Below are 54,429 nucleotides of genomic sequence, written 5' to 3'. Positions count from 1 at the left end.
CGTCTGGACCTGATAGAGCGCGACGGCGACCGCAACGGGCGACTGCAGGTGTTCGTACCCGTCGGCATGTACTTACAGCATCCCGTCAAGCTGACGGTCGACCAAGGACGTTCCTACCGGTTGCCCTACAACTGGTGCCTCAGCAACACCTGCATCGCGGCCGATGTCGCGGATCCCAACATCGTCAAAGACATGGAAGCGGGAAAGGCACTCGTGCTGGAAGTGATCGACTCCAATCTGCTGTCGCTGACGACCTCGCTGCCGCTGACGCAGTTCGCATCAGCCCACACAGGCCCCCCGGCGCAGATGCTCGAGCAGGACATCGACGAGTGAAACGACGGCCTACTGCGCATCGCTCGCTGCACCGTCAGGCATCGAGCTGTGCTAGTCCTTTGCGATCCAGAAGCACGAGCTGGCGCTGCGTCTGGCCGTCAAACCGCAGCATGTTGTCATCACGCAAGGTCGAGAGAGCCCGCGAGACCGTCTCGAGCGTCAATCCAAGATAGTCAGCGATGTCGCGGCGGCTCATCGGCAAGCTCATCACGTTTGGATGATCCTGCCGCCGGTCCATTTCCAGAAGGAATGCGGCCACCTTCTCGACGGACGTCTTCCGGCCCAGGAGAAGCATGTGGTTCTCCGCGTGCTGAAGATTGCGCGTGACAAGGGTGAGAAGGCTTGCCTGGCCCTCTTCCTCGTGCTCGATGCTGTCGAGCAAGTGTCGCCGGCTCGTGATGCGAACCATGGTCTGAACGACTGCTTCCGCGGTGAAACGATGAACCGCGCCGTTCTCTAGCCCGAACAGATCACCCGGAAGATGGAAGGAGTTGATCTGCCGGCGGCCATCGCAGAGCAGTTTGTAGGTCCGGATCGCACCAGACACGATCTGGTAGACATACTCGGCCTCCTCGCCCTCTCCGAAGACTTCCGTTCCCCTCCGATAAGTGAACTCGCTGCAAAAGACCCGTTCGCCGGCGAGGGCTGCCAATTGCCCGTCATTGGCAGGACGGCTCACTGTCCTGGTCCTGATCAACATTGCAGAACTCCCTACAAATTGAATTGGCAGTGAACCCGGGAACTTTAGGCAATAGCACGCGAGCGCATTTTGATCTAGCTCAACTCCAAACGGTGGCTATGTGATTGCCCCGGGGCGAGTGGGGACGAGCGCCAGGAAGTCCGAAAGGCCATGTGCTCCCCTGCGCCAACATGGTGGGAAGTTTGCGCAATTTGGCCCTACGCCCTTCTTGTACAAGTCGGCGGTCGAGCCATGTCGGTCAGCATCAAACCGCCACAAGGTCTCGTCGACGAATTTGGCTCATTTCGCCCTGCGACGTGACGGTGCAGGCGGCGGCACATAGCGCTGCCAGATGGTCCCGTTGTCGAACTGGATTGTCATGCCGTCAGGCGTATAAACAGCGCTTATGTCGTAAGCATCGATCCAGATGCGACTCGCCGGCGAGAACCAGTCCGGCCATGCGCGCGACGGCACGCCCGCCTCGGTGGTGAGATTGAGCTCGGGTCCGTTCTGCGTAACGTGGGCCGGCAAGTCACCGCGGCACATCTGGACGCATGTGTAAGTGCCGGTAAGGTCGACCGATTGGGCGAACGCCGCGCCGGACGTCAGCGCAGCAGCCATGCCAGTGACCATCAAGAGCCGTTTCATACCTCATCTCCCTGCATAGGCGATTGCTCCCAATGAGAAGCAGACTTTAATATCCAGCGCCATGGATGATGGGATTGATCCGCGTCAACGGACACCCCCAATACGGGATGAAGAGGCGATCGCTGGCCGCTAAAGCATGATCCGGAAAAGTGCGCAGCGGTTTTCCGAAAGATCATGCTTAAACAACAACCTAAAGCGCGATGACGATTCATCCTGATCGCATCGCGCTTTAGTTTGCCGTCGACCAGGCGCGATGGATGGGGTCGATTAGCGCTTTTGCCGCGAACGGCTTGGTCAGATAGGCAATACATCCGGACTCGATTGCGGCGGTGCGACTCGAATGGTTGTCGTTGCCGGTGATATAGATCACCGGTGCCGCGACGCCATGCTCGGCAAGCCTGCGGCGCAACTCGATTCCGGAGGCATCGTCCAGATTGATGTCGATGATGATGCATGCGGCCTCGCCGCAGCCGCCATGGCCGAGCAGCGCATGTGCCGAGTCGAACAGCAGCGCAGTGAAGCCGTGCGCGCGCAGAAGGCGCTTGATGCTCATGCGCATCGACGCGTCGTCGTCGACGACAAGAACAGGCTTGCACGAGGACAAGTTCGGCGGTCCTTCCAGGTATTGGCTGGCGTCAGTTTGCCGGACGATATTAGATCCGGTCGGACAACAAGGCCGACTGCAGCCCGCGCACCCAGACTACAGCATACCCTTGCCGAGCTTTGAAATAGTCCTTGTGTGCAGGTTGCTTGGCGGAGACCCGCCGGGACCACAGGCGTCGTTAGCCGGGCCGTTTGGCTTCGGGATCCAATACGCCCAGCCGCTCTGCCATCGACACAAGCTCCGCCAGAGACTGCACCTGCATTTTCTCCATCACCTGATGGCGATGGGCCTTTACGGTGCGCTCGGCGGTGCCGAGTTCGTGGGCAATTTGCTTGTTGATCTTGCCGCGCACGATCAATTCGAACACTTGGCGTTCGCGCGGTGTCAGTGACTTCAGCCGCATCTGGAGCAAACTGAGCTTTGTGCGCTGGATGTGGTCGGCCTGCTGGCGGATCAGGGCACGAGCGAGCGCATCGAGCAACTGTTCCGACGAGACGGGCTTGGTGAGAAAATCTTCGGCTCCGGCCTTAATGGCGCGCACGGTCGTCGCCGTATCGGCGTAGCCTGTCACGAACACGATCGGGAGCGTGGACCCGAGTCCGGTGAGGTGGCTCTGCAGCTGGGGACCGGAGAGCCCGGGTATTTGCACATCGAGCAAGATGCATCCGGGGCCATCGCCGCCCGGCAGCCGCTCGAGCAGGTCTTGGGCCGATGAATAGGTGGCGACCTCATAACCAGCAAGCTTCAGCCGGCGCTCGACGGCCGTGCGGAAGGAGGCGTCGTCGTCTACCACGTGAACCAAGCCGGGCATTTGACCTCCTGGAGGGTTCCGCAACCTTCAAATGCGCAACAAAAGCAACCAACGAAAAATGCGCCTGAGGCGCTTCATGTCGTGCAAGGTATTCCGCCCTGCCCCTTGGTACAATGACCTGAGAGACAATGGCTTATAACACGGCCTTCATCGTAGACCAATCGCCCGGGAAAAAGAGGCACTCCCGGCAGCGAAATAATCCCAGCGACGAACCCGTCAAGCGACCAGAGGAGGCGGTCCATGTTTGTGCGTATCGCAACCGACCGGTCCCCGCGCCCCAATTCTCTCCGTGACTTCGGAATGACCAGCGATTCGAACACGATCGTCAGTCTGAGCGAATTCACCTACAAGAAGGGCACTGAAGTCTACGGGGAGAAAGAGCCGGCCGAGTACGTCTATCAGGTCAAGGTTGGTGCAGTGCGAAGTTACAAGCTGCTGACAGACGGCCGGCGCCAGATCGGCGCGTTTCACCTCCCGGGCGACATTTTCGGCCTCGAGAATGGCGGAGCTCATCGCTTCACGGCGGAAGCCATCATCGACACCACCGTTCACCTCATCAAGCGGCAAAGTCTCGAAATGGTGGCCAAGAGCGATGCGATGGTCGCCAGGAACCTGTTTGGCATGACGACTGCCAATCTCCACCACGCCGAAGAACACATGCTGCTGCTTGGACGTAAGACCTCGCTCGAGCGGGTTGCCGCGTTCCTGCTCGAAATGGATAAGCGCTTGACTGCGGCGGACGTTATCGCGCTGCCGATGTCGCGGCGCGACATCGCCGACTATCTCGGCCTGACGCTCGAAACCGTTTCGCGTGCGTTGTCGCGGCTGCACGAGTTCGGAGTCCTCGGCTTCATCGGCAACACCCAGCGTCAGATCGTGCTGCTGGACCGGTTGAAGCTTGCCAGCTTCGATCTCCAGAACTGACGCTTCGCGCGAAGCGCGACAATTCGTCCTACGCCTGAACTACAGGTCGCCGTTGAATGCACCGCAATCCGAGGCGGAGCCGGGCAGCTCGCTCAATCCGCAGAATTGCATGCGCTAGCGTTCGCGGCAAGGCGCTCCACGGTCTTGCGCAGCACTTCGAACAGCATTGCGGTCGACCAGCCGAACAGCAGGATGCCGTTCATCGCAGTCATCGGGCCTAGCAGCCGGCGCGCCTGGATCGGCGTGATGTCGCCATAGCCGAGCGTTGTGTAGTTGACGAAGGCGAAATAGACCAAATCGGTGCCGGCGGGCGCCACGCCCACCATCAAATAAGCCGCCGACCAGACGACGCTTTCCAACGTATGCGCCACCATCAGAACGGCGGCGGTAGCGGCCATCACGGCCATCAGGTGCAGTCTTGGCCACTCCATATGTCGCAGTCCGGCCGAACGAGCAATGCCAATTGCACCGACTGTCACCAGCGCGTGAATCATGATGTTTACAAGGCTGACAATGGTGCCGACCACGAACTGAAGCGCCATTGTGCCCTCATCGCGAGCCAGAACATGAGGCGCGGTGGTCCTGCCAGCGCCCATCTCTTCGAGTTCCCATCCGCTCAGATCTTTGGCGTGAAGGCCCCCGTCACGGCCTTCATTGCAGTCTCGCCCATGTTCTTGGCCTGATCGGTCAGGGCCCTCATCTGGTCCTGAAAGAATTCGGATTGCATCTTGAGGGCGTCCTGCACGTCCCTGGCCTGGGTCAGCTTGTCACCGAGATCGAATGTCGCGGTTACGTTGCGCTGCATGAAATTGCAGAACTGTTTGGCCTGGTCGGCGATCGGCAGCGGCGACGAACTCAGAGCTTTTTCAAGCAGACTGAAATACTCTTCACTGCCCTTGCGAAGGCGGCCGAGACTCTCGGTCAACATCGCACGTGCATTTTCAGCCGAAGGATTGATGTCTGCCATTGTCTTTCTCCTCCTCTAACCAACGGATTCAACTCACCTGCTCCGAGACAGGAATCGCGGAGAACCGGATCGCGCATAAGGTCGTCATTGCGGCGGGGAAATCCGCCGGGTGAAGGCGATCGTCGCCTTCACCGCCGACCGCGGCAGCATATCGGCGTGAGCCGACCAGGATTGCACCTCGAACAAACCGGTCGAGAGCTGCCGAACTTGTACTCACGTCGCGTATGCCGATTTTCAGCGTCGCCCGACGCGATCGACGGGGCCGCCGCGATTCATTGGCGTTCCAGGCCGCACCGCTTCACGCGTTACCGCGCGCGCAACAGGACGCGGCCTGAGCACGACGCCGGGCCGTGCAATGCAGCTCGGCGGATAATCGACGTATTGGCAGTAGACGACTGCAGCTGCCGGTCCGCTACTGACGGCAGTTCCTACGAGCGCCACCGAAGCGGTTAAGGCCAACCCGGAAAGAGTCAATGTGGCTGATCGACGAAGCTTCATTAGAACCTCCTTACATTGTCATGCGTGAATGTGAGCCTCGGTAGCAGAGCGGGCACGGGTAGCACCCGCAGACGGTCCGGTAACGATCCCAGATAGGCGGCATCCCCGCCGCTGCCGTGCCGTGACATGCGACGCCAAGTCCGCCACTCTGACAAGCGGATGTGCTTCAACGGCGCTTACCTGGCCTCTGGTCGAGGCGCAGCCTCTGAGCTCTCATGCGCCTGATCTCTTCGTTAAGTGCTTCTATCTTCTCGTCCTGCTGCTCAGTCCTCGATTTCAGCTGCTCTTCGGCGCGCAGCTTCTCGAGTGCCTTTTCGACGGAAAGCTTTGTGGTTTCGGCCATGCTCATCCTCCATTGAGAATTGCTATTTCGCTAGTCCTCCGAACCAGGCTCCGAAATAGCCGGCATACAGCGCCGGCAGTTCCAGATTCATGGAATGACCCATCCGGGGTACAGTCACGAGCCGGCAGTCCGGCATCGCCGCCGCCATGCTCTCGAGATCCGCCGGCGGGATCCACCCGTCCTGCTCGCCCCAGAGCACGAGATGCGGATGCTGGATTTCCGGCATGCGGCGCTCCAGCTCCCGGCTTTCCTTTTCCCGGTTGAGGTTGACCGGCGTGCCGATCCAGATGCCCTCGGAGACGCCAAAAGTCTGCTCAATGATGCGATCGAACAGCGCCGGGATCTCGCCGAGCCCCTCGCGGAATCGCGGGATTGCGTTCGGCGCAAGGCTCTCCGGCACGAACAGCGAGGATGCTGCGGTGGCCATCACCGTCCGCGTCAGCTCCTTGCTCGCCATCATCGCCCGGAAAAGGCCGATCTGATCGGCATTGAAGGACATTCCGAGCGGCGTGACCGGGTCGAGCGCAAACACCCGCCCGAACCGCTGCGGCTGCATCAGCAGCATCCGTGCGACGATGATGCCGCCGGTCGAATGGGTCGCGAGATGGCAAAACCCGATGCCCAGCGCATCCAGTGCCGCCAGCATGTCGTGCGCATGCTGCTGCATCGAGTAGTTGGCATAGTCGGCCGCGGGTTTCGGCCGATCGCTGTCGCCGCAGCCGCGCCAGTCGATTCCGATCACGCGCAGTCCGCTCGGAAACATCGGCGCAGCGAGCTCGATCCAGTCCTTGCTGGCGAGATTGCCGTGGATGAAGACGACGGTGACGTCGCCTTGGCCCCACTCTCGCCAGCCCAACCGGACCTCACCCGCCTCAACCGTTGACATGGTCCAGCCTATTTGTTCAGGCCGGCCGTCGGTGCGGCGCCGGGTGGAGTCGGCGCCACCGGCAAGGCCGAGACGGCCGAACCTTTGATCATCCGATCCGTGCCGAGCGGCGACGACGTATCGACCGTTCCCTTGATCACGAAGTCCACCACGTCGACCGGGAACTCCACCGGATTGTCGGTGTGGATGAAGTGACCTGTCTCCGGATAGATCTTGAGAATTGGCCGGTTGCCCGCACTGGTCATGCGTGACATGAACGGCGTGATGACGTCGCGTCCGAGGTCCGTCAAGCCGTTGAACGCCGGCGTCGGGATGAACGGCTCCTTGTCGCCGAAGGAGAGGAAGATCGGCGCCTTGATCTGGGCCACCCGCTGGTAGAGGTTCTTCGGGTCATCCTGCTGCAGCTCGGACCCGATCGAATAGATGTCGTAGATGAAGACGTTGGCCCATTGCTCGAACTCCTTCGGGTTGCCCTTGATGAGCCCGACGCGCTGCTCGGTGTGGAAGCGGGCATATTCGCTGTCGCTGTAGAAATAGCCGCTTTTCGCCGCCGACACGGCGTTGGTCTCAGGATCACGTTTCTTGAAATAGAAGAAGTCGCGGACGCTCTGCTCCGAGCGTCCGAGCTCCGCGGCAAGGATGCCGGTCGGACCCCAGGTTTCCTTCCACTTGTCGAAATCATGATCGAAGACCTGATCGAACAGGCGCGCCTTCTTGTCCTTGGCGATCGTGATGTCGCGCGGATACTCTTCAAGGCCCGAAGGAGCTTCGAGCGCAAGGCCGTGGACGGCGTCCGGCCACGTGAGGGCATAGCCCATGACGACCTGGCCGCCGAGCGAATGACCGAGGTAGTGGGCCTTCTTGACGCCGAGCTGATTGACCACGAGATCGTACACGGCTTCGCGCATGTCCTGCATCGTCCGCGCCGGGCTCTTGTCGAGATTGCCGGGACCGGACATGCCGTAGTGCGGCAGGTCCGGCACGATCACGCGCAGGCCGCTACGCAGAGCATATTGCATGACGTTACCGTAGTGCCCGCCGAACGCGCCTTTGCCATGAATGATGACGAGCACCTTTGGATCCTTCTCGGTGCCGGCGTACTCGTCCATGTAGCCGATCTGCCAGGACGTGCCTCGCTTGTCTTTCGCGGTCGCGTATTTGACCGGATAGGGGTAGGTCACGGCTTCCTTCCAGAACGACTTGGTGGGGTCGATCTTTTCGGTCACGCCCGGCGCGCGATAGTTCTTGTCGACGTATTTCTGCGCGCGATCGAGGCTCGCCACGTCATCCATGAAGGCGACGAACTTCGGATCGTTCTTCCGGTGATTGACGATCGAGAACACGCCGTAGTGGGCGACAGGGCTTTCCTCCGCGATCAGCTGGGCGCCCGGTACTCGGTCGACGGCGCGCTCGGCCAGCTTGAAGTTCAGCCACAGGTCGTTGGTGATGTGCATCACCATGGTGCGGGCCTGAATGCGGCCGAGATAGGGATTGACGTTGTGGGTTTCGCCGACCCGGTTGCGCCAGACGAGATCGACCGCGTCATACAGCTTGGCGCGATTGGTCACGCTACTGCCGGCCTTTTCGTTCGGCGGATCCCAGTAGAACACTTCGGGCTGCACGGCGGCGAAGCTCTGCGTCGTGCGGTAGGCGAAGTCGTATCCGGTCAAGCCAAGCACCGACCAGCCGAAGGCAACGCCCGGCACGGGATGCTTTTCCTTGGGCAGCTTGTAGTAGTCGCCCTTCGTTGCTTGCCACACGGGATCGGACTGGATGGCTGCGGTCATCATCTGGAAGGTCCAGTTGCCGACCGGGTCCTCTGCGTCCGACTGCGTGGTGCCGCCGATCGGCATCAGCCCGCCCATGAATTCCGGGTGCATCACGCCCCAGACATAGGTCTGCGTGCCGCCCATCGAGACGCCGGTAATCAGCGCCGCATGTGCGATCTTCAGGCCGTCGTGCAGCATGCGGTAGTTCGCCTGCACCATGTCGTAGTAGCTATACTGCGGAAACTTGGTGCCGAGCCCGTCGGACGGTTTGCTCGCGCCCCAGGTGCCAAGCGGATCGACCATCACGACATAGTAGCGATCGGTGTCGATCGGCCGGCCCGGCCCAATGACAGGAACTCCGCCCGACAGGGCAGTGCCCTTGACCCACTGCTCGTACATGTCAGTGGAATCGCCGGAGTAATAGGAATTGACGATCACGGCATTGGTGATCTCGCCCGCCGCATTGCGGCGGGCGTTGCCGATCGCAATGTAGGCCGTACGCAGTTTGCCGGCGCCGAGCGATTCGAGCGTGACGCCGCCCTCGCCGCCGTTCTCCCACTTCGAAGGGTCGGAGAGATCGTACTTGCCGCCGATGCGGAAGTTCGCAATCTCGTAGGTCTTCTTGAGCTCGTCATGCTGCATCTGCGATGAGCGGCGGGTGAAGGGCTCCGCGACCGCCAGCGCGGTCCCCACCAACAGCAACAGCAGACTCACACAGCAATACCGAATGAAGTTCTTTCCGGCCATGGCCGCTTCCTCCCGGCAATTTTGTCAAAAGGCTAGGTACGCGCTCGCGGCCGACCCTTGATCTAACTCAATGGATCGCTGTCTTCGTGGACGAGCATTGTGGTTGCCATCCATCCGGCCCGGACCCCGCAATGCCCTTTCTCAGTCACGGCTCATATCGCATCCGTTATGAGCTTGACGGGCCAGCGAACGCTCCCGCCTATGTGCTGGTCAATGGGCTTACACAATATGCCGAGCTGTGGGCCGCGTATCGCGACGCCCTGGTTGCGCGGCAATTCCGCGTCGCGACGTTCGACCTGCTCGGCCAGGGGGTGTCCGACAAGCCCGCTCTCTTCATCAGCCAGGACGATCAGGTGGCGGCGCTTCATCTCCTGGTCGACGAACTCGGCGACGGACCCATTTTTCTCGCCGGTATCAGCTTCGGCGGCCTGATCGCGCTGCGCTACGCGATCGAGCACGGCGAGCGGCTGGCCGGGCTGGCGCCGATGAGCTGCTTCGCGGAGCTTCCGCCGCAACTGTTCCTGCTTGGCAACGCACTCCGCACCGCGCTGATCCTGGGCGGCACCAGCTACCTCCAGGATCTGTTGCTGCCGATGAACGTCTCCGATCAATGGCTAGGACCGGTATTGGACAAGCTCGACAGCGTGAAACGGCAGGGATGGCTGGTCAACGACGTCTACGCGCTGCAAAACCTGATGGAGTCCTTCCTCGACTTCCGGCCGCTGACGTCACAACTGTCGTCGATCACCCTGCCGACCATGATCCTGAACGGCGAGTTCGACTTCCTGACGCCTCGCGCACTCCATGAGACCCTGCGCGTCCGGATTCCGAACAGCGCGCTCGTAATCATCCAGCGCGCCTATCACGCCTTCACGCTGGAGAAGCCGGCTCTGACCGCGGACCTGCTCGCCCGCTTCGCAGAGGACGTGCTGGCCGGCCGCTGGCAGGGCAACAAGGCTGTCTGGATCGCGCCGGAAGAGGCCGGCGGCGAGCTCATTGCGTTTCCTGCCGGCTACGATCATCTGCGCGCCATTCCCGTGCAGGGACCGGCCACATGAGCGAATTCCTTGGACCGCTCGACCCGCAAGGCCGTGTGCCGCCGTACCAGCAGACTCGCGTCGCCGCGTTCCTGACCTCCGCCCATGGCGCGTTGGCGCGGCAGTTCGCGTTCGCGCTGCCCGCAAAGCTCGTGTCCGCCTGGCAGACCGAATTGAACGCGCAGGTCTACCACGAGGCGGAGATCGTCTCCCTGCTGCTTCGGGCGACGTCCTGGGTCCCGGACCTTGCGCTGGGGTACCTGTCGATGTCCTGGGAGACGGCATGGTTTCCGCAACCAGCCGAAAGCATTCCGGATCAGCCGCTGGCGCAGGCAGTCGGCCTGGCAACACTTGCGCATGCCGTTCATGCCGGCATAAGGCCGGCCGCTTTGCTCCCGAGGGAAGCCAATGCCGACGATCCCTTCGTCATGGCCTTGCGGCGCATCGAATTGGAGAGCGGCCGGTTGCTGCAGGCGCAAATCCTGTTCCTGAAAGGGCCGGAGCTTTTGGCCCATCGCGATGCTGTCAGCGCTGCGCTCGAACATCGCCACGTCGAGATTCGCAAGCTATGGACCAGCGCGCTGGAAGGCGTCGGCATCGCGTTCCATGAATCATGAGAAGCCTTGACGCAGATCAAGGGACCGGGATGAACGCAAAGCGAGCATTCCACCGTCGCTTCCTTGATCTCTGCCGACTGGAGTTGGAACCATGAAGGCCGTTTCCATCGAAGAAGCCGTCGCGATGATCCCGGCAGGCGCAAGCATCATGGTCGGCGGCTTCATGGGGGTCGGCACGCCGGGGCGTCTGCTCGACGAGCTCGTCCGGCAACGAAAGGCAGGGCTCTCCATCATCAGTAACGACGCTGCGTTGCCGGGCAAAGGTGTCGGGAAGCTGTTCGATGCGGATCTGGTCTCGCGTCTCACCGCGACCCACATCGGCCTCAATCCGAAGGCGCAGCAACAGATGCTGGCCAAGCAAATCGCGGTCGATTTGATTCCGCAAGGCACCTTCGTCGAGCGCATTCGCGCAGGCGGATGCGGTCTCGGCGGCGTCCTCACGCCGACCGGCGTTGGCACGCTGGTCGCGGAAGGCAAGCGCCAGATCGAGGTCGACGGAAAATCGTTCCTGCTCGAGACCGCTCTGCGCGCGCAGTTCGCGCTGGTTCACGCTTTTCTCGCCGATTACCTCGGCAACCTCTCCTATGCGCTGACCGCGCGCAACTTCAATCCGGTCATGGCGATGGCGGCGGACACCGTGATCGTGACCGCGGAACACATCGTGCCCGTTGGCGTCATCGCACCCGACCACGTCGTAACGCCGGCGCCGCTGGTCGACTATCTCATTACGAACCCGAACGGGTGACACATGGACGCACAGGAGATCATCGCCCGACGCGTCGCCAAGGAGCTCAGAAGCGGCGATCTCGTCAATCTCGGCATCGGCATTCCGACGCTTGTTGCCAACTACGTTCCGCCTGACTTGAAAGTATTCTTCCAGTCGGAGAACGGATTGATCGGTACCGGGCCGATCCCCGAGCAAGGACTTTCTCATCCGCTGCTGACCGACGCCGGCGGCCGCCCGATCAGCGCGCTGCCGGGGGCCAGCACCTTCGACAGCGCGATGTCGTTCGGACTGATCCGCGGCGGCCACGTCGACGTGACCGTGCTCGGCGGACTCCAGGTCGATGCCCACGGCCATCTCGCCAACTGGATGATCCCCGGCAAGATGGTTCCGGGCATGGGCGGCGCGATGGACCTCGTCAGCGGCGCCAAGCGGGTCATCGTCGCCATGCAGCACGCCGCGAAAGGCAAGTCCAAGATCGTCGCCAAATGCACGCTGCCGTTGACGTCGGTCCGGCCGGTGCAGCTGGTCGTGACCGACATGGCGGTGATCGGCTTTCCTGACGGCAAGGCCACGTTGCTGGAGATTGCTCCCGGCACCAGCGTGGGCGAGGTCATGGCGGTGACGGACGCCGAGCTCGTCGTGCCCGACGACATCCCGGAAATGAAGATCTGAGCAGGCCACCATCATGCGCATATTCAGCAACTTCGACGAGATCAAATCCGCGGTCGGTACCGAGATCGGCGTCAGCGACTGGATCGAGGTGACGCAGGATCGCATCAACCAGTTCGCCCAAGCGACTTGCGACGAGCAGTGGATCCACGTCGATCAGGAACGCGCCAGGAGGGAAGCGCCAGGCGGCACCACCATCGCGCATGGCCTGCTGTCCCTGTCGCTTGCGCCTCTTTTCATTCGTTCGGTGATGGGCCTGAAGGGCCTGCGCAACACCCTGAACTACGGCGCGGATCGAATCCGATATCTTGCCCCCGTCCCCGCCGGATCGAGGCTGCGCGGGCGGATCACGGTCGCCGAAGCCGAGGACGTGCCGCCGGACGGCCTGCGCGTCAACTACCATCTCGTCATTGAGATCGAGGGCGGCAAGAAGCCGGCCTGCGTCGCCGAGCTGATCGCGCTGCATTACCGCTAGGTGTGCAGCCAACGGCGGGCCGCGGCGATCCGGAGGACGCCGTCAGTAGGCTCGCGGATATCGCGGGTATCCCCCACGGGGGAACGCCTGAGCGAAGTACGGGTTTATCACGCACATGGCGGCTCGTCCGAAAGCTGACGCCTGACACTGCGGCAGCGATGTGTAGCTGCAATCGATCCATTCGCCTCCGCCAAGAGACCCTTCGTAGACCTTCATGCATACAGCATAGCGCGGATCGTAGGTTTGCGCCTGCGCGGGCACGAAATGGATCGCAAGCAACAACAAGCTCAACCCGACCGTACGCACCTGAACCTCCGCCGTTGTTCAGTCGATGATGTGATAACCGCCGTCGACATAGAGAACGCCGCCGGTGATCAGCTTGGCCCCGTCGAGCGCCAGGAACGCCGTGGCGTTGCCGACGTCTTCAATGCTGACGAGGCTGCGGGTCGGCGCGGTGGACTGCGCCTTGTCCATGAGATCATCGAATTCGGGAATGCCCGATGCCGCGCGCGTGGCGAGCGGTCCTGGTGAGATCGCGTGAACACGGATGCCCTTCGGACCGAGTTCGGCCGCAATGTAGCGGACCGCCGCTTCAAGCGCTGCCTTGGCCACCCCCATAACGTTGTAGTTCTTCACGACCATCTGGCTGCCGTAGTAGGTCATGGTGAACATCGTGCCCCCGTTCTTCATCAGCGGTTCGGCGAGATGCGCCATCCGCATGAACGACCAGCAGGAGACATCCATCGTCTTCAGGAAACCGTCGCGCCCGACATCCACAACGCGGCCGTGCAGCGCCTCCTTCGGCGAAAATGCGATCGAATGCAGCAGGAAATCGAGTTGCCCCCACTCGCTTGCAATACGCTCGAAGACCTGTTCAGTCTGGCCTTCCACCATGACGTCCAGCGGCATGAAGATCGGCGCTTCCAGCGCACGCGCGAGCGGTTCGACATGCTTCTTGGCACGGTCATTGAGGTAGGTGACGGCGAGTTCCGCCCCGAGGGCGCGAAACGCCCTTGCGCAGCCCCAGGCGATGGATTGGTCGTTGGCGATGCCGACGATGAGGCCTTTCTTGCTCTTCAGGGCGACCTTGGTGTCCGGGAACACGGGAATCATGACGCCCTCTCTTGTCTGGAGTTGCTCGATGGCTGGTTCATCAGCAGCGACAGCGTGTGCTGCGCGATCATCAGTTCCTCGTCGGTCGGTACGACATAGACGGGGATACGACTCTCGGAACGCGATATCAGCCGCGAATTGCGAGAATTGCTGGCGTGGTCGAGGCTGACACCGAGCCATCCGAGCTGCTCGACCACACGGGCGCGAATCGTCGCGGAATTCTCGCCAATGCCGGCAGTGAAGACGAAGGCGTCCAAGCCTTGCAATGCGGCCGCGAGCATGCCGGCATTGAGGCCGATCCGATACACGAAATAGTCGATCGCCAGCTTGGCCTTGGCGTCGTCGCTGGCCTCGAGTTCCCGCATGTCGTTGCTGACGCCCGAGAGTCCCTTCAGTCCGCAATCGCGATAGAGAAAGCCCTGAACGTTCGACACCGACATGCCCTTCTCTGAGATGAGATAGAGCACGACACCGGGGTCAAGCTGGCCGGGCCGCGTTCCCATCGGCAGCCCGTCCAACGCCGTGAAGCCCATGGTGCTTTCGACGCTTCGTCCCTCGTTGAGCGCGCACATCGAGGCGCCGCTACCCAGATGAGCCACGATGACCCGCCGGTTCGCGATGTCGGGCGCAATCTGCGGCAGGGCCTTCGCGACATATTCGTAAGACAGCCCGTGGAAACCGTAACGGCGCACGCCCTCGGCATGGAGCTGATGCGGGATCGCGTAGTGATCGGCGACCGCGCTGTGCGTTCGATGAAAGGCGGTATCGAAGCAGGCCACCTGCGGCAAGGCCGGAAAACCGGCAAGGATCGACCGGATCGGCGCTAGGTTGTGCGGCTGGTGCAGTGGTGCGAGATTGACGAGGCGTTCCAGGCGGGCGACAACGCCGTGGTCGATCGACACCGGCCGGTCAAAATGCGGACCGCCATGCACGACGCGGTGTCCGACCGCGATCGGGTGGATGCGAAGCTCGTCCCGCAACCAGCTCCCGGCGATCTCCATCGCCGCCGGAACGTCTGCGACGGCCTCGATCGGATACGCTCGCTCGGCCAGCGTCTCACCGTTCGCGCCACTCGCCCGCAATCGTGGTCGGCTGGCAATGCCGTCGATCTGGCCCTTGATCTGCCGTCGAAGGATACCCTCTCCCTCGACAGAAAAGATCTGGAACTTGACGCTCGAGGAACCTGCGTTGACGACGAGGATCGTATCCATCGCGGTCACGCAGCGACTGTCGGCGCATGTTGGCGCCGGGCGTTGGCATAGAGCGACGCCACCGCGCAGGACGCCATGCGCGCACGGGGCGTGTCTGCCCGGGACGTCAGCACGACCGGCACCCGGGCGCCAAGCACGATGCCGGCGCCGTCGGCCTTGGCGAAGTAGGCGAGATTTTTCGCCAGCATGTTGCCGGCTTCGAGGTCGGGAACGACGAGGATCTGGGCTCGCCCGGCAACTTCGGACTTGATGCCCTTGATCCGTGCCGCCTCGGGATCGATGGCGTTGTCGAAGGCCAGCGGCCCGTCGAGCACGCCGCCACTGATCTGACCGCGGTCGGCCATCTTGCACAGGGCGGCCGCCTCGATCGTCGATGGGATCTTCGAGGTCACGGTTTCCACGGCCGACAGGATCGCCACGCGCGGCGATTCTCCAAAGCCGGCCTGGTTGTACAAATCAATGGCGTTCTGGATGATATCCCGCTTGGCATCGAGATCGGGAAAGATGTTGATGGCTGCGTCGGTGACGAGCAGGGTGTCGGCATAGGCCGGAACATCCATCACGAAGACGTGGCTGATACGACGGTCGGTGCGCAGGCCACCCGCTTTCGCCGTGATGGCGCGCATGAGTTCGTCGGTATGCAGGCTGCCCTTCATCAGCATCTCGCCCCTGGCAGCATGGATCAGTTCGACGCTCCTGGACGCGGCTTCCTCGCTATGCGCGGCATCGACGATCTCGAAGCCGGAGATATCGAGATCGTGCCTGCCCGCCGTCTCCCTGATCTTTCTCTCGGGTCCGACCAGGATCGGTCGGATGATGCCGGCTTGCGCGCTATCGACAGCTCCGCGCAACGAGGTCTCATCGCAAGGATGCACCACCACGGTCGGCACCGGCGGCACGGCCTTCGCTGCCGCAATCAAGCGATCGTACTTACTGGAAGACTGCGCTGACCTGGTATCGGCTGACATGATGTCACTCCCAATCCTTCCATGACCCCCTAGGACGCCTTCGCCTTTGGGTCGAAAGGGGCAATGTTTGACGGCCCCTCTCCCGCCTCGACGCCGAACAGCGCGGCAATGCGCAGCAGGCGGCTCGCGCTCTCTCCGGTGATTTCGCCGCTGGCGGAGAGGACCTCGCGCATCATTGCGAATGCAGCGAGTCGTTGCGCGACGTCCTCTGGGAGCATCCCCGGAATCGCGGCCAGGGCGCCGTCCCGGTCAAGCAGCAGCATGAAGAACTGCTCACGCACCAGCATCTTGAACTCAGGCAGAGTCAAACGTGCTCCACCGTAATCGCGGCGGACTCGACGGAGCGCCTCGATGCTTCGCTCGTCGATCATTCCGCGCGCGGAGCCTATATAGAGCAAACTGCGAATAGCTGCTTCACGGAGGCCCCCCTCGCCCATCCTGGACTTCAATTCGGCAATTCGCCTTTCGAGCATCGCCCGGTGCTCAGCCGACATCTCGCGCCGACGCGACGGCTCCGACTTCGGATCGAGCCCGACCGCAGCCTGAAGTGCGGGCGAGCCGTAGACATTGAGAAATATCGTCTCGCTCAAGGCCTCCTGCGCGTCGCGCCAGCTATCCAGCACATGGACGATCTGCTTGGACATCTGCTCCTGGAACGCCAGGAAGGGATTGTCCTTTGCCACAGGCTTGCGCTTCTCCTCGATCTCTTCGGCCGCCGTCCTCACGACGCCCATCCAGGGATTCCGGCTGCTGAAGACCTCGTACTGCAGCCGCAGCGGATGCAGGTTGCGCATGGTCTCCGCCATCTGTGGCGTGACCATCTTTTTGATCCAGGGCTGGACGAACTTCCGGTACGCCGCGAGATTGATCTCGGAGACGCGCTTTGCGGCCGCGAAGCGCCGCTCGTCCTCGGGTGAATTGCCGCCCATGGCGCGAATATCGTCGAGCGTTCGCGCCTCGCAGCGCATCACCCACTGTCCGACGACGAGGTCGGAGCTCTTGGTCTCTTCACCCTTGGCCTCAAAGGTCGCTTCATAGAGCCCCGGAGGCAGGACATCGATCAGATCGATGTTGCTGGAGAATTCGGCATGCTGCTTTTTCGCAACGCCGCCGGACACGAAGATGCCGAGATGGCCGATGCTCTCGTGAACGGTATAGACGATGGTCTGCCCATAGGCTCTGATCTCATCGACGTCGGCATAGCAATCGAGAATCCAGTCCAGCGCCTGCTGCGGCGGCGTGACGTTGTCGCCCTTGGAGCAGAACACCACGATCGGTGACCTGATATTGCGCAGATCGACCTTCTGTCCGTCCGACATCTCGATCTTGCCGGCCGCGAGGTTATTGCCGATGAAGAGCTCATCGACGATGAACTGGATTTCCTCCGCGTTCAGGTTGACGTGCCCGCCCCACCAGCGCTCGAAGTCGAGGTAGCGATCGGCTTCGGTATCGACTTTGGAGTAGACGTTGTATTGCTTGGTCCAGAGCGTGTTGGATGGGTTCTGGTTCTCGAAATTCTGCACCAGCCAGGCGCCATCGAACTTGCCGGCACCGAGATCGCTGGTCAGTGCCGTCAGCCAGCTCCCTCCCAACAGGCCGCCGGAATAACGCATCGGATATTTGCCGTGCACGCCCGCCCAGTAAGCGAGCGGTGCGCCGGCGATGATCAATGGCCCGAATAATTCAGGCCGCAGCGACGCCAGGATCATGACGGCCCAGCCGGCCTGGCAATTGCCGATCACGCAGGGCTTGCCGTCGGCTTTCGGATGCAGGCTGATGACCTTCTCGATGAACAGCGCCTCGGCGCGCGCGATGCGCTCGATGGTCTGCCCTGGCATCGGCTCCGGCAGGAAGCCGATAAAGTAGCAGGGATGCCCTGCTTTCATGGCAACGCCGATCTCGCTGTCCGCCTTGAAGCCGCCGATTCCCGGACCGTGTCCCGCGCGTGGATCGACCACGACGAACGGCCGCCGTTCGAGATCGATCTCGACCCCCTTGGGTGGAATGATGCGCACCAGCGCGTAGTTGACGGGCTCATCGAGCTTGCGCCCGTCGACGATCAGTTCAGCGGCATATTGCAGGACATGCGGCGCCGTCTGCGCGACGTGCTCGCGATACTGATCGCCGCGCTGGCGCATGATGTCCAGGAACAAGACGCTCCGCTGCCCCGCATCGACCATGTATTCGACCGCCGAGGCAACCATCCCGGATAGCGGACCACCCGGCAGGTCCAATTTTTCCATCGTCATATCCCGATCTCGCTGTCGTGTGCGTTCAGAAGGCGCCTCCACGACGTGCCGCCGTTGATTTAAGTCAACGTTCGACAACGGTTTGCAGCGGGACGGCGTCCGTCTTGATCCAGGCGACCGCAAGCTCCCAGGCGACCGAAAGGATGATGGGGCCGATGAAAAGACCGATGATTCCATGCCCCAGCGTTCCGCCGATCACGCCGATCAGGATGACGAGTGTCGGCGTGGTCAAGCCGCGCCCCATCACCAGCGGCTTCAATACGTTGTCGAGGATGCTGACGATTCCGAGGAAGAAGGTCAGCAGTAATGCGGTGGTGACGTCCTTGTCGGTCCAGATCCAGACGATCACGGGAATCATGACGAGGGCTGCGCCGATCTGCACGATCGAGAGCAGCAGGACCAGGAGTGCCAGGAGGCCGGCGATCGGGATGCCCGCGAGCTTGAAACCGATACCGGCCAGCAGCGCCTGGACCACCGCGATACCGATCACACCTTGGGATACCGCTCGGATGGTCGCTCCTGCCAAATCCAGGAAATGCTCGCTCTGCTCGGGCACGATCCGCGCGAGCATGCCTCGTCCCGCGGCCACGAGCTGCGGGCCATAGGGAAGGATAACGCCGGCGACCACGACCGACAGCAGGAACTTGACTGCTCCCACGCCAGCATCACCCGCGAGACCGAGCAGCGTGCCGGCGAACGGCTTCAGATAAGGCGCGACCTGATGCAGGGCCGAGCGAAGATTCGTTGAGGCCTGCGCCCACAGTTCGTAAAGCTGCGCTCCGATCAGCGGCCAACCCTTGAGGGCTTGAGGCGGCAATGGAACCGTTAGTTCACCCGCGGCCAGCTCGGCGGCAAAATCCTTGACGCCATCCACCGCACCCATGCCGAGCCAGGCCGCAGGGCCGATGAAGATGGCAAGATTGATTGCGGTGAAGATGGCCGCAGCGAGCTTCGGGCGACCGCCCAGGATCCTGGCGAGCAGGACGAAGGCCGGATGGAGCGCGACCGCAAGCACGAGCGCCCAGACCAGAATGGTCACGAACGGACGAACCAGGTAGAATGTCCAGAAGATCAACAGACCGAGCAATCCGAGGCGGATCAACAGCTGGACTGCGTCTTCGCCGGTGAGGCGTTGAAGGAGTGTCCTCATGATCGCTCCTCTCCGCTCTCTCGTTGGAGCCAGATGCTGATGCTCACCAGGAGAACCCAGAACGGAAAGACGATGATGCCGACGGCTGCAGCGACGCGCGGCGCTCGCAACCCCACTCGCGCCAATCCGGCGGGGCCGGTGCTCATGATGCCGCCCGTTCCGACTGCCCCCCGAGCCTTGCCGGGCCGTTCTCCTCCTGGTGATGAGACAGGCCGAGCCCCTGCCGATCCTCAATGCGGGCCGCGGCGCGATCCTCCGGGTCAAAACCCGATCGCTCGATTCCGGAATCCAGATGGCCGAGATAAGCGTGAACCGTTCGTGCCCGCTCGTTGCCGGCGCACGCGGCAAGCTCAACCAGGGCGGATCGAAGACGGCGCATCACCTGGATGGAGGTCGATCCGAACTGCCTGATCTCGTCGAATGCGAGCGCGAGGTAGTCCTCCCATGTCGGCATCCGATAGATCACCCTCAGAATGCCGTCCTGATCGAAGGCGCGACAGGCCTCCAGATCACATTTTGCCAATCGTCGCAGGAGATCTTCGATCTGGTCGATGGCCTGAACGGCCGTCGTCGGATCGTTGATGGCCGGAGACAGGGCCTTGATGGCGATATCGACCAGCAGGCGCATGGCATATTTCGGATCCTGCTCGAATGTCCGCTGGTCGCCTAGATGGATGGACGCGCGCAGCTGGTTCTCGAACCCGGCGCTGGCCGCACCGCGAACGCGCAAGATTACGGTGCCTTCAAGCAGGGTATCGCCAACGGCGCACTCCAGTATGACGAGGCCGTCCATCCGGCGGCCAAGCCCGACCAGCTTCGCAACATCGATCGAGGTCACCGATTGCGGGTTTCCGACGTGCCGGATGGCTAGCGCCGGTACCTCGGAGTGCCGTGGGGCGGGAACTGCGCTTGCTGCGGTCGACGACTGCACTTCTTGATATGTGCTTGCGATGACGTCCCTTCCCGAATCGCCCAGCGACTGCAGCACGCGCGTGATCTGAAGGTTGTTCAGGCGTTGGACCAGCTGTGCAAGCATCAGCACGCTCGCCATCAGCATGGCACCGACAATCACCGCGGACAACAAAGGGACGCCTTGAGTGCCTTGGCGATCCACCCAGGCCAGCGTCGCAAGACTGTACATGAAAGTCGCGACGAACATGCCCAGCGAGTGAAACAGCAGCCGGTCGCGCGCGAACCAGACCACCAGCCGCGGCGAATAGACGACGGCGTTGAACTGAACCAGTACAAAGGCGATCGAGAAGACGATGCCGGTCAACGCCATCATGCCGGAAGCGACGGCCGAGAGGTACGCTTGGGCAGATGATGTCGAGAGATCAAGACCAGACGCCAAGAACCTGGCTTCCAGCCGCGGCACCAACAAGCCTGCCACAATGCTCGCAGCGGCATAGAGGGATGGTATCAGCCAGAGCTGCATTCCGCGTCGTCTCCATGGCTCAGCGCCAGGCAGGCTTGTCGCCCCTGTTGGCCACGCTCAGCATCGGCGCGGATACCCCCGGTTCGTTGATCTCGATCAATGGTCGGTATGCAGTCGGCAGATCGATGGCCGCCGATGCGTCAGCCTATTATCCAAAGGCGGCAATCATTGGTGGCCGGGCCGCCGCTAACGACTGCTATGAATCCAACAAGGAGACCTTGGCCAAACTGATCCGTGGCTGGGCGGATGCCAATGATGATATCATCGCGAACAGCGCTGAAACGATGGAGAAACTTCAGCAGGCGCACTACAGCCAGACGCCGATTGCGGTCTCCGGGATCCTTTTGTGGGTGCGAGATCCATTTCGATCTCACGCACCTCTTTCCAGATGCCGAGCGAGAACGATTCAATTGTCCGAGCGACGCTCAGCGCCTCATAACCCGAGTTCGGCATCGTCTTTCATCTTCACCGGAATCTGCAAGTAGCGCACGCCATTGGCCTGCTTGGGCGGAAATTTCCCCGCCCGGATGTTGACCTGGATCGAAGGCAAAAGCAGACGCGGTGCGGCAAGCGTGGCGTCGCGCTTGGCGCGCATGCGCACGAAGTCGTCCTCGGGGATGCCTTCCTTCACGTGAACGTTCTTGCTCCGCTGCTCTGCGACCGTCGTTTCCCAGGCGTATTCGTCGCGACCCGGAGCCTTGTAGTCGTGACACATGAACAGCCGGGTCTCGGGAGCCAGCGCGAGCAGCCGCCTGATCGAGCGATACAATCGCTGCGCGTCGCCCCCGGGAAAGTCGGCGCGTGCCGTGCCGTAGTCCGGCATGAAGATTGTGTCGCCGACGAACACCGCGTCATCGATCTTGTAAGAGACATCCGCCGGTGTGTGGCCTGGCGTGTGCAGAACTTCGACGTCGAGCTCACCCACTTGAAAATGCTCGCCGTCCTTGAAGAGGTGGTCGAAGTCACTGCCGTCCGTCGCCAGGTCCACGGCGTTGAAGACAGGCCGGAAGATGCGCTGAACATCCTTGATGTGCTCGCCGATGCCGATCGGGGCGCCGGTCTTAGCCTTGATGTAAGGAGCCCCGGAGAGATGATCGGCATGAGCATGCGTCTCCAATACCCATAGGATACGAAAGCCCCCCTCTTCGGCCTCTCGAAGAATCGCCTCGACGGAACGCGTATCGACCGCGCCCGCGTTGTGGTCATAGTCGAGCACGGGATCGATGACGGCTGCTCCTTTGGTCGCGGGATCGGCCACCAGATAGCTGACCGTATTCGTCGGCTCGTCGAAAAAGGCTTTGATGATCGGCTTCGCCATCGCTCATCTCCTACATGGTTTCGATATCCGGGTCTTGACAGATATATTAGCACTTCCTAATTTAGCAATATCTAAACAACATCCGAGGTGGATGTGACGCTCGTCTTCAACTCACAAGGCATCGAAAATGCGGCCCGCGATATCGCGAACTTGCTGCGAGCCGTGGCCAACGAGCGGCGGCTGCTGATCCTCTGCAGGCTCGTGGAACTGGGAGAGGCCACCGTCAATTCCCTCGCCGATTCCGTCGGCCTGTCCCAGTCGGCCCTGTCGCAGCATCTGGCAAAGATGCGCGATGAAGGCCTGGTGACATACCGGCGCGAAAGCCAGACGTCCTGGTACCGGATCGCTGATCCTCGCATCGAAAAGCTGTTGGCGACCTTGCACGAACTGTACTGCAGGCCAATCAAATCACGTTGAAGAGGAGCATGTGATGTCACTTCCGAAAATCGATCCCGCGGCGGCGCGCCGTCTCGTCGACCAGGGCGCTATCCTCGTCGATATCCGCGAAGCGGACGAATTCGCCCGCGAGAATATCACGGGCGCTCATCATCTTCCGCTGTCCCGACTGCACGAAGCGGAACTGGCCGTAAAATCGGGAACAGCCGTAATCTTTCATTGCAAGAGTGGCGCCCGAACTTCGATGAACGCCTCCCGCCTCGCAGCAAAACTGAACGGGGCGTGCAAAGCCTATATCCTTGACGGCGGCCTGGACGCTTGGAAACGATCCGGACTGCCCCTGTAAAGATCCGGTAACCCGACGAAAGCCGGCACGCGGCCCGTAGGGTCCGCGTACCCGGTCATCGAAGCCAAGCCGCCGATCTGGAAGGGCTGGCCCCTGGAGTTCCGCAATGCATTCGCTCTTGACGGAAGCCGCTCTCTCCGCGGCCTCCGGCGCCCTCGTGGGATTCTCACTCGGCCTTGTCGGCGGAGGCGGCTCGATCCTCGCCGTTCCGCTCCTGGTCTATGTGGTCGGCCTAAATGATCCGCATGTCGCCATCGGCACGAGCGCGATCGCCGTGGCCGTCAATGCGGCCGCCAACCTTGCGACGCATGCCCGCAGTGGAAATGTGAAATGGCGCTGCGCCACGATATTCGCGAGCGCCGGTGTGGTCGGCGCCTATCTTGGCTCCACTCTCGGCAAGATCATGGACGGGCAGCGACTGCTCGCCCTGTTCGCCGTATTGATGATGGTGGTAGGCGGCCTGATGCTGCGAAATCGCGCCGATCTCGGCGATCCCGGCGTCAGATTGTCCAGGGAAAACCTGCCGAAGCTGATGGTGTCAGGTCTCGGGGTCGGGGTGTTGTCCGGCTTCTTCGGGATCGGGGGCGGCTTTCTCATCGTCCCTGCGCTCGTGCTGGCGACCGGCATGCCGATGCTGTATGCCATCGGCTCGTCGCTGGTTGCTGTCACAGCGTTCGGGCTGACCACGGCGGCGAACTACGCCATCTCCGGACTGATCGACTGGCAGATCGCCTTCCTCTTCGTCACGGGCGGAATCTTCGGCGGCCTGATCGGTGCGCGGTTGGCGAAGTCGCTCGGCTCTCGCCGTGGCCTTCTGACTTCGGTCTTTTCCGGGCTGATCTTCGCGGTCGCGATCTATATCCTGGTCCGGTACCTGTCGGCAATTTGAGGCCACCCGACCCGGATCGCGATCTCCTCGTCGCCGCCACCGATCAAATGTACCTCGTGCGAGCGTGTTTGACTGCGGCAATACAGATGCTATTGAAACCGCTGTCATGCGCCAACTGAACACGACCGAACTGGAGCGACAGGCCAAGGAGGTGGCTGCGCTCATGCGCATGTTCGCGAATGAGCACCGCCTGCTCATCCTTTGCAGGCTGGTGGAATATGGCGAGGTTGCCGCAAGCGCTCTCGCCGAAGACGTCGGCCTTTCCGCCTCGGCACTGTCCCAACACCTCGCCAAGCTGAAGGCCGAGGGCGTCGTCGCTGCCCGACGCGACGGGCAAACGATGTGGTATCGCATCGCGGACCGGCGCGTCGAAGAGCTGTTTTCAAACCTGCACCGGCTCTTCTGTCGCCCTCGCAAGCGATGAGCTCGCCTCCGCGCACCTCGGCGCGGGAAGCAGGCCTCGCCTAGCCCCTCTTCTGCCTGGCCTCAGTGGATTCGATCCACCAGAAGAACAGCCCGGCACCGACTGCCAGTGCGGCGAACCAGACGATATCGGGGATGTTCGTCACGTCCGGGAGGCGAACCTTGCCCAGCGCCCCGACGTTGAGCACGTGGGCCTTCAGCCAGTCGAAGCTCAGCGCGTAGAGGATGGCGCCGGCGACCATACCAAGCGCGCCGACGAGAGCATGGACACTGCCGGTTGCGATGGCGCCAAGCGCGGTTCCAGGACAGTAGCCGTAGACCACCATGCCGACGCCGAACAGTGCGGCGCCGATCGTGACCGCCAGCATGTTGGCATCCTTCACGTAGTATTTCGTGTTGCCGGTATCGACGAGCAGCAACACGCCGATGCCGCCGACCACGATCGCCGTGCCCATCACTTTCAGCACCGTGAAGTCGCGCAACCGAAATTGATTCTCGATCACGTTGCAGCTCGTCACCTTGCCTCGCTGCAGGAGGAAGCCGAAGGCTGCACCCATCAGTACCGGCCCAAGGAATGTCATCATTGCGGTCATTTCAATTCTCCTCACCGTGTACGGAACATAAGTGCGGAGACAGCGAGTCCGGTGGCGAACATGACCGCCAGGAACAGCCAGCTCGAGACCGCAAGCTGTAAACCGCCGGAGATGCCGTGCCCGCTGGTGCAACCGCCGGCGAGCCGGGCGCCGTACATGATCACGATGCCACCGAGAAACGCGGCGGCGAAACGTTTCGCAACTGACGGGCCGAACCGCTCCTTCCAGACATCAGGCACGAGCTCGAGGCGCCATGTGCCCGATATCACCGCCGAGACGAACGCGCCGAACGGTATGCCGACGAGGAACCAGACGCCGTAATCCCACTTTAGCGGCATGCTCTTCCAGTAAGAATTCTGCGCCACAGCCTCCGGCCCGATCATCGGGACGGCGAACAGCGAGGCGATGCGCGAATAGGCGGTGGTGACGCCGAGCGGATCTCCGAATACTGCAAAAGCGATCCAGCTCAACAGTCCGATTCCGGCGCCGACGAGATAGGGCGACCAGTCGATCCGCGCGGTGCGCGGCGCTTCGCGTACGTAGCTTTCCGTGATGGTGGTCATGTGCCTTTCCCCGGGGCAGCGGCGCATTACCGCGTTCCTGCGGCTCGATCGGCGCGCATCGGGGAAAATCATATTCAAGGATTTTTATTTAGCAATCTCTAAAATATAGGTCAGGCGCCCGACGTCGGCGAGTTTGCCGCCTGGCGCGGTCGCGGTATGCCGGCGCGGTCGACAAAATGATCGGTCAGCCCTGCCCCGAGCCACATGCCAGCAAGCACGAGCCAAGCCGTGAGCGCGAATACCGAGGCACCGGTCACCCCGGCGCCGACCGCGCAGCCGCCCGCGAGCATCGCGCCGAACCCCATCAGCACTGCGCCGAATAGATAGCGTCTCATGCCGAGCCCGTCCGAAAATCCTTCCAGCTTCAGCTCACCCGCGCGCGCCGCTGCGGCGAATGAGCCGAGGAATACGCCGGGAATAATGCCGAGGTCGAAGCCGAGCCGGAGCTGCGAACTGTTCAGCACCAACATCAGCAACTCGGCCGAAGGCCCGCTGAAGGTGAGGCTCTTCAGCGTCACGGGCGCGAATGAGGCCTGCGAGAGCTGGTAGGTGAAGAGCCAACCGGCAACGACTGCCGCTCCCGTGGCAAGCGCGGAGAGGATGAGACCGCGTGGCAGGTTGCTGCGAAAGGCAAAAGCCAATCCGGCAATCAACCACAATCCCCCAAATGCGAGCTTCTCGGGGGCACCGGCGCCGAACACGGCCATGATGTCGCGCGACGGTCCGCCATCGACCAGCCAAAGATTGGTCACCCATTCGCGCGCGGGCGACAACAGACCGCGATAAGCGGCCTGGGCGGTTACTGCAAACACCAGACCCGAAAGCAGAGCTCTCAGATTGCCATTGGCTGAGAGCACGAGCAATCGGCTGGCGCAGCCGCGCGCCAAGATCATCCCGCAGCCAAACATCACGCCGCCCGCGAGCGCGCCGGAGATGCTGCCCTGCTGAGCGAGCTGGCGCGCCTCGGATACGTCGAGCCAGCCGAGCGCGACCAGGGCCTGTGTGCCGACCAGCGCCGCGGCAAACGTTAGCAGCCAGACAGCAAGGCGCGGTCCGCCCTCCCCACGGGAGAATTCCACCGCCGCGGCGCGCAGGCAGAAGCGGCTGCGCTGGGCGAAGAACCCGAACAGGCCTCCGACCAGGAGCCCGCCGAGCCATGACAGCCAGTCTTCACCCAAGACATCGATGATCGGCGTCAGCACGTCCGCCTCGGCTGTTCCTGCGAGCTTGCAGTTCTAGCGATCTCGCCGTGGCGTCCCATGAGCCAGATCAAAGCTCCGACGCCGCAGGATGCCGGATCAGAGCGGCCTCAGGGACGCAGATAGGCATATCCCTGCTGCTGCAGCTCGGCGAGCCGCACCACGCCGCCCTTCTCGGCCACCACGAAGCCGGGCGTGAGGTCGTCCAGCTTGACGCCCTGCGCCTTCATCGTGTTGGCGCAGGCGTCGAAGCCGACGCCGGCATCGACGAGCTTCGACATCATCGCCACAGTGTGGTCCTGGGCCGCGAGCGCGTGAAAGGCACGCAGCGCCGGCCCATGCACGACCAGCCTGATGTCGGCCTTGCCGGGTCCGCCGACGCCGTCGACGTGGTTCTGAAGATTGCCCAGAACGAAGACGACACGATCGGCATCGGCAAGATGATAGACGGCGCGCTGACGCGCGGGTGTCTCGGTCGCCGCGGACGCCTGGCGCACCGCGAGAGCACCAAATAGTCCGGCAAAGCTCGCGCGAAGCATGGATCGACGCTGCATGGCCTCTCCTATCGTATCTGTTTGACGAACTCGGCAATTCGGTCGGCGACGTCTTCTGCGAACAGGTCGCGGAAGAAATGATCGGCATCCTCGATGCTGTCGAACTGAACCCTGCCCCCGCTCGAACCGGCAAGCGAAGCGAAGGAAGCTGCCACGTCGGGCACAACGGTATCCTTGGTCGCGGCGAGCACCAGCACCGGCGGCTTCACACGGGCTACGAGTGCGGCCGTGTCCTGGCCGGCATCCGGACCGTAGAAAGACATCAGGGCTCGCGCGGTGACCACGGCATTGCGACAGTAGATGAAGCCCGGTACGTCCATCCACTCGCCGCCGCGGCCCGCCGCGATCGCCTTCGTCGCCAGCCCCAGAAACGGCTCGAGCGGCTTGCCATAGGTCTGGGCATAAGAGGCGCGCAAGTCAGTCTCGGCCTTTGCGGTCACCGGCGCCAGCAGCACCGCACCCGCCACCGGAGGGGTTTCCCTTGCTGCGAGATACCGCGCGACCTGGTTGCCGCCGCGCGAATGGCCGAACGCGAAGACGAGCCGGGACACGCCCCTCGCCCGCGCGACCCAGGCGCCGATCTCGGCGACCGCATCCTCGACGACGTAGTCATGCCGCACAGCGCAGTCATACATGCCCTTGCGGCGATCGAGCCCCAGCGACAGCGTATGGGCGATCGAAGCGATGCCGCGCTGCTCCAGAGCCTTGGCAACGCCCTGAATGACTTCCATGTCCTTGTGCGCGAGCGTGCCGTGGGTCATCACGACGAGCGGTGTGTCCGGTGTCATCGCAGCGGGTGTACGCAGTGTCGCGAGCGTCGCGCGGCCGTCGACCGACAGTTCGAGCTCCTGCTCGGCAGCACCTGCGGACCCCGCGAGCGCGAGCAAGACTGCCAGTCCCATCAACCATCGCATCGGCTGCTCACTCCCTAGGGCCGGACAATCGTCCAGTTCTTCTCCGCAAGGTCCATCAACGCGGCAACCCCGACCTGCGTGACGCTGACGCCCTCGATCAGCGGCGGTCGCTTGTCCTCCTTCGCCGCCAGCGTCTGAAGCGTGTTCCCGCAGGCGATGAAGCTCACATTTGGCATCGATTTCAGGAAGTTCAGCAGGCGTTCCTTCACCGGTGAGCGGTCATCGAGCAGCATGTCGAGGCCGCCATTGAAGGCTACAACCACGATCTCGACGTCCTCGCCCTGCCCGGAATAATGCCGCGAGACATTGGCTGCAACATCGAGGACGGCGCGCATCTTGTTCGGGTCGTCGTCGCTGATCTGCAGCGCCAGCCTGTGCGGCTCGGCCGCCCGGGACGAGGCGGCGGGACTTGTCACGATGAAGGCGGCAGCAATCAGACCGCGAAAGAATCCGCGGCGGCTCGCCCCACCGCTTCTCACTCCACGCCCCGTGACTTCCCGTCCTTGCTGTCCTCGGGCGTCACGTCGATCGCAGCCGCACGCGCGGTGATCTTCACCGGCGCGATGCAATTCTTCATGCAGGGATCCTTCTGCCAGAACGATTTCTCGCTCGTGGCGCGATCGTCCATCACGAAGCCCTGCTCGTTCGGCATCTTGATCGTGGCGAGGTTCTTGTTGGTCAGCTCGAAATTCTGGTCGGTGACAACGTCGTTCAGGTAGAGGACATAGGCGACCAGCGCATAATATTCGTCGACCGACTGCGACTGGGTATTGCCATAGGGCATGGCGTGACGGACGTAGTCGAACACCGTAGACGCGTAGGGCCAGTACGAGCCCACCGTCTTGACCGGATTGTCCGAGGTCAGCGAGCCCTTGCCGCCGGCGAGCACCGGCCAGCGGCCGTTACCCTCGCCGAACTCGCCGTGGCAGGTCGAGCAATTGTCCATGAACAGCTTTTCGCCCTGGGCGACCGTGCCCTTGCCCGCCGGCAGGCCCTGGCCGTCGGGCCTCACATCGATATCCCAGCCGCGGATCTCGTCCGCGGTTGGCACGCGGCCGATGTGATAGCGGGGAGCACTCCTGGCGTCCGGCTTCTGCTCCGCAAGCGCCTGAGCGCCCAATGCGCAAGTCATCAGTACGGCTGCAATGAACTTAGGCGACTTCGACATTCTCGACCTCACCGTTGGCCTGCACATGCCAGGTCTGGATGCCATTGTTATGATAGATGGAATTCACGCCGCGAATCTTGCGCAGCTCGGCCTTGCTCGGCTGCACGTATCCGGTCTCGTCCTGGACCCGCGATTGCAGCAGCAGCGGCTCGCCGTTCCAGTCGAACTCGTAGTAGAAGCGCGTCAGCGCCTTGTCGAGAACGGGCCCGTCGAGCCGCGCCGGCCACCAGTTGCGGCCGCCGTCGAGCGAGACGTCGACGCGCTTGACCTTGCCATTGCCGCTCCAGGCAAGCCCCGAGACGATGGTAAAGCCCTTGCCGTGCCTGATCGGCGCCTGCGGGCTCGGGCTCGTGATCACGGACTTGGCGTCCATCGACCAGGTGAAGCGGCGCGCCTTCCCGTTCGGCATGAGGTCCGTGTATTTCGACGTCTCCTCGCGGGTGTGCCAGGGCTGGTCGCCGACCTTGATGCGACGCAGCCATTTGACCCAGAGATTGCCCTGCCAGCCCGGCACCACGAGCCGCATCGGATAGCCCTGCTCGGGATAGAGCGCCTCGCCGTTCATCTTGTAGGCGATGATGCAGTCGTCGAGCGCCTTCTCGATCGGCAGGCTGCGGTCCATCGCGGCCGCATCGGCACCCTCGACCAGCAGCCACTTGCCATTGGTCTTGACGCCGGCTTCTTCCAGAAGAGTGCGCAGCGAGACGCCGGTGTACTGCACGCAGTGGATCATGCCATGGGTGAACTGGCAGCCATTGAGCTGGGCGCCCCGCCATTCCATGCCTGAATTCGCCGCGCATTCCATGAAGTGGATGCGGTTGACGCGCGGATAGCGCTTCAGCTCGTCCAGCGTGAGAATGAGCGGACATTCGACCAGCCCATGAATCATCAGGCGATGATCGGCCGGATCGATCTCGGCGATGCCGCCGTGATGCCGCTCGAAACAGAGGCCGTTCGGGGTGATGATGCCCTCCAGTTCGTGCAGCGGTGTGAAGCTCACCGAGGACTCGCGCGAGGCAGTCAGCCATTCGACGTCGCGCCGGATGACGTCCTTCTCGAATTTCGACGGCTTGCCGTACGGACGCACGGCGACGCCTTCGCCGAGGGACTTGGTCCATTCCGGCACGTTTGGAGGCTGGTTCGCCGGATTACCGCCGCCGGCCAAGGCGGGCTTTGCGAGCACCGAAGCCGCAACACCGGCGCCAGCGGCCAGAAAACTGCGTCGGGATTGCCGGGGACTGTCCATCTTCGACATCGCTTCTTACGCTCCGGTGACTTTGACGGCTCTGTTGGGTTCGAGGCGAACGGTCTTTTGTCGGGTCAGATAATTGGCCACGACCTCCCAGATCGGCGGCCCTTCGGTTCCTTCGTTGACGCTGGCCCAGCCGGCGACCTGGTATTCCCTGGCCGGATCGATCGGCGCGCCGGTCTTGGCCATCTGCATGTCCGAGATACGGCTGCCCTGCGGCTTGGTGACATCGATCGCGTAAGAGAGCCCGCCGATCCGCACCATGTCGCCGCCCTGCTGATAGTAAGGATCGACATTGAAGAGATTGTCGGCGACGTCCTCGATGATCTCCTTCAACCGCGAGCCCGTCATACCCATGCGGTACACCGCCGGATAGGTAATCGCGGTCGCGTTGGTGACATCCTCGAAGGTGACGTCCTGCCCCGGCAGCACACTCGTGCCCCAGCGGAAGCCGGGCGAGAGCGCGATCTCGGCGTCGCGCTCCTGCATTAGTGCCTGGCAGATCAGGTCATCGAACGTGCCGTTGAAATTGCCGCGCCGATAGAGCAGCGAATCCGTCTTGCCGAGCACCTTGGCGAGATCGGACGCGAAGGGCTTGCGCACCTCGGCGATCTTCGCGGCCATCTCGGCGTCCGCCGTGATCACATCGGAGAACAGCGGAATCAGCTTGTAGCGGAACGCCTTGACCTCACCGTCGCGGACATCGAGGTCGAGCCGCGAGACGAACTTGCCGGACGAGCCCGACGCAATCAGCAGGGTCTTGCCGACCTTCACTGCCTCGGGCAGCGCATCATGGGTGTGGCCGGTCAGGATGACGTCGATGCCCCTGACACGGCTCGCAAGCTTGCGGTCGACGTCGAAGCCGTTGTGGGAGAGCAGCACGACGAGTTGCGCGCCGCCCTTGCGCGCCTTGTCGACCTGTGCCTGGACGTCCTCCTCGCGCACACCGAACGACCAGTTCGGGATCATCCAGCGCGGATTGGCGACCGGCGTATAGGGGAAAGCCTGGCCGAGCACCGCGATCTTGACGCCGCCGCGCTCGATCACGGTCGAGCCGTCGAACGCCGCCTCGTTCCATTCGGTGTCGCGGATATTGAGGCCGAGGAACGGGAAGCCGAGGCCTTCGATCGCCTGCTTGACGCGCTCGGTGCCGTAAGTGAACTCCCAATGCCCGGTCATGGCGTCGGGCTTGAGCAGCGCCATGCAGTCGATCATGTCCTGGCCGCGCGTCTTCAGCGACGACCACGATCCCTGCCAGGTGTCGCCGCCGTCGAGCAACGCGACCTTGTCGCCGCGCTCGGCGCGAATGGACTTGATCACGGTCGCGGCGCGATCGAGACCACCGATCCGACCATAGGTCTTGGCCAGCGCCTCGAAATCCTCCGACGTCAGAGCATAGGCCGCCGACGAGCCGGGCGCGATGCCGAAACGGGAGAGGAACTCCTTGCCGGTGACGTGCGGCGGAAGGCCCTTGGCCTCGCCCACGCCGAGATTGGTCGAGGGCTCGCGGAAGTAGAGGGGCATCAGCTGACCGTGGATATCGGTCACGTGCACCAGCGTGACGTTGCCGAGCGGCTCGAAGGCCAGCAATTCCTTCTCGGTCAGGCGCTGCTGGGCGACCGCCCGGGTCAGGCCGGAGCCTACGCCAGTCGAGAGTGCCGCCGTTGCCGCAGCAACCTGAATGAACTCGCGGCGAGAGATCATGCGCAAGACTCCTGCAAACTCATCGTTTCAGTTGCGCACCGACGGCGTCTCGACCGGCAACCCGATGCCGCGCCAGGCGACGTAGAGCTCAAGCGCAAGAAAGTCGTCTGACAGCGGCTTGAACGGCTCGGCGCGCACGTCGAACATGCAGCCCTCGAAGCGCTCATGCAGCGGCACCACACGCTGATCGCGCAGCCGATACGTCGGGAAGCCGTTGGTCTGACCCTGGCTCAGGAAGTCCGCACGCATGAACTTGCCGTTGTTGCGCTCGTGGCAGGACGCGCAGGCGAGATCGAGCTGACCGTAGCGCGTGTAGTAGGTCTGCTTGCCGCGCTCGAACCACGGCGACATCGGCCCGTCGGTCTTCACCGCCACCGGCATGCCGTGCGATTGGTAGCGCACGAAAGTGGTCATGTCGGTCAGCTCCCTGGATTTGAATTTCCAGGGCTCCGCTTTCATGTTCTCGGTGCGGCAGATGTTGATGCGCTGCTCGAGATTGACCGGCTTCTTCAGCTTGTCGTCCCATTTCGGCATCGCCGCGCCGACGCCCTTCATGCTCGTCTCGGCATCCCCATGGCAGCTCATGCAGGACTTGCCCTCACTGCCCTCGACCTTCTTCCAGACATCGGCCGCGCGCTCCACGGCGAGGAAGCCGGGGTTCTCCAGGTCGTCGTCCTGCAGTGCTCGCGTTTCCTTGCTGCGGAACTGGTAGCCGGAGATGATGGTCTCGAAGACGTGTCCGGGAGGCGCGGGGATGCCCTTGCGTTCGGCCTCCTCCGCAGAGGCACACGTCGCCACCGATGCGGCCGCGGCGATCGCGACGGCGAGTCCAATATATCGCGACAGCATCCGCCCTCTCCCTCGAAGCTCTATGGCACTACGCCTTGAGCGCGATCTTCTCTTCGGCCGTGATCACCGAGCCGTCGTCGTCGGTCCAGGCGAACTTGAACGTCCCTGCCTCGTCCACCCTTGCATTGAACTGGATGTAGGGGTTGGCCGAGATCGCGGGTTCCAGGGCGCAGCTGAAGACCGGCTTGCCGTTGAACTCGCAGGTGAACTTGTTGATGATCTTGCGCGGAATCGGTTTGCCCTGCGCATCCTTGCGCTGTCCCGATTCCATGACGTGCGAGACCAGGGACTTGATCTGGATGATCTCGCCCTTGGCCGCTTCCTTGGGAAGCTTGAGGCGCGGTTTCTCTGCCATCGTCCGTCTCCTTAGCTTTAGCCGCCGCAGCCGCCGATTGTGACCTTGACGGTCTTCTGCTCCGTGAACAGCGCGCCGTCGCTCATCTTCGCGACCGCAACCACGTTCTGCGTGGTGGCGAGCCGGATCCGGATCGAAGCCTCCGCCTTGCCCGACAACGGCGTGAACGATAGCGTCGCGACACCCGCATTCGGATTGCCGTCTGCGATGATCAGAACGTCCTTGACATAGGAGTCCGCGGTCATCGGACTTTCGACGTTGATCGACAGCGGCACGGTGTTGCCGTTTTCCGCAATCTCCGGCAGATCGAGCGATATCTTGCCTTTGACGGGCTGCTTGCCGCCGGTGAACTTCTCGATCCACTTCGCCGCGTCGCCCGTCACTTCGGCATCAGCGGCCATGGGCATCAGCGTCAGCATGACGAAGCCGCCCCCGAGCGCAAATGCCTGCCGTCGATTGATGGCTTTCATTCCTTGATCCTCCTCGCCGTCAGTTCAGCGTCTTGAGATAAGCGACCACGTCCTCGACCTGGGCGGCCGTCAGAATCGACTTGCCGACGAATTGCGGGCGCACCCGGCTCAAGCCGTCGTTCCTGAAGAACGCCGGCATGACCGTGTCGGTGAACATGCGCTTGGGATCGGCGACGATGAGGCGGAGCTGCGCCTCGCTGTAGCGACCGGCCACACCGTCGAGAGAGGGACCGAACTCGCCGTGGAATTCCTCGGACTTCAGGCTGGTGACCTGATGACAGGCCAGGCAGTTGCCAAGCGTGCGCGTCAGAAACACCTTCTTTCCGGCGGCGGCATCTCCGGGCGCGCCGGTCAGGGATTTCGGCAGGGAATCGTTGACGACGTCGAGCCGGATGGGCTCCTTGCTCGGCTCTTGGGCAAGACCGCCTCCGGCCGACAGACAAAGTGCAAACGCAGCCGCAAGCGAGCGTCGCATGTTTCCTACCCTTGAATCGCGGGGTGACGCCCGCTCTTGATCACGACGGACTCACGGTCCATCAAATTCATTTATTATGATATGTTCATACGAACTGAGTGACGTCAAGCGAAATTCGAAAGACGCTTTCAGTCCGCCATGTGCGGCAAGAAATCCCGGAACGAGCCGCGCTCATAGGCGCGCTCCCGCACGAAGCGAAACATCGCCAGGAAGTGCGGAGGCTTGAGATAACCGGGCGCCCTCGCCACTTCGCGCGCCATCGCATCTTTCGCTTCGAGGCCATCGGAAGATGGCGGAAAGAACTGAAAGGTCGGAGTGAACCTGATGCCGTATTTCCGAGCGAGGTCCTTCTCGGACAATTCCTCGCGGTCGAAGTCCGTAACCTTGCGCGAGCCGATCAGGTTGAGCTGCAACACCTCGAAATTGTCGCGAATGTATCTCGAGATGTTGGCGTCGGCGAAATTCACCAGATGCGTTTCGCGGCAATAGGGACAGCCGCGCAGCTCCCACATGATGGCGAGGCGCTTGCCGCCAGCGGCGGCGCTCTCCAGATCCTCGCGCAGATCGAGGAAGCTCTGCAGAAACCAGGGCTCGTGATAGAGCCCGTCCTCTCCGACGGCGGGCTCGGCCGCCGCCGCGCCGCGGCCGCCCAAAGCCGCGCCTGCGGCGAATGCGATGAGGCCGCGTCGGGTCGGCGTGCGAAGCGACATCGGGGTTTCGTGCGTTGGAAGATCTTGCGCGCTGCTCATTTTCATTATGATATTCGAATACACGAATGTGACAAGGAGTTCTGATCTTGCGCTGCACCATCGTGCTGCTGGCATGGCTGGCCTCGAACGCGCTCGCGCTCGGCGCGGAAGCCGACAAGGCTGCGGACTTTGCATCAGCGATGGCGCCGATCATGGCAAACCTGCGCGCGGCCGCGAGCTATGCGCGCACCGGAAACGTCGCGCTGGCACAGATCGAGACCGACGAGGCGGTCGCCCGCTGGAGACGACTCGCACCGAGCACATCCGCTCCCCTGCCCGCTTACACGCCGGCCGAATTGGCGGGATTTCTCGACCGGGGCCACGACCAACTCACAACGATTGCGGGCGCGCTGGACCGCGGAGACAACGTCGCCGCCGGCCGCGAGCTGCTCGCACTTCGGCAGTCTTTTCACTCGCTCAGGCGTCACGCAGGCCTGTACGATCTCGGCGATTGCATCTTCGAGGTCGCGCCCGCCATGGAAGCGCTGCGTGTTGCGGCTACCAGGCACGGCGATCGGCCGGCGCCGGCGAACGCCGAGGAGACCATCGCCGCCGCAGGAGCGTTCCGCGATCGCCTTGTGCGCTGCAGTCAATGGGCAAACAGCGAGATCGCTGCGCAAGGCGAGTTCCGCCGCCTGATCGATGGCGCCATCGCCAGCAGCCACGAGATCGCTCATGCCGCGATGGCGGGCGACGGGCCCCTCGTGCATCGTTACCTTGTCGAGCTGCAGTCCTTTGCCCAGTTGCTCGACTTCCGTTACGGCTAGGCTCAGCCGATGCTGGTCAATCCAGGAAAACGCTCGAGCAGCCATTCCGAGACCGCGGGCATCAATCCGGTCAGGAACATCAGGCCGGTCGCGACCAGGAAGACGCCCATCGCCTTCTCGACCAGACCGAGATGCCGGCGCACACGGCCAAGCGCGGCGATGAAGCGACCGGTGAAGGCAGCCGCGATCAGGAAGGGAATGCCGGTCCCGATCGAATAGGCGAGGAGCAGCAGTGCGCCCCGTCCGGTCGTGTCTTCAGAGCCTGCCATCAGCAAGACGGCGGCCAGGATCGGGCCTGCACAGGGCGTCCAGCCAAACGCAAAGGCCAGGCCCATGACGAAAGCCCCCAGCAGGCCGGCTGGGCGGCTGTCGACCTGCACGGTCGCACTACGATAGAGCAGCGGAATCCTGAGCAGCCCTAGAAAATGCAGGCCCATGACGATGATCAACCCGCCAGCGACGATGCCGAGCGTCGACAGATGCGCGGAGACGAAGCGTCCCGCGATCGAGGCGGTCGAGCCGAGCGCGATGAAGACCAGCGAAAAGCCCGCCACGAAGGAAAGCGCGGAGAGCAGGATGCGCGGCCGCAGTTCCGGCCTGTCACCGGACAGATCCGTGACCGAGACGCCGGCCATGTAGCACAGGAAAGGCGGCACCAGCGGCAGGATGCAGGGCGACAGAAACGACAAAAGGCCCGCGACGAAGGCCGCACCAAGCGTGACGTCCAAGGTCATTCCGTTCCCATCCCTATCACATATATGAATTTAATGATATAAAGCGCCGAGGACGTTACAAGCAAGTCCAGGGGTTCGGTACGCAGCATGAACGGAATCATCATCTTGCTCGCAGTCGCTGTCGGGCTAGCTCTGCCGACGACGGCATCGCGCGCGGCCGAGCTCGTCATGTTCGAGCGGGCCGGCTGCGCCTGGTGCGCGCGCTTCAACGCCGAGATCGCGCCGATCTACGACAAGACCGGGGAAGGCCGAGCCGTCCCCCTGCGCCGGGTCGACCTGAACGGCCCCCTTCCCGCTGATCTCGCCGGAATCGATCCGGGTGCCTTCACGCCGACCTTTGTCGTGGTACAAGAGGGCCGTGAGATCGGGCGCATTCGCGGCTATCCTGGAGATGCCTTCTTCTTCGGCCTCTTGGACCGAATCCTGTCAAACACGGGATCGGAATTGGACAGGTCGTAGCCGTTCTTGCGAATTTTGCTCAGGGGAATTTAACGCGATGCCGTTGCCAAAGCTGAAGGAGATCGAGGGCTCCGCGGAACTCGAGCAGATGATCGAGAAGGCGCGCGAGGCGAGCGATATGCTCAAGGCGCTGTCGCACGAGTCCCGATTGCTGCTGCTCTGCATCCTCGCCGAGGGCGAGAAATCGGTGACCGAGCTCGAGCAGTTCCTGGGCGAGCGGCAGTCGACCGTCTCGCAGCAGCTCGCGCGGCTGAGACTCGATCGGCTGGTGACGACCCGCCGCGACGGCAAGACAATCTACTACAGTCTTGCCAACGAGGACGTCCGCAAGATTCTCACCGCCGTCTACGACGTGTTCTGCGAGCCAGTGCGCCGGCGCCGCCGGTGACATTCCGCACTGGATTTTCGTGCCTGCCCGACGCAGACTGCTCGACAACAAGAACGAACATCCCCCGGGAGGAATGCTGGGCCCCTCGACCATAGCTTTTGCATGCGGACTTGCCGCCGGGGGCGTGCTCGGCGTTGCGGGTCGGGCGGGACGATTTTGCACGCTTGCGATGCTCGAGGATGCATTCTTCGGCTCGGATTTTCGCCGGCTGAAATCCTTTGCGCTGGCCGCGGCGGTCGCCCTGCTCGCGACTCAGGCGCTTGCCGCGTTCGGCATCGTCGATCTGTCGCGGTCGATCTACCTCACGGCGTCGATCGGTCTTGGCGGTGCGATCATTGGCGGGTTGATGTTCGGCGTCGGCATGGCACTGGTCGGCACTTGCGGCTTCGGCACGCTGGTGCGCGTCGGCGGTGGCGATCTACGCGCCATCGTGGTCTTTCTCGTGCTCGGCCTGTCGGCGCTTGCGACCATGCGCGGCATCACCGGCATGCTGCGCCTGATGCTGATTGAGCCGTTGTCGTTGCGGCTCCCCGAGGGAAGCACCCAGACCTTGACGTCGCTGCTCGGCGCAGGCGGAGCAATGCGCGCGATCCTCGTCCTGGCGATTGCCGCCGCGCTCGCCTTCTGGGCGCTCGCAGATGGCAGGCTGATGCGGTCGCCGCGGCTTCTGGCCGCCGGTCTTGCCGTCGGCACCGCGATCGCGTTCGGCTGGTTTGCGACTGGATGGCTTGCCGACGACGAGTTCGATGCCGTGCGGGTCTCATCGCTCACTTTCGTGGCGCCGCTCGGCGATGCCATTCTCTACATCGCCACCTTCTCCGGTGCGCGGCTGAACTTCGGTATCGGTTCCGTCGCCGGCGTCGTTGCAGGCTCTTTTTCCGCAGCGATACTCGCACGCGGCTTCCGTTGGGAGGCCTGCGACGACGCGCGCGAACTGAAGCGCCACATGACCGGCGCGCTCCTGATGGGCATCGGAGGGGTCATGTCGATGGGATGCACGATCGGCCAGGGATTGACCGCGTTCTCGACGCTCGCTCTTTCGGCGCCGATGACGATGCTGGCGATTGCCTGCGGAGCTCGACTCGGGCTCGAGTTCACGATGACCGGCGAGTGGTTGCCAGCAGTGCGCAAGCTATTCGGCACGTAACTGAGCAAAGTTAAGAGCCTGGTAAAGCCCAGCAAAGCAGCGCGGAATTGCAGCCGCACGTTGACCGGCGAAGCTCTGAGTGTAGCTGGCTCCGCCTGATCGCAGCACAGGCCTCGCGCGGCGGTCAACGGCGCCAGTAGTACACGGCATCCCGGCGAAAAACGTGGACATCCATCTCAGACACACCCCTGTGCAGCAGCAGTGTGTCGCAGAGCTGTGCAGCAGCTCCCCAGCCAGGCCGGTTTCGTGAGTGATCTCAGGTTGGGCGAGCAATCTGGCTGGGGCGGGAGGGATCGAACCTCCGAATGGCGGAATCAAAATCCGCTGCCTTACCGCTTGGCTACGCCCCATCAGGCGACTGACGGAATGGCGGAAGATCGGGCTACCGCGGATTCTCTCCAGTCGCAGCCGGTCTATAGGGAGCGGGGCAGCATTTCAACCGTCTGGAGGGGCAAAATACCGCAGGCCCGGGATCGGCTGCGCTTGATGCTCTAACGACCCCGCACCGGCTCCGTTTCCGGCGGACCCCTGCCCACCTCCCGACCATTGAGACCGCCTCCGTTTCGTGAGAATACGGCGTCAATACTTGTCCCCCGGGAGTGAGCCATGACCTACCGCGCGCCGATTTCTGACATGCTGCTGTCGCTCAACCATGGCGCGGGCCTCAAGGCCGCCATGGAGGCCGGCCATTATGGCGATTTCGACACCGATCTCGCGGCCGCCGTGCTGGAGGAAGCCGGCAAGTTCGCTTCGGACGTGCTGGCGCCGCTCAACAAGATCGGCGACGAGCACGGCATCAAGCTCAGCGACGGCAAGGTCACGACCGCACCCGGTTGGCCGGATGCCTACAAGCGCTGGACCGAAGGCGGCTGGAACGCGGTGTCCGGCCCGGAGGAGTTCGGCGGCCAGGGCCTGCCGATCGCGATCAACGCCGCCTGCACCGAGATCTGGAGCGCCGCCAACGTCGCCTTCGGCCTCTGCCCACTGCTGACCGCCTCGGCGATCGAGGCGCTGGACACGCATGGCAGCGACGAGCTGAAGAGAGTCTATCTCGGAAAACTCGTCTCCGGCGAATGGACCGGCACGATGCAGCTGACCGAGCCGCAGGCCGGCTCCGACGTCGGCGCGTTGCGCACCCGGGCCGATCGGCAGGCAGACGGCACCTATCGCATCAAGGGGACCAAGATCTTCATCACCTATGGCGAGCACGACATGACCGACAACATCGTGCATTTCGTGCTGGCGCGTCTGCCGGATGCGCCCGCCGGCACCAAGGGCATCTCGCTCTTTCTCGTCCCCAAGTTCATGGTGAATGCGGACGGCTCGCTGGGTCAGCGCAACGACATCTACGCCTCCGGCGTCGAGCACAAGCTCGGCATGCACGCCTCCCCGACCTGCACCATGACCATGGGCGATCATGGCGGCGCGATCGGCTTTCTCATCGGCGAAGAGAACCAGGGCATGCGCTGCATGTTCACGATGATGAACCAGGCCCGCCTCGGCGTCGGCCTGGAGGGCGTCGGCGTTGCCGATCGCGCCTACCAGCAGGCCTTGTCGTATGCGCAGGAGCGCAAGCAGGGCCGCGCGGTCGGCAAGAAGGGCGACGGCTCCGATGCGATCTTCGTGCATCCCGATGTCAAGCGCATGCTGATGCGGATGCGGGCACAGACTGCGGCCGCGCGCACCATCTGCTATGCGACCGCCGTCGCGATCGACGTCTCGACGCGCGCCAAGGACCCGAAGGTGCGCACTGAAGCGGCCGCACGCGCGGCGCTGCTCACGCCGATGGCCAAGGCCTATTCCACCGATATCGGCAACGAGGTCGCCTATCTCGGCGTGCAGGTGCATGGCGGCATGGGCTTCATCGAGGAGACCGGCGCGGCACAGCACTACCGCGATGCCCGCATCACCGCGATCTACGAGGGCACCAACGGCATCCAGGCGATCGATCTCGTCACGCGCAAGCTCGCAGCCAATGGCGGCGCGTCGGTGTGGGCGCTGCTCGACGAGCTCGCAGCGACCGTCAGCCAGGTCGAGGCCTCCAACGATCCCGGCTTCGGCACCACGGGTGCAAAGCTGCGCGAGGCAATTGAGGCGCTCACGCGCACCAGCAAATGGCTCCTGGAGCGCGTTGCCTCCGCACCGAACGAGGCGCTCGCCGGCGCGACACCCTATTTGCAGCAGTTCGGCGCCACGCTCGGCGGCTGCCTGCTCGCCTCCGAGGCGCTCGCGGCCAAGGCCGACGGAAACGCGGACGCTGCGCGCTACGTCACGCTGGCGCGCTTCTTTGCCGAGAACATCACGGTGCAGGCACCCGCGCTCGAGCGCACGGTCACGGAAAGCGCCGAGTCGGTCGCGGCGGCGGATGTGGTGCTGCTGGGGTAAGTCGGATCTGCCCGCCACGACATCGAATCTTGCGCGGGCCTTCCCCTTCGCTTGCCCTTAGCTTGCGGAGATTCGGGCTACGCTCTTCCCCGGCCGCCACAGCACGATTCCCGTCGCGATGAGGTCGAGCACGACGCACAGCGCGAACGCCGTGGTGTAGTTGCCCGTCAAGCTCCGCACGACACCGACGATGCCCGGGCCAAAGGCGCTGACGATACCGCTGATCGATGTGCCCAACCCCATCGCGGCAGCGAAGGCGGTAGAGCCGATCTCGCGCTGGATGATCAAGGGCGGGAACGTGATCATGTTGCCGATCGAGAAGCCGTAGACGGCGCAGCAGGCCAGCAATACGGTCGGACTCGTGCTTTGGAGAAGCACGAACAACGCCGCCGCCTGGCTCGTCATCGACGCAGCGCAGGCGAGACGCGGATCGAGCCGGTCGACGAACAGGCCAAGCGACAGGCGCCCGACCACCGCCATCGCCGCCATGATGGTGACCGCGAGCCCTGCCGCGGAGCGGCCGATCAGCGGCTCGAGAAACGTCACCTGGTGGATGATGAAGCCCATCTGCGCCAGCAGCGCCATCGCGATCGGCAATACCATGGTCCAGAACGCCGCGTTGGCGAGCAGTGCCTTGCGGGAATGGCCTGGCGCGGCCGCGCCGCCCGCGGTCCGGCGTCCGTCCGATGCCCGTGACATCCCGGCCGGCCAGCCGATGAAGGTCACGACCACCGGCAGCAGCAGCACCATCATCGCGAGCGTGGCTGCCAGCATGGCGGAACGGAAGCCGATGCTGCCGGTCAGCGACAGCAGCAGCGGGACGAGGATGATTCCGCCGCAAGTCGCGCCGTTGAAGGCAAGGCTGAGCGCGAGCCCGCGGCGCCGCTCGAACCAGGAATTCAGCACGGTCGCGATCACCACGGTCCCCATGCCGGTCCAGCCGACCGACATCAGCGCATAGGCGAGATAGAGCTGCCAAGGCGTCTGCATCAACGCCAGCAGCACGGTCGAAGCGCCGAGCGCCGTCAACCCGCTCAGGATCAGCGAGCGCAGCCCGATGCGCTCGAGCAGATCGTCGGTGAAGATGACGAGGACGGAGCTCAGGAGAAACGAGAAAGTACTTGCCGCGGAGACCAGCGTGCCCGGCCAGCCGTGGGCGCGCTGAAGCTCGGCAAGATAGACGCCCTGGCCGTAGAGACCGAAGCCGAACATGAAGAAGGCCATCAGGAAGCAGGCCAGCACGACACGCCAGCCGCGGTAGTGCAGCGAGGATTCGTCAATCCGGGTTGCGGCAATCATCAATCGGGCGGTCGGCCATGGCACGGCACGAGATCATGCACTACAACCAAAGGTTATTCAAATGAAACATTGTAGCTAATTGTTGCGACGCATGACGGCAGCGGGTACCATGCATCAGAATTATGAGACGTCGGCGTCGAAAAGGTTGAGCGGCGCGTTTGCACGCCTGCGAGATGATGTAGGCTGATGCTTCGCAAGACCCGCGAGCGTCGCGGCGCGCAATATCCGCTGCATGATCGCCGGCGGCTCCGGCGTCTTCACCGCCGACATCAAGGATTTCATACGTGTCGACACGCGTGTTCACGACAAAGCATCGTGAAATCTTCGCGCGCTGCGTCTAGTCTTGTCCCATGCGATACGTCTTTCTGATCCTGACCATCCTCGCCGCCGTCCCTGCCTCGGCCCAGCCCGCCGCTCCAGTCGAGCTGCGCGTGCTCGCCATCAACGATTTCCACGGCAATCTGCGGCCGCCGCCGGGCGGCATCCGCATCAACGACCCCGAGGACAAGACCAGGAAGGTGACGGTGGCGGCCGGCGGCGCCGAGTACATGGCGACGCTGGTGAAGCAGCTGCGGGAGGGGCGCAGGAACACCATCTTCGTCGCCGCCGGCGATCTGATCGGCGCGAGCCCGTTCCTGTCGGCGATGTTCCACGACGAGCCCTCGATCGAGTCGCTCTCGATGATGGGCCTTGCGATCAGCTCGGTCGGCAATCACGAATTCGACGAGGGCAAAACCGAGCTCTTGCGAATGCAGAACGGCGGCTGCCATCCCGTCGACGGCTGCCAGGGACCGCATCCCTTCACGGGCGCCAAATTCCGCTATCTCGCGGCCTCCACCATCGAGACCGCGACCGGCAAGAGTGTGCTGCCGCCCTACGAGATCAGGGAATTCGACGGCGTTCCCGTCGCCTTCATCGGACTGACCTTGAGGGAGACCGCCGGCATCGTCTCGCCATCGGGTATTGCCGGGCTCGAATTCCGCGACGAGGCCGAGACGGTGAACGCGCTCGTGCCACAACTGAAGGCGCGTGGCGTCGAAGCGATCGTGGTGTTGATCCACCAGGGCGGCGAGCCCGCCGGCCACTACAATGAATGTCCGGGCATTGCGGGGCCGATCGTCGACATCGTCAACAAATTCGATCGTGCCGTCGACGTCGTGGTCAGCGGCCACACCCACCGCGCCTATGTCTGCGATATCGACGGACGCCTCGTCACCAGCGGCGACAAATACGGCACGCTGGTCACCGCGATCGACCTCAAGCTCGATCCCGCAACGCGCGACATCGTCAGTGCCAAAGCCGAGAATGTGATCGTCGCCAACGCTTCGCTGGCCAAGGATCCCGACCAGATCGCATTGATCGACGCCTACGACAAGCTATCTGCGCCGATCGCCAACCGGCCTGCCGGCTCGGTGACGCAGACGCTGTCGCGCGTGCCGAACGAGGCCGGCGAAAGCGCGCTGGGCAATGTCATTGCCGACGCGCAATTGCTCGCAACCCGCGACGCGAAGGATGGCAGCGCTGTCATCGCGATCACCAATCCCGGCGGCATCCGCACCGACATCGTTCCGAGGGAAAATGGCGCGATAACGTTCGGCGATGTCTTCGCCAGCCAGCCGTTCCGCAACCGGCTCGTCACCATGACGCTGACGGGCAGCCAGCTCAAGGACATGCTCGAGCAGCAATGGCTCGATCCGAAGCGGCCGCGGATTCTCCAGGTCTCGAACGGGTTCAGCTATACCTGGGATGCATCAAAGCCATTCGGCGAGCGCGTCATCCCCGCGAAGATGACGCTCAACGGCAGGCTGATCGAACCTGGAAACGGCTACCGCGTCACGCTCAACGACTACCTCGCCGTCGGCGGAGACGGCTTTAGCGCCGCAAAACAGGGCACGGCGCCGCAATATGGCGGCTACGACGCGGACGCGCTGTTCGCGTTCTTCCGGGCACACGGGCCGGTCGGTCCGCTGCCGCCCACCCGCATCCTGCGCGTGAATTGATCCGGATCAAACAGCCGGCACTTTGCCATTCCGGGCCAAGCGCTTAGATTGGGTTTTGCATTGCGTTTTGGCGCCGGATGCGCCAACGACGTCAAAAGTCCGCATCCCATGAGGCCGACCTGATGAGCACGCTTCTCCTTTCCCACAAGGCCTGCCTCGACCATGTCACGCCGCAGGGACACCCTGAGAGGCCGGATCGTCTGCGCGCGGTGGAAGAAGCGCTGTCGCATGAGCGTTTCCAGTTCCTGGTGCGCGAGGAGGCGCCGGAGGGCGATCTCGATCTCGTCACGTTGTGCCACAACGAGCATTACGTCACCGAGCTGCGCCACATCGCCCCGTCCAGCGGGCAGATCTATATCGACGGCGACACCTCGATGTCGCCTGGCACGTGGGAAGCCGTGATGCGCGGCGTCGGCGGCGCAGTCGCGGCGACCGAGGCGGTGATGGCGGGCGAGCACCGCAACGCCTTCGTCGCGATCCGCCCACCCGGTCATCACGCCGAAATCGGCAAGCCGATGGGCTTCTGCTTCTTCGATAACGTCGCCATCGCGGCGCGCCACGCGCAGCGCAAATACGGCATCAAGCGCGCGGCCATTGTCGATTTCGACGTGCATCACGGCAACGGCACGCAGGACATCTTCTGGTCGGACCCGACCGTGATGTACTGCTCGACGCACCAGATGCCGCTGTTTCCAGGCACCGGCGCCAAGAGCGAGCGCGGCGATCACGATACCATCGTCAATGCGCCTCTTGCTTCCGAAGACGGTGGGCCGGAATTCCGCTCCGCGTTCGAGAACTTGATCCTGCCGCAGCTGACGACATTCAGCCCCGAGCTTCTGATCATCTCCGCCGGCTTCGACGCACATTACCGCGATCCGCTGGCCTCGCTGAACCTGCGCGCCGAGGACTATGCCTGGGTGACACGCAAGCTGATGGATCTCGCCGACAAGACCGCAGGCGGCCGCGTTGTTTCGGTGCTCGAGGGCGGCTATGACCTGCAAGGACTGAAAGAATCTGTTACGGCGCATGTCGGCGCCTTGATGGGCGCCTGACGACGCCCGCCACATTAAGCCCGCAAAACCCGCCTTCACTGTGAAGCAAGCGAATCGGGCAATCGGAAACGGATATGGCCGAAAATACTCAAGTCGACGTCTCCAGGCTCACCTTCGAGCGCGCGATCGAGGAACTCGAAACGATCGTGAAGCGGCTCGAAGACGGCAAGGTCCCGCTCGAAGAATCCGTGACGATCTATGAACGCGGCGAGGCCCTGAAGCGGCGCTGCGAGGAGTTGCTGCGTCAGGCCGAGGCGCGCGTCGACAAGATCACCACCGATGCCAGCGGCCAGGCCACCGGCACCGCGCCGCTCGACGTTCAGTAAGTAAGCCGGACTTTCCCCGCTCGGTCGCCTGACGACCGGCGGCCCGCAAAACGTCTTCACGGGGCATGGTTCCTGTGTCGCTTTCGTGATCGCGCGGGCTGTTGCACCGAACACCGCGGTTTCGTGCGGGCGAGCCAATGCCAAACCCCTTCGAGATTCGGCCGTTGAGGGCGAAAAGGTTCCATTCAGGCGAAAAAAGCCTGCCGTGGAACCCAGCAAGGCCGGAACCCTTCATCCCGGGCCAGGGTTAACCAATCCGGCCCGCAACTTGCACCTGCATACCACTCATCGATCCGGCGGGTTGGCTTTGGCCCAAGCTTTGGTGTAAAGCTGCGCGGAGTGTGGCTTTTTGCGAGCCTTGCGTGGGCAACGATTGCCGACGACAAGCGCTTCAAACTGCTAATGAAATTGGCTTGGGACGGACGAAGCCGATCTGAGTGACAGGGATCACAGAGACTGAACCGGAGCGCACCTAAGCTTACCTAAGCTTGAAGACGGGGCCTTGCCCCATGCAGGTGGCTCCGACGGTTTGAGGACTCGCGCTGCGCCGATATTGTGCAAACCCATCGCGCACCGGAATGACCTTCCGGCGCTGACAAATTGGAAATCGCCGTGAACGCATACAGTAAGACGCCGCTTCTCGACACCATCCGGACGCCGGAAGACCTGCGCAAGCTCAAGGTCGAGCAGGTTCGCCAGGTCGCCGACGAGCTGCGGCAGGAGACCATCGATGCCGTCTCGGTGACCGGCGGTCATTTCGGCGCGGGCCTCGGCGTGGTCGAGCTCACCACCGCGATCCATTACGTGTTCGACACGCCGCGCGACCGGCTGATCTGGGACGTCGGCCACCAGGCCTATCCGCACAAGATCCTCACCGGCCGGCGCGACCGCATCCGCACCTTGCGCACCGGCGGCGGCCTGTCCGGCTTCACCAAGCGCAGCGAAAGCGACTACGATCCGTTCGGCGCGGCGCATTCCTCGACCTCGATCTCCGCCGGCCTCGGCATGGCCGTGGCGCGCGACCTCTCCGGCGGCACGAACAACGTTATCGCCGTCATCGGTGACGGCGCGATGTCGGCCGGCATGGCCTATGAAGCCATGAACAATGCGGGTGCGATGAACTCGCGCCTGATCGTCATCCTGAACGACAACGACATGTCGATCGCCCCGCCGGTCGGCGCCATGAGCGCCTATCTGTCGCGGCTGTACTCCGGCAAGACCTATCGCACGCTGCGCGATGCGGCCAAGCAGATCAACAAGCGGTTGCCCAAGATCCTCGCCAACCGCGCCAATCGCGTCGAGGAATACTCCCGCGGCTTCATGATGGACGGCGGCACGCTGTTCGAGGAGCTCGGCTTCTATTATGTCGGCCCGATCGACGGCCACAACCTCGACCATCTTCTGCCGGTGCTCAAGAACGTCCGCGACATGGAAGAAGGCCCCATCCTGGTCCACGTCGTGACGCAGAAGGGCAAGGGCTACGGCCCGGCGGAAGCTTCCGCCGACAAGTACCACGCCGTCGTGAAGTTCGACGTCGCGACCGGCACCCAGGCCAAGGCCAAGCCGAATGCGCCGGCCTACCAGAACGTGTTCGGCCAGAGCCTCGTCAAAGAAGCGCAGAAGGACGACAAGATCGTCGCCATCACCGCGGCGATGCCGTCGGGCACCGGCGTCGACATCTTCAACAAGGCCTTCCCCGACCGCACCTTCGACGTCGGCATTGCCGAGCAGCACGCGGTGACCTTTGCCGCCGGTCTTGCGACCGAAGGCTACAAGCCGTTCTGCGCGATCTACTCGACCTTCCTGCAACGCGGCTACGACCAGATCGTGCACGACGTCGCGATCCAGAGCCTGCCCGTCCGCTTCGCCATCGACCGCGCCGGCCTCGTCGGCGCCGATGGCGCGACCCATGCCGGCTCGTTCGACAACGCCTATCTCGGCTGCCTGCCCAACATGGTGATCATGGCGGCGGCGGATGAGGCCGAACTCGTGCACATGGTGGCGACCCAGGTCGCGATCGACGACCGTCCGAGCTCGCTGCGCTATCCGCGCGGCGAAGGCCGCGGCGTCGAGATGCCCGACGTCGGCGTTCCGCTCGAGATCGGCAAGGGCCGCATGATCCGTCAGGGCAGCAAGATCGCCCTGCTCTCCTTCGGCACGCGCCTCGCCGAATGCGAGAAGGCCGCCGACGAGCTTGCCGCCCACGGCCTGTCGACCACGATCGCCGATGCGCGCTTCATGAAGCCGCTGGATACCGAGCTGGTGCTCAAGCTTGCGCGCGACCATGAAATCCTGATCACGATCGAGGAAGGCTCGATCGGTGGCTTCGGCTCGCATGTCGCGCAGTACCTGACGGATCAGGGCGCGCTCGACACCGGCATGCTCAAGTTCCGCACGATGGTTCTGCCCGACGTGTTCCAGGACCACGACACGCCCGCCGCGATGTACGCCCGCGCCGGTCTCGACGCCAAGGGCATCGTCGCCAAGGTGTTCGAGGCGCTGGGCAAGGATGTGAAGACCGAGACGGTGAAGTTGGCCTGACGGCCGCTTTCTTCACCTCTCCCGCTTGCGCTTGCGGGAGAGGTCGACGCGAAGCGTCGGGTGAGGGCTCTTTCCTCTCGTGGGTTCTCGATTGAGGAGACACCCTCTCCCCAACTCTCCCCCGCGCGCGGGGGAGGGAGCAGAGCACGCCGCACAGCTCGCACCTCGATCCAAACTTGCTCGGCTTTGGCTCCCATGAAGATCTACCTGGCAGGCCCCGACGTTTTCCTGCCGGACGCGGTCGAGATCGGCCGGCGCAAGGTTGATATCTGCGCGGCTCACGGATTGACCGGCCTCTATCCGCTCGACAACGCCATCGACCTCGCCGCGCCCGACGCCTCGCGGCAGATCTTTTGCGGCAACGAGGCGATGATGGACGAGGCGGTTGCCATCATTGCCAATCTCACCCCGTTCCGCGGCGCCGGCGCCGATCCCGGTACCGTCTACGAGCTCGGCTACATGGCCGGCCGCGGCAAATTCTGTCTCGCCTATTCCAATGACGGCGCAGCCTATGCCGACCGTGTCGGCCGTTTCATGGACGTCACCACGGAGGACGGCCGGCTGGTCGATGCGCAGGGGCTGATGGTCGAGGACTTTGGCCTCGTCGACAACCTCATGATGATCCATGCGCTGGAGCTGCGCGGCTGCCCGCTGGTAACACCGGCCACGATGCCGATCGACGTCTGGCACGACCTCGCCGCGTTCGAGGCTTGCGTCCGGATGGCGGCCGCGCGATTGATCGCTACATAAGCTCTTCAGTCGTCTTTCGGAGATTTGATGCCCCCTCCCCGCAAGCGTGCGGATGTCCTGCTGGTCGAGCGCGGCCTGTTCGAGAGCCGGGCCCGGGCGCGCGCGGCGATCGAAGCCGGGCTCGTCATGGCCGACGACAAGCAGGTTTCAAAACCATCGGAGGCGATCGCCGAGGACGCAGTGATCCAGGCCGAGCCTGCACATCCCTACGTCTCCCGCGGCGGCGTCAAGCTCGCCGGGGCGCTGGAGCGCTACCCGATTGAAATCGAGGAGCATGTCTGCCTCGACGTCGGCGCCTCCACCGGCGGTTTCACCGAGGTGCTGCTGGCGAACGGCGCGAGCCTGGTGTTCGCCATCGATGTCGGCACCAGCCAGTTGCATCCCTCGCTGCGCGATCATCCCAGGATCGTGTCGATGGAAGAGACCGATATCCGCAGCTATGAGGGCAAGCGCCTGCCGGCGCGGCCTGACGTCGTCGTGATCGACGTCAGCTTCATCTCGCTGAAGGCGGTGCTGCCGGTGGCGCTGTCGCTGGCGGCCGCACCGATGAACCTGCTGGCGCTGATCAAGCCGCAATTCGAGGCGGACCGGAAGCACAACAAGAAGGGGATCATCCGCGACGCCGCCGTGCACCAGGAGATCTGCGACGACATCGCGGCCTTTGCCGCTTCGCTCGGCTGCACCGACATTGAGATATTCCCCTCGCCGATCACCGGCGGCGACGGCAATGTCGAATTCTTTCTGGGCGCGCGCCGTGGTTGAGCGCCTGACCATCGACCATGTCGGCCATCGCGGCGACGGTGTCTCGCTCGCGACAGGCGAGGCGATCTATGTGCCCTACACGCTTGGCGGCGAGACCGTCGAGGTCGATCATGTCGTGGGCCACCATCCCGACCGCCGCAAGCTGCTCGCGGTGGACGTGGCAAGCTCCGAACGGATCGAACCGTTCTGTCCGCATTTCGGCGTCTGTGGCGGCTGCGCCATTCAGCATTGGGCGACTGAGCCGTATCGCGCCTGGAAACGCAACATCGTGGTGGAATCGCTGGCGCAGGCCGGCATTGATTGCGAGGTGGCGCCGCTGGTCGACGCCCATGGTGCCGGGCGCAGGCGCATCACGCTGCACGGCCGGTTCGGCACGCATGACATCCTCAAGGTCGGGTTCTCCGCCACGAGCTCGCACGACGTCATCCCGATCCATCGCTGCCCCATCCTCGATCCCGGACTCGACGGCGCGCTCGACGCGGCTTGGGCGCTGGCCGAGCCGCTGACTTCCAGGATGCCGGTGACGAAGCCGCTCGACATCCAGGTCACGGCCACCGCCAACGGCCTCGATGTCGACGTGCGCGGCTCCGGCCTGCTGCCGACCCCGCTGGTCACGGCGCTGTCGCGTGTCGCCGAGCAGCATCGCTTGGCGCGGCTGACGCGGCACGGCGAATTGGTGCTGCAGCGCCTTCCGCCGACGGTGAAGATGGGCCGCGCGGAGGTAACGCTGCCGCCGGGCTCGTTCCTGCAGGCGACGTTGGCGGGCGAAGAGGCGCTCGCCGCACTGGTCGCCGAGCGCATCGGCAAGGCCAAGGACGTCGCCGATCTCTTCTGCGGCGTCGGCCCGTTCGCCCTGCGGCTGGCCGAGAAGGCTCGCGTCACGGCCTATGACAGCGACGCCGGCGCCGTCGCGGCCCTCGCGAAGGCCGCGCGCACACCGGGCCTGAAGCCGATCAAGGCCGAGCCGCGCGATCTGTTCCGCCGCCCCCTGGTGCCGCCGGAGCTGCGCGACTTCGACGCGGTAGTGTTCGACCCGCCGCGCCAGGGCGCGCAGGCGCAGGCGCTGAAGCTCGCGGCGAGCAAGGTGCCCGTCGTGATCGCGGTGTCCTGCAACGCCGCGACCTTCGCCCGCGACGCGCGGCTGCTGATCGACGGAGGCTATCGGCTGGAGGCGGTGGTGCCGGTCGATCAATTCCGCCACACGCCGCATGTCGAGCTGGTGGCGCGGTTTGCGCGATAGGCTGCGAACTTCCCTTCGAGCCGACAACCTTGATACCAGTCAATCGCTGTGCCCTCCGCTGCCGCTAAAAGCGATCCGCGCCATGAGATGCGGAGCAGACGTTCGTGCTTGACCGACGACAATTCATCGCGACTTCGCTGGGGCTGTCCGCAACGGCCATCACCGGTCCCTCCGCCGCAGCGGCGGCGAACACCTATGACGAGACGGTAAAGTCGTCACGGGCTCCGCTGCAAGCCGTGCCGCGGGATCGCGAACTCGTGCGCTTTGCCACCCTCGCGGCCAACAGCCACAACACCCAGCCGTGGATTTTCTCGGTCCGCGGCAACGTCATCGCGATTGCGCCTGACTTCAAGCGCCGCTGTCCGGCCGTCGATCCGGACGATCATCATCTCTTCGTCAGTCTCGGCTGTGCCGCCGAAAACCTCATCCTCGCCGCGTCCACGCTGGGCTGGCACGCCGATGCGGCCGTCGACGGCGACCGCATCGTGATCACGCTCGACGAGGCCCCACAGGACACATCGGCATTGGCGGCCGCGATTCCGATCAGGCAATGCACCCGCGCAGCGTTCGACGGCAGGCCGGCCGCACCGGAGACATTGCGTCGGCTCGAGGATGCCTGTCGCGAACCGAACGTCGCTGCGATCCTGATGACCGAACGCGCCGCGATCGCCGGGGTCACCGACTACGTACTCGAAGGCAACTCGGCGCAAATGCGCGACAAGGCCTTCATGCGCGAGCTCGTCAGCTGGATTCGATTCAACGAGGCGGAGGCACTCGCGACCATGGACGGGCTGTTCTCGCCCGCGTCCGGAAACCCCTCGCTGCCCTCGTGGGTGGCGCGGCCGCTTCTCAAGCTCTTCTTCACCGAGAGCGGGGAGAACAAGAAATACCGCGAAGAACTCGACAGCTCTGCGGGCGTCGTCGTGCTCGCTTCCGATCGCAGCGACAAGTCGCACTGGATCGCAGTCGGCCGCGCCTGCCAGCGCTTCGGGTTGCAGGCGACCGCGCTGGGACTCAAATATTCCTTCATCAACCAGCCGGTCGAGGTGGCGGCGCTGAGGCAGCAATTCGGGGCCTCACTCGGCCTCGGCGAACGGCGTCCCGATATCGTGATGCGTTTCGGAACCGGTCCAGACCTGCCGAGATCGCTGCGGCGCCCGCCGGAGCTGGTGATGCAATCCTAGAGCGCGGGTGAGATCTAGATGAATCGTCATCGCGCTTCAGATCTTTGTTTAAGCATGATCTAGTCGGAAAGCCGCTTCATCATGTTCTAGATAGAGCGTGATGAGGTGAGGCTTGATCGCTGCAACGACGGAGGTGCACTCCCTCTCCCGCTCGCTCGCGGGAGAGGCTCGGAGAGAGGGTAATTCCGCAATGGGACAATCCCCAAGAGGAGAAAGCCCTCACCCGGCGCTTCGCGCCGACCTCTCCCGCTCGCGGGAGAGGTGAAGGAGCCGCGGCAATCGATTCGACCTAAAGCCATTCCGCTTTAACGCCGAAGGCCGCCCAGCGCAGGAGACTCGCCAGGCAGCATCGACGAGTTGATGTCACTGTCCATGAGTCCCGATTGCTGCTGGATGAACCCGGCCCCAAACGACAGGCTGAGGTTGGAAGTCGGCTTGAATTCGACACCCGCAAACCCGCCATAGCCGGGCACAGCGCTGGAGGTGAGCGGCACCAGCGAGCTGCCAATGCCGTTGCCGAATTTCAGCGTGTCGAAACCGGCAAAGAACGTGACGGGCATGCCACCCGCAGTCTTCATGGTATAGCCGAACTGCGTGCTGTCATAAGAGAGCGCGCTGAAATTGCCGATCGCGCCCGCCCGACTGAAGCCGCTCAAACCAAGATTGCCGCGTTGGCTGCCGACGAAGAAACCGTTCGCAGAGCTGGTGCGCCAATCGGCATCGCCGGCATTGAAGCTCGTGAAGTTGCCGTAGGTGTCGGAGCTCTGGCCGGCACCACCGCTGAGGCCGAAAGGTCCGCCGGGAATCCAATATCTCAGCGGCGCAACTTGCGCATGGACCGGCTCTCCGCCGAGGAAGAACACCGCGAGAGCTGCAAGAGCACATGAAAGTGCAGACTTGGACATTCAGATTACCGTCAACAATTTAGCAAATTATACTCCTCGAACATCATCAATGCCAGCGGAGTGACGGCGCCGGTGTCACGGCTGCAGGCCTCCCGGGGAACTGCACCTGATGCCGCACGATCCCTTGCTCACCCACCTGACATCCGTTCTTGCCGAGGTATCGGGCGTTCAGGCCGTCGTGCTCGGCGGCTCACGCGCGCGGGGCAGCGCGCATCCCTCGTCCGACTACGACATCGGGCTGTATTGTTCGAGCGCGGGCCCGCTCGATACGGATCGGCTCCTGACCGTCGTGAAGGAAATCGCCGACGATCCCGGCGCTGCGACCGTAACGAGATATGGCGAATGGGGGCCATGGATCGTCGGCGGCGCATGGCTGTCGGTCGAGCGACAAAAGGTCGATCTGCTCTACCGTCACGTCGACGATGTCGAGCGAGTCATGATGGACTGCCGAAACGGTACAGTCCTCATGGCCTACCAGCCCGGCCATCCACATGGCTTCTGCTCGGCAATCTGGATGGGCGAGATCGCATATTGTCAGCCTCTGCACGATCCGAACGGCCTGATCGCGCGGCTCAAGACAATCGCGCTCCCCTATCCGGAGGACCTGGGCCGCGCCTTGTTGCGGCGCTTTCAATGGGAGATCCTGTTCAGCATCGACAATGCGGAACTTGCGACAGTTCGCAACGAGCAGACCCACGTCGCGGGCTGCGTCTACAGAGCGCTCGCGTGCATCGCGCAGGTGCTGTTTGCACTGAACCGTCGATATCTCATCAACGAAAAGGGCGCACTCCTGGAGACGGCCCGCTTGCCCCTGACGATTCCCCATCTGGTGGAACAGTCCGACGAAATCTGGCGGCTGATCGGGGATGGCGGCCTGGCACAGGCCTGCGCGATCCTGCGGCAGGTCGACCACCAATTGAAGGCGCTGATACGATCCGGCGGGACGCCGCCGCTGTGAACGGCTATGCCGTCTTGTCGACGGAGGACGACGAATCCGCCGGCGGATACTTCGTCACCGGCACCACGAAGGATTTCGTGCCGACCTGGTAGATGACCTTGCCGTTCTTGCCGTCGTCGGTCGCGATCTGCGTCTGTCCGAACATGATGACGTTCTTATAGACGATGCCAGTGCCCTGGCGGGTGACGCCGTCGGTGGTGACGCTGACCTGGGCTTCCTTGCCATTGACCGAGAGCACCTTGAAGCTCGCGCTCTTGCCGTTGTCGCTGGAATAGCCACCCCAGCTTCCCATGAGACGGCTGTCGGAAGCCGGCGGCTCCTGCTTCTCCAAATTCGCGGTCTGCTTGCCAACGCCGCCGACCGAGAACAGCAGCACCATACTCTTGCCGTCCTTGGTGCCGACCGTGACCCCGCCAAAGGTGATAAGCGTGCCATTGACCTCGCCAAAGCCGCGCTCG

General features: G+C 63.3%; 61 protein-coding genes and 1 tRNA gene (2 of these 62 running past the window's edge). 26 read left to right on the top strand and 36 right to left on the bottom strand.

The annotated features are described in order from the left end of the window. A protein-coding gene (locus tag ABIA42_RS05445) for an invasion associated locus B family protein (RefSeq protein WP_370115053.1) crosses the window boundary here: on the top strand, positions 1 to 333 show its 3' portion. Its footprint begins 252 nt before the window's first position; only the last 333 of its 585 coding nucleotides appear in the window; its start codon lies off the left edge, out of view; the stop codon is at positions 331 to 333. Positions 334 to 367: 34 nt separating this feature from the next. Here the strand turns inward: ABIA42_RS05445 and ABIA42_RS05440 are convergent, their stop codons facing one another. The 4 genes from ABIA42_RS05440 to ABIA42_RS05425 all read right to left on the bottom strand — a co-directional run bounded on the left by ABIA42_RS05440 (position 368) and on the right by ABIA42_RS05425 (position 3,075). Then, a complete protein-coding gene (locus ABIA42_RS05440; RefSeq protein WP_370115055.1) occupies positions 368 to 1,033 on the bottom strand; it encodes a helix-turn-helix domain-containing protein in 666 nt (221 codons plus the stop codon). A 279-nt stretch (positions 1,034 to 1,312) separates the two neighbouring features. Further along, positions 1,313 to 1,660, bottom strand: a complete 348-nt coding sequence (locus tag ABIA42_RS05435) for a hypothetical protein (RefSeq protein ID WP_370115057.1) — start codon at positions 1,658 to 1,660, stop codon at positions 1,313 to 1,315. 229 nt (positions 1,661 to 1,889) lie between these two features. After that, positions 1,890 to 2,264, bottom strand: coding sequence for a response regulator transcription factor (locus ABIA42_RS05430; RefSeq protein ID WP_370115059.1), 375 nt, complete (start codon positions 2,262 to 2,264; stop codon positions 1,890 to 1,892). Between the two features lie 178 nt (positions 2,265 to 2,442). Then, complete coding sequence (locus ABIA42_RS05425) at positions 2,443 to 3,075, bottom strand: response regulator transcription factor (RefSeq protein ID WP_370115061.1); 633 nt, start codon at positions 3,073 to 3,075, stop codon at positions 2,443 to 2,445. Positions 3,076 to 3,315: 240 nt separating this feature from the next. Here ABIA42_RS05425 and ABIA42_RS05420 point away from each other — a divergent pair, with 240 nt between their 5' ends. Then, positions 3,316 to 3,999 (top strand): helix-turn-helix domain-containing protein, encoded by a 684-nt coding sequence (locus tag ABIA42_RS05420; protein WP_370115063.1) that lies wholly within the window; start codon positions 3,316 to 3,318, stop codon positions 3,997 to 3,999. A 92-nt stretch (positions 4,000 to 4,091) separates the two neighbouring features. Here the strand turns inward: ABIA42_RS05420 and ABIA42_RS05415 are convergent, their stop codons facing one another. From ABIA42_RS05415 to ABIA42_RS05395, 5 genes are all read right to left on the bottom strand, one after another. Next, positions 4,092 to 4,541, bottom strand: coding sequence for a potassium channel family protein (locus tag ABIA42_RS05415; RefSeq protein ID WP_370115065.1), 450 nt, complete (start codon positions 4,539 to 4,541; stop codon positions 4,092 to 4,094). A gap of 74 nt (positions 4,542 to 4,615) precedes the next feature. Next, entirely contained in the window at positions 4,616 to 4,966 is a 351-nt protein-coding gene (locus ABIA42_RS05410; protein WP_271530139.1) for a phasin, read from the bottom strand. Positions 4,967 to 5,630: 664 nt separating this feature from the next. After that, on the bottom strand, positions 5,631 to 5,807 hold the full coding sequence (locus ABIA42_RS05405) for a hypothetical protein (RefSeq protein ID WP_370115067.1): 177 nt from the start codon (positions 5,805 to 5,807) through the stop codon (positions 5,631 to 5,633). A gap of 22 nt (positions 5,808 to 5,829) precedes the next feature. Further along, positions 5,830 to 6,693 carry an alpha/beta fold hydrolase gene (locus tag ABIA42_RS05400; protein WP_370115069.1) on the bottom strand — a complete coding sequence of 288 codons (864 nt, stop codon included), beginning with the start codon at positions 6,691 to 6,693 and terminating at the stop codon, positions 5,830 to 5,832. An 8-nt stretch (positions 6,694 to 6,701) separates the two neighbouring features. Beyond that, a complete protein-coding gene (locus ABIA42_RS05395; protein ID WP_370115071.1) occupies positions 6,702 to 9,209 on the bottom strand; it encodes an alpha/beta hydrolase in 2,508 nt (835 codons plus the stop codon). 131 nt (positions 9,210 to 9,340) lie between these two features. Between ABIA42_RS05395 and ABIA42_RS05390 the strand changes: the two genes are divergently transcribed. From ABIA42_RS05390 to ABIA42_RS05370, 5 genes are all read left to right on the top strand, one after another. Next, the gene (locus ABIA42_RS05390) at positions 9,341 to 10,267 is read left to right on the top strand and encodes an alpha/beta fold hydrolase (RefSeq protein WP_370115073.1); all 927 of its coding nucleotides are present in this window, start codon (positions 9,341 to 9,343) and stop codon (positions 10,265 to 10,267) included. Next, the gene (locus tag ABIA42_RS05385) at positions 10,264 to 10,863 is read left to right on the top strand and encodes a hypothetical protein (RefSeq protein WP_271530145.1); all 600 of its coding nucleotides are present in this window, start codon (positions 10,264 to 10,266) and stop codon (positions 10,861 to 10,863) included. Before ABIA42_RS05390 ends, ABIA42_RS05385 begins: the two co-directional genes overlap by 4 nt. A 91-nt stretch (positions 10,864 to 10,954) precedes the next feature. Further along, positions 10,955 to 11,608, top strand: coding sequence for a CoA transferase subunit A (locus ABIA42_RS05380; RefSeq protein WP_370115075.1), 654 nt, complete (start codon positions 10,955 to 10,957; stop codon positions 11,606 to 11,608). 3 nt (positions 11,609 to 11,611) lie between these two features. Then, positions 11,612 to 12,262, top strand: coding sequence for a 3-oxoacid CoA-transferase subunit B (locus tag ABIA42_RS05375; RefSeq protein WP_370115077.1), 651 nt, complete (start codon positions 11,612 to 11,614; stop codon positions 12,260 to 12,262). Positions 12,263 to 12,275: 13 nt separating this feature from the next. Continuing rightward, positions 12,276 to 12,734, top strand: coding sequence for a MaoC family dehydratase (locus ABIA42_RS05370; RefSeq protein ID WP_035672683.1), 459 nt, complete (start codon positions 12,276 to 12,278; stop codon positions 12,732 to 12,734). 42 nt (positions 12,735 to 12,776) lie between these two features. Here the strand turns inward: ABIA42_RS05370 and ABIA42_RS05365 are convergent, their stop codons facing one another. The 7 genes from ABIA42_RS05365 to ABIA42_RS05335 form a co-directional block, all read right to left on the bottom strand. Next, entirely contained in the window at positions 12,777 to 13,040 is a 264-nt protein-coding gene (locus ABIA42_RS05365) for a DUF3551 domain-containing protein (RefSeq protein ID WP_370115079.1), read from the bottom strand. Between the two features lie 18 nt (positions 13,041 to 13,058). Beyond that, on the bottom strand, positions 13,059 to 13,847 hold the full coding sequence (gene fabI, locus ABIA42_RS05360) for an enoyl-ACP reductase FabI (RefSeq protein ID WP_370115081.1): 789 nt from the start codon (positions 13,845 to 13,847) through the stop codon (positions 13,059 to 13,061). Next, complete coding sequence (locus ABIA42_RS05355; protein ID WP_370115083.1) at positions 13,844 to 15,058, bottom strand: acetate/propionate family kinase; 1,215 nt, start codon at positions 15,056 to 15,058, stop codon at positions 13,844 to 13,846. The genes fabI and ABIA42_RS05355 overlap by 4 nt, the downstream gene beginning before the upstream one ends. Before the next feature lie 5 nt (positions 15,059 to 15,063). After that, positions 15,064 to 16,026 (bottom strand): phosphate acetyltransferase, encoded by a 963-nt coding sequence (locus ABIA42_RS05350; protein ID WP_370115085.1) that lies wholly within the window; start codon positions 16,024 to 16,026, stop codon positions 15,064 to 15,066. Positions 16,027 to 16,055: 29 nt separating this feature from the next. Continuing rightward, the gene (locus tag ABIA42_RS05345) at positions 16,056 to 18,275 is read right to left on the bottom strand and encodes a DUF3141 domain-containing protein (protein ID WP_370115087.1); all 2,220 of its coding nucleotides are present in this window, start codon (positions 18,273 to 18,275) and stop codon (positions 16,056 to 16,058) included. Between the two features lie 64 nt (positions 18,276 to 18,339). Beyond that, positions 18,340 to 19,425 carry an AI-2E family transporter gene (locus ABIA42_RS05340; protein WP_271530152.1) on the bottom strand — a complete coding sequence of 362 codons (1,086 nt, stop codon included), beginning with the start codon at positions 19,423 to 19,425 and terminating at the stop codon, positions 18,340 to 18,342. A 142-nt stretch (positions 19,426 to 19,567) separates the two neighbouring features. Beyond that, positions 19,568 to 20,860: a DUF2254 domain-containing protein gene (locus tag ABIA42_RS05335; protein ID WP_370115089.1), complete on the bottom strand. Its 1,293-nt coding sequence runs from the start codon at positions 20,858 to 20,860 to the stop codon at positions 19,568 to 19,570. A gap of 14 nt (positions 20,861 to 20,874) precedes the next feature. Here ABIA42_RS05335 and ABIA42_RS05330 point away from each other — a divergent pair, with 14 nt between their 5' ends. Further along, positions 20,875 to 21,345 (top strand): hypothetical protein, encoded by a 471-nt coding sequence (locus ABIA42_RS05330; RefSeq protein ID WP_271530154.1) that lies wholly within the window; start codon positions 20,875 to 20,877, stop codon positions 21,343 to 21,345. Here the strand turns inward: ABIA42_RS05330 and ABIA42_RS05325 are convergent. Continuing rightward, a complete protein-coding gene (locus ABIA42_RS05325; protein ID WP_271530155.1) occupies positions 21,294 to 22,178 on the bottom strand; it encodes an MBL fold metallo-hydrolase in 885 nt (294 codons plus the stop codon). The genes ABIA42_RS05330 and ABIA42_RS05325 overlap by 52 nt on opposite strands. 93 nt (positions 22,179 to 22,271) lie before the next feature. On the opposite strand from ABIA42_RS05325, the gene ABIA42_RS05320 reads away from it, so the two are divergent. The 4 genes from ABIA42_RS05320 to ABIA42_RS05305 all read left to right on the top strand — a co-directional run bounded on the left by ABIA42_RS05320 (position 22,272) and on the right by ABIA42_RS05305 (position 24,233). Beyond that, complete coding sequence (locus ABIA42_RS05320; RefSeq protein ID WP_271530156.1) at positions 22,272 to 22,595, top strand: helix-turn-helix transcriptional regulator; 324 nt, start codon at positions 22,272 to 22,274, stop codon at positions 22,593 to 22,595. A 13-nt stretch (positions 22,596 to 22,608) separates the two neighbouring features. Next, a complete protein-coding gene (locus ABIA42_RS05315; protein ID WP_271530157.1) occupies positions 22,609 to 22,920 on the top strand; it encodes a rhodanese-like domain-containing protein in 312 nt (103 codons plus the stop codon). 106 nt (positions 22,921 to 23,026) lie between these two features. After that, entirely contained in the window at positions 23,027 to 23,809 is a 783-nt protein-coding gene (locus tag ABIA42_RS05310) for a sulfite exporter TauE/SafE family protein (RefSeq protein WP_271530158.1), read from the top strand. 106 nt (positions 23,810 to 23,915) lie between these two features. Beyond that, a complete protein-coding gene (locus ABIA42_RS05305; protein ID WP_035705566.1) occupies positions 23,916 to 24,233 on the top strand; it encodes a helix-turn-helix transcriptional regulator in 318 nt (105 codons plus the stop codon). Positions 24,234 to 24,273: 40 nt separating this feature from the next. Here ABIA42_RS05305 and ABIA42_RS05300 read toward each other — a convergent pair whose 3' ends face one another. The 14 genes from ABIA42_RS05300 to ABIA42_RS05235 all read right to left on the bottom strand — a co-directional run bounded on the left by ABIA42_RS05300 (position 24,274) and on the right by ABIA42_RS05235 (position 35,035). Next, positions 24,274 to 24,825 (bottom strand): YeeE/YedE thiosulfate transporter family protein, encoded by a 552-nt coding sequence (locus tag ABIA42_RS05300; protein ID WP_271530159.1) that lies wholly within the window; start codon positions 24,823 to 24,825, stop codon positions 24,274 to 24,276. An 11-nt stretch (positions 24,826 to 24,836) separates the two neighbouring features. Continuing rightward, complete coding sequence (locus ABIA42_RS05295; protein WP_271530160.1) at positions 24,837 to 25,388, bottom strand: YeeE/YedE thiosulfate transporter family protein; 552 nt, start codon at positions 25,386 to 25,388, stop codon at positions 24,837 to 24,839. A 110-nt stretch (positions 25,389 to 25,498) separates the two neighbouring features. After that, on the bottom strand, positions 25,499 to 26,590 hold the full coding sequence (locus ABIA42_RS05290) for a YeeE/YedE family protein (RefSeq protein WP_370143744.1): 1,092 nt from the start codon (positions 26,588 to 26,590) through the stop codon (positions 25,499 to 25,501). A gap of 107 nt (positions 26,591 to 26,697) precedes the next feature. Beyond that, positions 26,698 to 27,141, bottom strand: coding sequence for a DsrE family protein (locus ABIA42_RS05285; RefSeq protein WP_370115093.1), 444 nt, complete (start codon positions 27,139 to 27,141; stop codon positions 26,698 to 26,700). A gap of 8 nt (positions 27,142 to 27,149) precedes the next feature. Beyond that, positions 27,150 to 28,055 carry an alpha/beta hydrolase gene (locus ABIA42_RS05280; protein WP_370115095.1) on the bottom strand — a complete coding sequence of 302 codons (906 nt, stop codon included), beginning with the start codon at positions 28,053 to 28,055 and terminating at the stop codon, positions 27,150 to 27,152. Positions 28,056 to 28,069: 14 nt separating this feature from the next. Next, positions 28,070 to 28,489 (bottom strand): DsrE family protein, encoded by a 420-nt coding sequence (locus ABIA42_RS05275; protein ID WP_370157194.1) that lies wholly within the window; start codon positions 28,487 to 28,489, stop codon positions 28,070 to 28,072. A gap of 41 nt (positions 28,490 to 28,530) precedes the next feature. Then, complete coding sequence (locus tag ABIA42_RS05270) at positions 28,531 to 29,223, bottom strand: c-type cytochrome (RefSeq protein WP_370115097.1); 693 nt, start codon at positions 29,221 to 29,223, stop codon at positions 28,531 to 28,533. Continuing rightward, positions 29,207 to 30,478, bottom strand: coding sequence for a sulfite dehydrogenase (soxC, locus tag ABIA42_RS05265; protein WP_271530165.1), 1,272 nt, complete (start codon positions 30,476 to 30,478; stop codon positions 29,207 to 29,209). Before soxC ends, ABIA42_RS05270 begins: the two co-directional genes overlap by 17 nt. Before the next feature lie 6 nt (positions 30,479 to 30,484). Then, on the bottom strand, positions 30,485 to 32,176 hold the full coding sequence (soxB, locus tag ABIA42_RS05260) for a thiosulfohydrolase SoxB (RefSeq protein ID WP_271530166.1): 1,692 nt from the start codon (positions 32,174 to 32,176) through the stop codon (positions 30,485 to 30,487). A 27-nt stretch (positions 32,177 to 32,203) separates the two neighbouring features. Continuing rightward, a complete protein-coding gene (gene soxA / locus ABIA42_RS05255; RefSeq protein ID WP_370115100.1) occupies positions 32,204 to 33,025 on the bottom strand; it encodes a sulfur oxidation c-type cytochrome SoxA in 822 nt (273 codons plus the stop codon). Positions 33,026 to 33,053: 28 nt separating this feature from the next. Next, positions 33,054 to 33,380 carry a thiosulfate oxidation carrier complex protein SoxZ gene (soxZ, locus tag ABIA42_RS05250; protein ID WP_271530168.1) on the bottom strand — a complete coding sequence of 109 codons (327 nt, stop codon included), beginning with the start codon at positions 33,378 to 33,380 and terminating at the stop codon, positions 33,054 to 33,056. Between the two features lie 17 nt (positions 33,381 to 33,397). Next, positions 33,398 to 33,850, bottom strand: coding sequence for a thiosulfate oxidation carrier protein SoxY (gene soxY / locus ABIA42_RS05245; protein WP_271530169.1), 453 nt, complete (start codon positions 33,848 to 33,850; stop codon positions 33,398 to 33,400). A 19-nt stretch (positions 33,851 to 33,869) separates the two neighbouring features. Beyond that, complete coding sequence (gene soxX, locus ABIA42_RS05240; RefSeq protein WP_271530170.1) at positions 33,870 to 34,325, bottom strand: sulfur oxidation c-type cytochrome SoxX; 456 nt, start codon at positions 34,323 to 34,325, stop codon at positions 33,870 to 33,872. Between the two features lie 128 nt (positions 34,326 to 34,453). After that, positions 34,454 to 35,035 (bottom strand): SoxW family protein, encoded by a 582-nt coding sequence (locus tag ABIA42_RS05235; RefSeq protein WP_370115103.1) that lies wholly within the window; start codon positions 35,033 to 35,035, stop codon positions 34,454 to 34,456. An 86-nt stretch (positions 35,036 to 35,121) separates the two neighbouring features. Here ABIA42_RS05235 and ABIA42_RS05230 point away from each other — a divergent pair, with 86 nt between their 5' ends. Beyond that, complete coding sequence (locus ABIA42_RS05230) at positions 35,122 to 35,841, top strand: hypothetical protein (protein ID WP_271530172.1); 720 nt, start codon at positions 35,122 to 35,124, stop codon at positions 35,839 to 35,841. Positions 35,842 to 35,843: 2 nt separating this feature from the next. Here the strand turns inward: ABIA42_RS05230 and ABIA42_RS05225 are convergent, their stop codons facing one another. After that, a complete protein-coding gene (locus ABIA42_RS05225) occupies positions 35,844 to 36,575 on the bottom strand; it encodes a cytochrome c biogenesis CcdA family protein (RefSeq protein WP_271530173.1) in 732 nt (243 codons plus the stop codon). An 87-nt stretch (positions 36,576 to 36,662) separates the two neighbouring features. Here ABIA42_RS05225 and ABIA42_RS05220 point away from each other — a divergent pair, with 87 nt between their 5' ends. The 3 genes from ABIA42_RS05220 to ABIA42_RS05210 all read left to right on the top strand — a co-directional run bounded on the left by ABIA42_RS05220 (position 36,663) and on the right by ABIA42_RS05210 (position 38,569). Beyond that, a complete protein-coding gene (locus ABIA42_RS05220; RefSeq protein ID WP_370115105.1) occupies positions 36,663 to 37,034 on the top strand; it encodes a thioredoxin in 372 nt (123 codons plus the stop codon). Between the two features lie 37 nt (positions 37,035 to 37,071). Beyond that, positions 37,072 to 37,422, top strand: a complete 351-nt coding sequence (locus tag ABIA42_RS05215; RefSeq protein WP_024337386.1) for a metalloregulator ArsR/SmtB family transcription factor — start codon at positions 37,072 to 37,074, stop codon at positions 37,420 to 37,422. A 73-nt stretch (positions 37,423 to 37,495) separates the two neighbouring features. Further along, complete coding sequence (locus ABIA42_RS05210) at positions 37,496 to 38,569, top strand: YeeE/YedE family protein (RefSeq protein WP_271530274.1); 1,074 nt, start codon at positions 37,496 to 37,498, stop codon at positions 38,567 to 38,569. 275 nt (positions 38,570 to 38,844) lie between these two features. Here ABIA42_RS05210 and ABIA42_RS05205 read toward each other — a convergent pair. Next, positions 38,845 to 38,919 (bottom strand) — tRNA-Gln (locus ABIA42_RS05205). Positions 38,920 to 39,175: 256 nt separating this feature from the next. On the opposite strand from ABIA42_RS05205, the gene ABIA42_RS05200 reads away from it, so the two are divergent. Next, the gene (locus ABIA42_RS05200; protein ID WP_370115107.1) at positions 39,176 to 40,954 is read left to right on the top strand and encodes an acyl-CoA dehydrogenase; all 1,779 of its coding nucleotides are present in this window, start codon (positions 39,176 to 39,178) and stop codon (positions 40,952 to 40,954) included. Positions 40,955 to 41,011: 57 nt separating this feature from the next. Here the strand turns inward: ABIA42_RS05200 and ABIA42_RS05195 are convergent, their stop codons facing one another. Beyond that, entirely contained in the window at positions 41,012 to 42,253 is a 1,242-nt protein-coding gene (locus ABIA42_RS05195) for an MFS transporter (RefSeq protein WP_271530176.1), read from the bottom strand. A 350-nt stretch (positions 42,254 to 42,603) separates the two neighbouring features. Here ABIA42_RS05195 and ABIA42_RS05190 point away from each other — a divergent pair, with 350 nt between their 5' ends. From ABIA42_RS05190 to ABIA42_RS05155, 8 genes are all read left to right on the top strand, one after another. Next, the gene (locus ABIA42_RS05190) at positions 42,604 to 44,253 is read left to right on the top strand and encodes a bifunctional UDP-sugar hydrolase/5'-nucleotidase (RefSeq protein ID WP_370115109.1); all 1,650 of its coding nucleotides are present in this window, start codon (positions 42,604 to 42,606) and stop codon (positions 44,251 to 44,253) included. Between the two features lie 122 nt (positions 44,254 to 44,375). Next, positions 44,376 to 45,305: a histone deacetylase family protein gene (locus ABIA42_RS05185; protein ID WP_271530179.1), complete on the top strand. Its 930-nt coding sequence runs from the start codon at positions 44,376 to 44,378 to the stop codon at positions 45,303 to 45,305. A gap of 74 nt (positions 45,306 to 45,379) precedes the next feature. Further along, a complete protein-coding gene (locus ABIA42_RS05180; protein ID WP_008132970.1) occupies positions 45,380 to 45,631 on the top strand; it encodes an exodeoxyribonuclease VII small subunit in 252 nt (83 codons plus the stop codon). Between the two features lie 612 nt (positions 45,632 to 46,243). Beyond that, on the top strand, positions 46,244 to 48,172 hold the full coding sequence (gene dxs / locus ABIA42_RS05175) for a 1-deoxy-D-xylulose-5-phosphate synthase (protein ID WP_271530180.1): 1,929 nt from the start codon (positions 46,244 to 46,246) through the stop codon (positions 48,170 to 48,172). Between the two features lie 195 nt (positions 48,173 to 48,367). After that, positions 48,368 to 48,922, top strand: coding sequence for a nucleoside 2-deoxyribosyltransferase (locus ABIA42_RS05170; protein ID WP_370115112.1), 555 nt, complete (start codon positions 48,368 to 48,370; stop codon positions 48,920 to 48,922). Between the two features lie 27 nt (positions 48,923 to 48,949). Further along, positions 48,950 to 49,684: a TlyA family RNA methyltransferase gene (locus ABIA42_RS05165; protein WP_271530182.1), complete on the top strand. Its 735-nt coding sequence runs from the start codon at positions 48,950 to 48,952 to the stop codon at positions 49,682 to 49,684. After that, positions 49,677 to 50,924 (top strand): class I SAM-dependent RNA methyltransferase, encoded by a 1,248-nt coding sequence (locus tag ABIA42_RS05160; protein WP_370123645.1) that lies wholly within the window; start codon positions 49,677 to 49,679, stop codon positions 50,922 to 50,924. The genes ABIA42_RS05165 and ABIA42_RS05160 overlap by 8 nt, the downstream gene beginning before the upstream one ends. A 104-nt stretch (positions 50,925 to 51,028) precedes the next feature. Further along, positions 51,029 to 52,108: a Tat pathway signal protein gene (locus ABIA42_RS05155; RefSeq protein WP_370143743.1), complete on the top strand. Its 1,080-nt coding sequence runs from the start codon at positions 51,029 to 51,031 to the stop codon at positions 52,106 to 52,108. A gap of 305 nt (positions 52,109 to 52,413) precedes the next feature. Here the strand turns inward: ABIA42_RS05155 and ABIA42_RS05150 are convergent, their stop codons facing one another. Then, positions 52,414 to 53,013, bottom strand: coding sequence for a hypothetical protein (locus ABIA42_RS05150; protein WP_370115118.1), 600 nt, complete (start codon positions 53,011 to 53,013; stop codon positions 52,414 to 52,416). 109 nt (positions 53,014 to 53,122) lie between these two features. On the opposite strand from ABIA42_RS05150, the gene ABIA42_RS05145 reads away from it, so the two are divergent. Then, positions 53,123 to 53,971 (top strand): nucleotidyltransferase domain-containing protein, encoded by an 849-nt coding sequence (locus ABIA42_RS05145; protein WP_370115120.1) that lies wholly within the window; start codon positions 53,123 to 53,125, stop codon positions 53,969 to 53,971. 4 nt (positions 53,972 to 53,975) lie between these two features. Here ABIA42_RS05145 and ABIA42_RS05140 read toward each other — a convergent pair whose 3' ends face one another. Beyond that, positions 53,976 to 54,429 carry the 3' portion of a hypothetical protein gene (locus tag ABIA42_RS05140; RefSeq protein WP_271530186.1) on the bottom strand. The gene runs 182 nt beyond the window's last position, so 454 of the gene's 636 nt are visible here — the last part of the coding sequence; its start codon lies off the right edge, out of view; its stop codon occupies positions 53,976 to 53,978.

The organism is Bradyrhizobium sp. USDA 327, from assembly GCF_041262065.1.
Taxonomy (GTDB): Bacteria; Pseudomonadota; Alphaproteobacteria; order Rhizobiales; family Xanthobacteraceae; genus Bradyrhizobium; species Bradyrhizobium liaoningense.
The sequence above is the reverse complement of the archived record's forward strand: the minus strand, read 5'-3'. Positions and strand labels throughout refer to the sequence as shown.

Excerpts from the sequence above, each read along its gene's own strand:
- ABIA42_RS05440 (WP_370115055.1), bottom strand. The coding sequence starts at position 1,033 with ATGTTGATCAGGACCAGGACAGTGAGCCGTCCTGCCAATGACGGGCAA.
- ABIA42_RS05435 (WP_370115057.1), bottom strand. The coding sequence starts at position 1,660 with ATGAAACGGCTCTTGATGGTCACTGGCATGGCTGCTGCGCTGACGTCC.
- ABIA42_RS05425 (WP_370115061.1), bottom strand. The coding sequence starts at position 3,075 with ATGCCCGGCTTGGTTCACGTGGTAGACGACGACGCCTCCTTCCGCACG.
- ABIA42_RS05420 (WP_370115063.1), top strand. The coding sequence starts at position 3,316 with ATGTTTGTGCGTATCGCAACCGACCGGTCCCCGCGCCCCAATTCTCTC.
- ABIA42_RS05415 (WP_370115065.1), bottom strand. The coding sequence starts at position 4,541 with ATGGCGCTTCAGTTCGTGGTCGGCACCATTGTCAGCCTTGTAAACATC.
- ABIA42_RS05410 (WP_271530139.1), bottom strand. The coding sequence starts at position 4,966 with ATGGCAGACATCAATCCTTCGGCTGAAAATGCACGTGCGATGTTGACC.
- ABIA42_RS05405 (WP_370115067.1), bottom strand. The coding sequence starts at position 5,807 with ATGGCCGAAACCACAAAGCTTTCCGTCGAAAAGGCACTCGAGAAGCTG.
- ABIA42_RS05400 (WP_370115069.1), bottom strand. The coding sequence starts at position 6,693 with ATGTCAACGGTTGAGGCGGGTGAGGTCCGGTTGGGCTGGCGAGAGTGG.
- ABIA42_RS05395 (WP_370115071.1), bottom strand. The coding sequence starts at position 9,209 with ATGGCCGGAAAGAACTTCATTCGGTATTGCTGTGTGAGTCTGCTGTTG.
- ABIA42_RS05390 (WP_370115073.1), top strand. The coding sequence starts at position 9,341 with ATGCCCTTTCTCAGTCACGGCTCATATCGCATCCGTTATGAGCTTGAC.
- ABIA42_RS05385 (WP_271530145.1), top strand. The coding sequence starts at position 10,264 with ATGAGCGAATTCCTTGGACCGCTCGACCCGCAAGGCCGTGTGCCGCCG.
- ABIA42_RS05380 (WP_370115075.1), top strand. The coding sequence starts at position 10,955 with ATGAAGGCCGTTTCCATCGAAGAAGCCGTCGCGATGATCCCGGCAGGC.
- ABIA42_RS05375 (WP_370115077.1), top strand. The coding sequence starts at position 11,612 with ATGGACGCACAGGAGATCATCGCCCGACGCGTCGCCAAGGAGCTCAGA.
- ABIA42_RS05370 (WP_035672683.1), top strand. The coding sequence starts at position 12,276 with ATGCGCATATTCAGCAACTTCGACGAGATCAAATCCGCGGTCGGTACC.
- fabI (WP_370115081.1), bottom strand. The coding sequence starts at position 13,847 with ATGATTCCCGTGTTCCCGGACACCAAGGTCGCCCTGAAGAGCAAGAAA.
- ABIA42_RS05355 (WP_370115083.1), bottom strand. The coding sequence starts at position 15,058 with ATGGATACGATCCTCGTCGTCAACGCAGGTTCCTCGAGCGTCAAGTTC.
- ABIA42_RS05350 (WP_370115085.1), bottom strand. The coding sequence starts at position 16,026 with ATGTCAGCCGATACCAGGTCAGCGCAGTCTTCCAGTAAGTACGATCGC.
- ABIA42_RS05345 (WP_370115087.1), bottom strand. The coding sequence starts at position 18,275 with ATGACGATGGAAAAATTGGACCTGCCGGGTGGTCCGCTATCCGGGATG.
- ABIA42_RS05340 (WP_271530152.1), bottom strand. The coding sequence starts at position 19,425 with ATGAGGACACTCCTTCAACGCCTCACCGGCGAAGACGCAGTCCAGCTG.
- ABIA42_RS05335 (WP_370115089.1), bottom strand. The coding sequence starts at position 20,860 with ATGCAGCTCTGGCTGATACCATCCCTCTATGCCGCTGCGAGCATTGTG.
- ABIA42_RS05330 (WP_271530154.1), top strand. The coding sequence starts at position 20,875 with ATGGCTCAGCGCCAGGCAGGCTTGTCGCCCCTGTTGGCCACGCTCAGC.
- ABIA42_RS05325 (WP_271530155.1), bottom strand. The coding sequence starts at position 22,178 with ATGGCGAAGCCGATCATCAAAGCCTTTTTCGACGAGCCGACGAATACG.
- ABIA42_RS05315 (WP_271530157.1), top strand. The coding sequence starts at position 22,609 with ATGTCACTTCCGAAAATCGATCCCGCGGCGGCGCGCCGTCTCGTCGAC.
- ABIA42_RS05310 (WP_271530158.1), top strand. The coding sequence starts at position 23,027 with ATGCATTCGCTCTTGACGGAAGCCGCTCTCTCCGCGGCCTCCGGCGCC.
- ABIA42_RS05305 (WP_035705566.1), top strand. The coding sequence starts at position 23,916 with ATGCGCCAACTGAACACGACCGAACTGGAGCGACAGGCCAAGGAGGTG.
- ABIA42_RS05300 (WP_271530159.1), bottom strand. The coding sequence starts at position 24,825 with ATGACCGCAATGATGACATTCCTTGGGCCGGTACTGATGGGTGCAGCC.
- ABIA42_RS05295 (WP_271530160.1), bottom strand. The coding sequence starts at position 25,388 with ATGACCACCATCACGGAAAGCTACGTACGCGAAGCGCCGCGCACCGCG.
- ABIA42_RS05285 (WP_370115093.1), bottom strand. The coding sequence starts at position 27,141 with ATGCAGCGTCGATCCATGCTTCGCGCGAGCTTTGCCGGACTATTTGGT.
- ABIA42_RS05280 (WP_370115095.1), bottom strand. The coding sequence starts at position 28,055 with ATGCGATGGTTGATGGGACTGGCAGTCTTGCTCGCGCTCGCGGGGTCC.
- ABIA42_RS05270 (WP_370115097.1), bottom strand. The coding sequence starts at position 29,223 with ATGTCGAAGTCGCCTAAGTTCATTGCAGCCGTACTGATGACTTGCGCA.
- soxC (WP_271530165.1), bottom strand. The coding sequence starts at position 30,478 with ATGTCGAAGATGGACAGTCCCCGGCAATCCCGACGCAGTTTTCTGGCC.
- soxB (WP_271530166.1), bottom strand. The coding sequence starts at position 32,176 with ATGATCTCTCGCCGCGAGTTCATTCAGGTTGCTGCGGCAACGGCGGCA.
- soxA (WP_370115100.1), bottom strand. The coding sequence starts at position 33,025 with ATGCTGTCGCGATATATTGGACTCGCCGTCGCGATCGCCGCGGCCGCA.
- soxZ (WP_271530168.1), bottom strand. The coding sequence starts at position 33,380 with ATGGCAGAGAAACCGCGCCTCAAGCTTCCCAAGGAAGCGGCCAAGGGC.
- soxY (WP_271530169.1), bottom strand. The coding sequence starts at position 33,850 with ATGAAAGCCATCAATCGACGGCAGGCATTTGCGCTCGGGGGCGGCTTC.
- soxX (WP_271530170.1), bottom strand. The coding sequence starts at position 34,325 with ATGCGACGCTCGCTTGCGGCTGCGTTTGCACTTTGTCTGTCGGCCGGA.
- ABIA42_RS05235 (WP_370115103.1), bottom strand. The coding sequence starts at position 35,035 with ATGTCGCTTCGCACGCCGACCCGACGCGGCCTCATCGCATTCGCCGCA.
- ABIA42_RS05225 (WP_271530173.1), bottom strand. The coding sequence starts at position 36,575 with ATGACCTTGGACGTCACGCTTGGTGCGGCCTTCGTCGCGGGCCTTTTG.
- ABIA42_RS05220 (WP_370115105.1), top strand. The coding sequence starts at position 36,663 with ATGAACGGAATCATCATCTTGCTCGCAGTCGCTGTCGGGCTAGCTCTG.
- ABIA42_RS05215 (WP_024337386.1), top strand. The coding sequence starts at position 37,072 with ATGCCGTTGCCAAAGCTGAAGGAGATCGAGGGCTCCGCGGAACTCGAG.
- ABIA42_RS05210 (WP_271530274.1), top strand. The coding sequence starts at position 37,496 with ATGCTGGGCCCCTCGACCATAGCTTTTGCATGCGGACTTGCCGCCGGG.
- ABIA42_RS05200 (WP_370115107.1), top strand. The coding sequence starts at position 39,176 with ATGACCTACCGCGCGCCGATTTCTGACATGCTGCTGTCGCTCAACCAT.
- ABIA42_RS05195 (WP_271530176.1), bottom strand. The coding sequence starts at position 42,253 with ATGATTGCCGCAACCCGGATTGACGAATCCTCGCTGCACTACCGCGGC.
- ABIA42_RS05190 (WP_370115109.1), top strand. The coding sequence starts at position 42,604 with ATGCGATACGTCTTTCTGATCCTGACCATCCTCGCCGCCGTCCCTGCC.
- ABIA42_RS05185 (WP_271530179.1), top strand. The coding sequence starts at position 44,376 with ATGAGCACGCTTCTCCTTTCCCACAAGGCCTGCCTCGACCATGTCACG.
- ABIA42_RS05180 (WP_008132970.1), top strand. The coding sequence starts at position 45,380 with ATGGCCGAAAATACTCAAGTCGACGTCTCCAGGCTCACCTTCGAGCGC.
- ABIA42_RS05170 (WP_370115112.1), top strand. The coding sequence starts at position 48,368 with ATGAAGATCTACCTGGCAGGCCCCGACGTTTTCCTGCCGGACGCGGTC.
- ABIA42_RS05165 (WP_271530182.1), top strand. The coding sequence starts at position 48,950 with ATGCCCCCTCCCCGCAAGCGTGCGGATGTCCTGCTGGTCGAGCGCGGC.
- ABIA42_RS05150 (WP_370115118.1), bottom strand. The coding sequence starts at position 53,013 with ATGTCCAAGTCTGCACTTTCATGTGCTCTTGCAGCTCTCGCGGTGTTC.
- ABIA42_RS05145 (WP_370115120.1), top strand. The coding sequence starts at position 53,123 with ATGCCGCACGATCCCTTGCTCACCCACCTGACATCCGTTCTTGCCGAG.